We start from the raw sequence: 55,966 nt of genomic DNA, 5'->3' as shown, positions 1-55,966 counted from the left end.
CCGCCGGCTGAGCGACGAACATCAGGGTTCCGTTCCAGCGATCCTTCATCGCGAGCATAGCGCGAGCAGCGCCGATCCAGCTTGCCATGTGAATGTCGTGGCCACAGGCATGCGCAACAGCGGTCTCACCATTGTTCCAGGGAGCTTTGGCATGACTTGCGTACGGCAGGCCTGTCTTCTCCTCGAGCGGGAGCGCGTCGAGCTCGGTGCGGACGAGGGCAACGGGACCGTCGCCATTTTTGTACAGCGCGACTAAACCAGTACCGCCGACCCTTTCTGTGACTTCAAATCCTAGCGCCCGCATCTCCTTTGCTAGGATTGAGGCGGTCCGCTCCTCCTGATAGGCAATTTCAGGATGGGCATGGATGTCCTTGTACAGAGCCTCGAGCGAAGGGTACATCTGCGCCGCCGCGCTTGCGAGCTCAGCGTCGTTACGCTGGCCTGACTCGGCAGACGCCGCCGTGGTCGTCACTAACGCGGCTACCAAGCTTGCTCTCCAAATCAGTCTACCGCGCATGATTGTATCCTTATCAGTGAGTATCAAAAGATCGGGCCGCTTGCCCCGCACGCCTAGGGTTGCGCGAGCGGAATGCCGCGGCAAACTAGAAATTCTGGCTTGGACGAATAGTTGAGCTAAACAGCGTGAAGGGCTTGCGCCGGAGCTGCACATCGCCTCCGTTCCGCGAAGATCGCGCGGCTATAACGAGGTCTTCTTCGCGGCCTCGAGTAGCCAAGCGTGAAAAAGGGCGGCCGGTTGGCGCAGAGGCCGATCATCAGGAAATGCGACGTAATAGGCGAATTCCGCGGGTACAGCTTGTTCGAATGGTCGAATGAGCCGACCAGCTTCGAGGTCCGGCTTTGCCAGAACGCTCCTTGCCAACGCAACGCCATGGCCTGCGACAGCCGCTTGTAGAAGATGGCCTGCATCGCTGTAGGTTGGCCCAGCGCTTGGCAATTTCAGCACCTTGAGCCCCGCAGACCGCAGCCAGACGGACCAGGGAATCCGCTGGTCGTGCAGCAATTTCACCTTGGAGAGATCTTCCGGGCTCTTGAGCTTTTTCAGTTCGTTGAATGCGGGACTGCAGACGGGAAATAGCTGCTCATCAAATAACAAGTCCGTTTTGACGCGTGGCCAGCGGCCTGCTCCGTAGCGCAGTCCCATATCGATGCCATCTCGCGAGAAGTCAACGAGCAGGGGCGAGGCCGTCATCGCCACCTCGATATCAGGCTCCAGCTCCTGAAACTCGAGCAGCCGATCGATAAGCCACCTGGAAGCGAGCGCCGGCAGTACACTGATGGTCACTATCCGCGATTGCCGCTGTCGTATCCTTACCTCTTCGAACCCTCGTAACAAGTGAGCGAACCCCTCGCTCGCATGCACCGCGAGCCGTTGGCCGTGCTCGGTCAAAACCATTCGCTGTCCCTCGCGTCGGAACAGGCCAACCCCCAATGATTGCTCGAGCGCCTTCAGATGATGGCTGACTGCGCCATGGCTTAAGCCGAGTTCGTCGGCGGCGCGGCTATAGCTGCAATGCCGCGCCGCGGCTTCGAAAGCGCGCAAAGCGACCAACGGGAGATTTTTGAACGCCATTGGGTAAATGTGAGAAAAACTAACCTAGATTGCAAGGACTTTTGCTTGGACAGCGAGCTTGAGACGAGCCAGCAATTAGAAATACTCACAATGGGGAGGGAGCTCAATGGCGTCGCTGGAGAGTCCGATCGTCAGATCAACGGCTAGGCAGGAGGCAAAGGCATCCCGTTTCCGGTATGTCGTTGTAGGGCTGCTGTTTTTGATTGCGACAATCAATTATGTCGATCGTGGAGCCCTGTCGTACGCGTCAGAGGCCATTATTTCAGAGTACGGATTCAATAAAGCCGACTGGGGAGGCATCCTCGGATATTTCGGCTATGGCTACATGTTCGGCGCCATGCTCGGCGGCTACCTCGCCGATCGTCTGGGGCCGAGGAAGGTATGGTTGATTGCCGGCGTAACCTGGTCCTTGCTCGAGGGAGCCACGGCCTGGGCGGGTAACATAGGGTTGGCCGCTTTTGGTGGCTCTGCCCTCGCGGGCTTTGCAGTCTTTCGGATATTGTTCGGTCTTGCGGAGGGGCCGGCATTCTCGATTATCAACAAGACGGTCTCGCGTTGGGCCGCGCCCAAGGAGCGCGCGCTTCTATCGTCCATCGCCCTCGCAAGCACTCCAGTAGGATCGATGATCACCGCGCCGATCACGGTCGGGCTGCTACTGTGGTTCGGCGACTGGAGGATCACCTTTGTCCTGATCGCCGCCATCAGTTTGATCCTGGTTGGGCTGTTTGCACTGATCGTCCGGGACCGGCCAGAAGAATCGAGTCGCGTCAACGAGCTTGAATTGGCGGAAATCAGGGCCGGAGTGAGCGGCTCCGTAGAAAGGCCTGGCACTGAACAACCACAGCCTTCATGGTTTTCTTTCTTTGGCAGCCGCACGTTGCTTTTCAATTCGGTGGGATACTTTGCGTTCCTGTACGTGACCTTTCTCCTGGTGTTCTGGTCACCGAAGTACCTCCAAAATCAATTTCACTATCAGCTCTCATCGCTCTGGTACGTGGCGATGATTCCGTGGGTCGGCTCCTGTATAGCTGTCCTCGTTGGTGGCCGCCTTTCCGATACCATCCTGAGGCGGACCGGAAACTTAAGGGCGGCGCGGGGCTACTTTGCCGCAGGTTCGCTGTTCGTCGCCGCCTGTTGCTTCCTGGCGGTACCGCTTGCGAGCTCGGCCTGGCAGGCCATTGTGTTGATTACATTGGCCAACGCCCTCAACACATTACCGAACGCGACTTATTGGATGGTGGTCATCGATACGGCCCCGATGTCTCGCGTCGGAGCATTTAGCGGCATCACCCATTTCATCGCGAACCTGTCGTCAGTAGTGGCTCCAACGCTCTCAGGTTACCTGATCGAGCGTCATGGCTATGACTCGATGTTCGTGGCAGTCGGGATCGTGTCGCTCATCGGAATGACAGCGATGCTACTCGTGCAGCCTGGCGTCTTACGCTCAGGGCCAAATCGCAGACACGAACTCCCTGCGACAAACTGACAAAACTCCCGGAGATACTATGACGTTCAATCTGCATCCGCCAATCAAGAACAATGAAGCCTTACTGTCCATTGAGCAATTCGCGGTTGAGCGTCGCGAAGGTCGGCTGAGTTGCGAGCAGGTCGTCGATAAATGCCTTGAGCGGAGTCTCGATCCTGAAGGCGATGGAAGCCGCGTATTTGTTCAACTTTGGCCGGAGTCAGCGCGCGATGTTGGTGCGAGCATCGATAAGCTCTTTGACCGAAACTATCGGCTCTCGCCGATTGCGGGAGCGCCGATCTCGGTAAAGAACCTTCTGGATGTAGAGGGGCAGAAGACACAGGCCGCTTCCCGTGTGCTGGACGGCGTTGCTCCTGCAACGACAGATGCCGAAGTCGTGGCGAGGTTGAAACGGGCGGGCGGCGTCCTGGTCGGCAGCACCAATATGACCGAGTTCGCGTACTCCGTCGTCGGTCTAAACGGAAGCTTCGGCACCCCAGGCAACCCGTGGGATGCTAGTCGAATACCTGGGGGATCTTCTTCCGGCGCCGCGGTTTCGGTCGCCGCCGGAATGTCTCTCGGCGCGATAGGATCGGATACAGTCGGTTCAATACGGGTGCCCGCGGCACTTTGTGGCATCGTAGGCTTTAAGCCAACAGGTTCGCGCGTGCCTCTTACAGGAAGCATTCCGCTCTCGACCAGTCTCGACTCGATCGGCCCCATGGCGAACTCGGTCCAGGATTGCGCCGCGCTGTTCGCGGTCATCTCCGGGGAACCTCCACAGATCTCACAGCGCGGGTCCATCCGAGGGCTCCGCCTTGCCATTCCTGCGGGGTTTCTCCTCGAAAAGCTCGACCAGCATGTGAGCCGAGCCTTCGAACGTGCTTGCACGATCCTGAGCGCCCAAGGCGCGGTTATCTCGGAAGTTGATCTTCCTATTCTTGCGGACGTTCATGCCTGTGCCGGAAACCGGATCATCCAATCGTTTGAGGCATTCGAATGGCATAAGCAATTCCTGCAATCGGCCGGAGATCTCTACGATCCACCGATAAGGCGTCGGATCGAGACTGGCGGTGCGATCGAGCCCGCCGCATACGCCACTATGCTTGAGCGGAGGCTTGAGATGGTTGCCGCTTACAACAAGTCGGTGGCGTCCTACGACGGCCTTCTACTCCCGACGGTTGCAGTTATAGCTCCGACTTTCGAAGAAGCTGCCGAAAGAGAGGATGAGGTGAGATCGCTCCTGCTGCGCAATACAGCTCCGTTCAACTTCCTGGACTGTTGCGCGATCTCAATTCCGATTCAGGAAATCGGAAAGGTCCCAGTCGGGTTGATGGTAGTTGGACGTAATAATCAGGACTGGCGCTTGCTCTCCATGGCCGGGGCTATTGAAGAAGCGATGCAGCTCAAAGGAGACAAATAGCGATGCCATACCTCCAGCTCGACGTTTATCGCACATTTCCTGCCGACCAGAAAAAAGCGTTGGCCATGCAATTGGGGCAAATCTATAGCGAGCACATGCAGGCAAGCATCCGTCGCATATCCGTTGCAATCCGCGAATTAGACGGCGGCGTTTGGCGGTGTACGGAGGCGGAGCCGTACCAGGCGGCCCTGCTGATGTGCGACATACGGAGAGGGCGGCCAGCCGAGCAGCGCGCGAAGCTTGCCGAAGCGCTGGTTGCTGCTTGCATCGAGGTACTTGGTTTGAAGTTAGAACAGGTCAACGTCGAGTTCACTCAGCACGCGGGGGATGAAATGTATCATCCGCTTCTGGGCGGCCTTAGCGACGATTGGTGTGCCGAGGAGACCTCCTCAACCTGAGCTGCCATAACCGCATGAGTGACCCCATTGTGGGGATGGAAACTGATCGTCTTGTGGTCGCGGCAGAGAAGAAGAAACTGACGCTGTCGGGTCCAGGTCTAATATTGGTAGCGCCGCACGCAGCCTCGTTTAAGACGGTAAGTCAACAAGTAGACCCGTTGGTGTATTGAAGTCGATGTTCCACCATCTAATTTCAGGCGGTGTGCGCTGGTGGCCTGGGAGCGCTTGTCACTGTACTTGTACGGCTTGGCGAGCGCTCCCAGTTTTTAAAGTCGCTGGCTGAGAATGTCGCAGGCGCTAAGGCGCGCGGCTTGACTGCGGTTCAGGTTACATCTTCGGACGATGTCACCAGAGCGCTTGCCGCACTGAAAATTTGACTTATCCCGGAGGAAAACTATGTCCCTCACCATGCATCAGGCATCCGTAGGGGTCTTGATCAAATCACTTGAAAATCTGTCCGGCATCCTCGGAATATCCATTGCACACGCGAGCGCACACAATCTTGACCATGCCGTACTGCTAGAGGCCCGCTTGGCCCCGGATATGTTTCCGCTCGTCCGGCAAGTGCAGATCGCGGCGGATCACGCGAAAGCGGCAGTCGCCAAGTTATCCGGAGTGCAGGCGCCGAAATTCTTGGACGACGAGCGATCCTTCGAGCAGCTCCAAACTCGAATTGCCAACACCGTCAAGTATATCTCCAGCGTCGGGCCAGAGATGCCCGAGCAATTTGACACCCGGATGATTTCGATCAAGTTCGGCGGGGTCGAGCGGCAGCTCGATGGGCGTCGGTATTTGCTCAGCTGGGTGCTTCCCAACTTTTTCTTTCATGTGACAACCGCTTATGACATTTTGCGTCATGGCGGGGTACCGCTCGGCAAGCGCGATTTCCTCGGTGAGATTTAAAGCGCTCGAGCCAAATTGACTCCTGACGGGGCAATAGCGTTGCTTTACGGCAAGCATAATCCGGCTGACTTCCAAAGCTCAAACGACTGCTGAGCAAAGTTGACACTGAGCCCGTCGAAGCGGTTAAGCAACCGTGACCTGTCCCGTCTCGTCTCGTTACCGCTGCCATTTGGCGGATGATTGCGAGAGAAGGGCGAACACCAGTAGGGCGAGCAAAAGTGTGATCGCACCAACGAGCAGAAAAGCTGGCGGATACTGGTTGCGGTCGTCCAGATTCAGAACGGCTCCTATTAGACCGATGCCAAGCGCAAAGCCCACTTGGCGCATTGTTACGCACATGGCCGCCGCTGTTGCCGCCCGATCCCCTGGAACGGAAGAAACCGCGAAGGCCGTGATCTGAACGTTGATTAGCGCGCATCCGGTTCCGCCCAGGAGCAAGATCGCCCCGACGGAGGAAACGGCCGCTGGGTTCGAGAGGTCTGCTGAAATGACAGCCAGGCCCAATCCTGCGATCCCGACAACGGTTAATCCCCCGGCGAAATAAAGCCTTGCCGGTATAGCTTGCGACAGCCGTGCCCCCAGGCTTGGCAGAACGAACATCGGCACCGTGAGCGCGGTCAGCATAAGTCCGGAGCTGCCTGCATCAAAGCCCATTGGCCCGCGCAACATTTGCGGTAGGTGGACGAGCAACGACCAGTAGCCGATCGAGGCGGCAACAGCTGTGATACAAAGCGCCAGGAATCGAGCAGACAAGAACAGTTCGAAATCGAAAGCCGGGCGCGGGTGTCTATGTTCCGCAAACCAAAACGCACAGGTCGCTGCGAGGCCAATTGCCAATGCACTCAAACGAAACCCGCCCGATGACAGAAGCGCGTATGCGGACGAGCCGACAACGAGCGCCAGTAGGCCCGGTCCGAGCCAATCCATTGGGGGCCTAGAGCTCATGCGCTCCGATTCGGCCAGTGGCCAGGCTAGGACCACGAGCGCTATGCAAAGCGGCAGATTCATCCAAAAGATCCATGGCCAGCCGGTGGTAGCGGCGATAAAGGCTCCGAGCGGTGGTCCGATGACCATTGAGGCCCCACCTACGGTGCCCCAGATGCCAAAGGCCCATGCTCGCTGCTTATCCGAATAAGCGGCCGCGAGCAGTGCCGACGCCGACGACGTGATCGCAGCGCCGGCTGCGCCTTGCAGTACACGCCAAGTAAGCAAATCGATGAGCGTGGTTGCCTCCGCACAGAGCGCTGAGGCCAAGCCGAACAAGAGCCCGCCGCAAATGAACACACGTCGACGGCCGTATCGGTCTGCGACAGGACCGGCGATCGGAAGGGCAAAGACAAGCGCAAGGCTGTAGATGTCGATAATCCAGGCCTGGCCCCTGGCCGGTATGGCGACGCTGCGGGCGATGTCCGGCAATGCTGCGGCCAAGCCCGTTAGATCGACCTGGAATAGGAAGCTGCTGACACTTGCTGCGAAAAGCGCAAACCAGGCCAACCGTGGAGAAGGATTCTCGTCTTCTGCCGTTGGATCGTCGACGACTACAAGTTTGGGATGATCTGCCATGGCCATAAGATGGCGGAGCGGCAGCTTGGTAGCGAATGATCCATTCTCAAAATCCCATGAAACTGTATCATGGGCCTCTATCTGATTGTCCTTGGCTGTAATGGTTCGTCGCCTACCACCGTTTGCATCGCTAGTTGCGTTCGACGCGGTTGCCCGCCACCGCTCGTTCACCCGTGCGGCTGACGAACTTGGCGTGACCCAGAGTGCGGTCAGCCATCAAATCCGACGGCTGGAGAAGTTCTATGGGACGCTTCTTCTGCGCAGGCTTAATCCCGGACTTGATCTCAGCCCAGAGGGCTCCCTACTTAGACTCGAACTAACGAGCTTGCTCGATACCATAGCCGGACTTGAGCCTCGCCTGCGGCGCCACGCTAGCCGACGAACGGTCCGATTGGGCGCAGGCACGGCGCTGGCGGCTTGGTGGCTCGTCCGGCGACTTCCTTCGTTTCAGGCGGCGCATCCGGAAATCAACGTTGACTTCGAGCCAATCGAAACGGGGCGAGACTCAATAAGATCGGTCGATCTTCGCATTGTTTGGACGTCGGCCGCTGAGGCGCGGCCGAGCTCGACCGAATTGCCGCTCTTTCAGGAGCGCGTGGTACCGGTGTGTGCGCCTCGTCTGCTGCCCAAAGGCAAGCCCCTGACAGATCCGGCCGACCTGGCCGAGCTTCCGCTCATCCAAAAGGGGGGCGATCCGACCGGCGAGTGGAGTTGGGAATTCTGGTTCAAAACGCTTGGAGTGAAGCGAGCCTTGCCGCGTGGTCTCGTCCTACGCGACATTGGGCTTTGCCTCACGTCTGCCGTGGAAGGTGGTGGGATCGCACTCGGACGTTCGCTCTTGATTGCCGATGCAGTGGCCGATGGGCGTCTGGTACCAGCTTTAATGACGACACCTCACGTGTCGTCAAGCAAAGTGCATGTCGCACGCTGGCGTCCAGAGCTCACCGGCGATCGAGTCATCCGGATTTTGGTCAACTGGCTTTCTCGGGAGACATCCACTACGGTAACGAGGCCTTAGCTGGGATACCACGCATGGAATGTTGCCTGATGAACGGAGCGCAGATGCGGCGCGGCCCTTCCTGTTCGCCCTTAAGCGGTTAGTAATTCACATCTCTGCAGAGGATAACCCCCACCAGTGTCTGGCGGGGGCTAACTCATTTCAGCTGGGCTCTCTCAGCAGACGATATGGCTTCCGCAATCCGCGTGGGCGTCCGCGATCAGAAGCTGGGGGCTAAATGCCGTAAGAGCAGCCACGATAGCGACGCGAAGCAGCAGTTTCATATGTGCACCTCTTTCCATCTAATATCCGAACTTATCCGCAGTGGTTTCCGGTACTGCGGGTATCGAAGAGCTTAATTGTCTTGTAATCCCGCGGATTGAACGTGCTTCCGATGCTATGCGGTTCCGCGTTTGAAATACCAAAGATCGAAAATCGCACGCATTTCGATTGAAACATCGCGAGGTCTTTGGCGCTCGGATTCCATTCGCGCATGTCTGTGGTGGCGAATTTCATATGTTGGATTGCAGTGTCATAGGTCCTGTCCTCGAGAGACAATTGGCTATCTTCCCTCACTCCAAGCACGATATCGTAGCCGCTCGCATCGACTTTGCGTACGTACCGGCTCGTATCAGGCCGCGCAACGGTCATCTGGAATTTGACCGGGTTGGTCGTTGTGTCAAACCCATAGTGGCCCATTTCCAGCGTCTCGTAGTCCAAGAATGGATCCGGTGCCAGGTTTTGGGCATAGACGCCGGTAAGGAAAAACGTAAGTGAGACAATCGCGAAGAGGAAAATACTCGCGATAGCCTTAAGTCGAACCGGCCGCCGCCGGCCGGTTGGGCCCGGTTGAATCTCGTCCCGAATGAGACGAAAGACTGGTACGAGAAAGACAAATCCGGCAGAGACTGCGCCGGCCTGAAAAAACTGAAGCAACGAACTAGCAGTCACGAGCATTCCCTCCGGTAAAAGGTGGCTCACTAGCGCTGTCATTTTCGATGTGGTGACTCGATCATCAAACTTTCAAGACCTGCTAGTCGCAATCGATCCTCTTGAAATCGCAATGCAGGATACCCACCGCAGTCGGCCGCCCTCCGCGCTAGGCTTGTCGTTCTTACACAGTGTGCCCTCATCTCAAGTTGGGGCTTCTCAGCGAAGACCTCTCTAAGTGACTGGATCTAGCCTCTGCAAGAGAGCCTCGCGATCAGTCACCCAAACATTTGCGGGATGTCCGAAAAGCTCGATTTCGCGTCCCATTCGGGCGCCGAGACGCGTGGCGGTGGCCTGAGACGCTCTGTTCTCGCGGTCAATACAATGAATAATTTCGCTCATGGTGAAGTTCATGAAAGCCCAAGAAATAGACGCGCGAGCGGCCTCGACCGCGTAGCCATTGCCACGAAATTGCTTAGCAATGGCCCAGCCGACCTCGAACCCTGGCCAAACGGGTGGAAACCAGGGGCCAACCCGCCCCACGAAAAGCCCCGAAGTCTTCTCCTCGACTGCAAACATGCCGACGCCGTATACAGCCCAATGGCCAGCCATCATCATGGCATGGCGCCATCCCGTCATTGGATCGACGACTGGCTTTCCATCGGCCGTGATGTAGCGCGAAGTGGAGGGGTCTGACAGCATGGCGGTATAGGGCGCAGCGTCGTCCTCGCGCCATGGTCGCAGGATCAGTCGGTGGGTCTCGATGCGAGGGCCATCGATCCGTGCAAGCGACGCGTGAGGTGCGCGCAAAGCAAACATACTTCCTCCGATGCACGACAGTTCTGGACAGGCGCACGGCGGAAACCTGATCGGATACCGAAGAGCGCGCTATGTTTGTCCGACATCGTAATGCGTGGTGCATGCAAGCAGGTATACTTTGCGGTAACATCGAGAGGCAGCTGCGGAGGAGGGTCGAAGACAGCGTGCCAGCGTTGCTTGCTGAAAGGCCATCTGTCGTCTCGACCTCGCGCAGATTGGGCCATTCAGCCGGCTAGATATACCGGTAGTGAATTTACATTGGGTGAGATACAAAATCGAATGACGACCGGAATTGTTCCAGCCAGTTCTGTCAGCTTCCTCGAGCTGGAAGGCAATCGACATGCCCGATACACTGACACTGAGAGAGATCAGAGCGCGACCGGTTGTGCTCAAGCTGAAGCGGCCCGTCGTCGCGCGGATCGCCACACTGTCGGAATGGCCGATGGTCCTGATCGATCTCGTGACGGAGGAGGGCGTCGTCGGGAGAAGCTATCTCGAACCATATATCGTGAAGTCGATGCGATATCTGGTCCCTGCGCTTCACGATCTCAGCGAACTGCTTAAAGGTCGATGCGTGGCGCCCGTCGAGCTATTCGATGCGGCCCGCAAGTCCCTGCATTTCGTCGGCTACGAGGGATTGTCCATGATTGCAGCGTCGGGCCTGGACATGGCTGCGTGGGACGCGTTGGCGAAGGCCGCAAACAAGCCATTATGCGTGTTGTTGGGCGCCACGGTCGGCGCCGTAAAATCGTATAACAGCAACGGTCTTTGGCTGAAGGAGCCCGCGGCCGTCGCAGCCGAAGCCCTTGAGTTGCGCGACGAGGGAGGATTCTCGGCCTTGAAATTGCGCCTCGGAAGAAGCGATCCGCGCCAGGATTTAACGACCCTCGAGGCCGTTCGAAAAGCCGTGGGCGATCGCATGCATTTGATGGTTGATTACAACCAGGGACTAAATCTCGCCGAAGCTATCGAACGATGCCACATGATCGATGACTATGGCCTCGACTGGATCGAAGAGCCTGTTCTCTATGACAATCTTGATGGACACGCTCAGCTGACTGCCGAGCTGAAGACGCCGATCCAGATCGGAGAGAACTTCTACGGTCCACGCGAGATGCATAAGGCAATCGCTAAAAAGGCTTGCGACCTGGTGATGCCTGATTTCATGCGAATTGGCGGGGTGACAGGTTGGACACGGGCAGCTGCTATCGCCGGCGCCGCGGGAATACCGATCTCTACGCATCTTTATCCTGAAGTAGCGGCTCATGTCATGCGCGCGACAGAGACTGCACATTGGCTGGAATGGCAGGACTGGGCCGATCCGATTTTGCAGCGGCCATATGAGATCAAGGACGGACTTTTGCACATTCCGGACACGCCTGGTCTAGGTCTGGAATGGAATGAAGAGACAGTCGCAGCTCACCTCATGAGTCTCTAGAGCGCCTCACGGCGCAACCTGGGTCTCGTGGAGCTTGTCGCTCGGCGGGGGCTTCGATCTCGCGGGTGGTAGCGCCGTCGAAGCTGAAGGGATCCGGCTCGCAACGACACTCTGCGAGATCTACGCTCGGACGTGTTTTCGAACTGACTGCACGACGATGTCACGCAGATCCGTAGCCGCCGGAGAAAGGCCAGCTGCGGACAGTAGTCGTAGTTCCAATGCTGGCAGCCGAGGGAGACCAAGCGTTTCGCCAACGTTAGCAATCCCCGACGGAACGCGATGCCGGGTCCGGATAGAAAGACCGTGGCCAAATCGCAGGGCAGCCCATACGCCTGGCAAACTAGGTGTTGTGAGTGCGAGACGCCATTTGCGTCCTTTGGTCTCAAGCGTCCGGATGGCGGCCTGACGGAAAAGGCAAGGGTGGTCGAATAGTACGAGAGCAATCGGTCCGTCCGTGACCGTCTTTCCGCGCGCCGATCCAAACCAGAACATGGGAAGGGTCGAGAGCTTTAAGCCATGGCTATCCGATCCGGGGCGGAAAAAGGCCAATGCGATGTCCAGCCGGCCAGCGCGCACCTCGTCCTCGAGCGCATAATTACGACCCGCCCGGACTTCGACGTGGACGCCAGGTCTTATCCGCGAAAATTGCGTAATTGCATCCGGCATGATGTCCTCAAAGAAGTCCTGAGGAAGGCCCATACGGACCGACGCAGCAGAGGTAGAGGCGCCGATAGATGCCGCGGCCTCGTCGTGAAGGGTTAGAATTCGCCTCGCATAGGCAAGCAGGGAGTCTCCTGCTTCCGTTGCGACCAGTCCGCGACCCTTTCTACGAAATAGCGGGCAGCCCGCCTGCTCCTCGAGTTTCTTGAGTTGCATGCTCACTGCTGATTGAGACCGGCCCAACTCCGCCGCAGCTCGCGCGAAACTTTGGAGCTCGTCGGCCAATACGATGGTGCGCAGGCCGTCCAGATCGAAGGTCGCCATCTTTCGAATTCCTGAAGTGAGACTTCAAAACTATCTGATATTCGAAATAATCTTATCGGGCTAGCTTGCGCGACACAATCAAACGAACGCAGACGAGGAACCGCCGTGCACGACAAACTAGATGCGCAGCTCGCTGAGTTGACCACCCCTCACATTGCGGACGGATGCCTTCGGTCCGGCATCCCGATTAGATTTGCCCCCGCCGGCGTGCGCCCGCTCGCTGCCGGCATGGAATGTAGAGGGCCAGCAAGGCCGGTCCGACATGTTGGTAGCATCGACATATTCCTCGAGCTTTTCGAGAATGTTCAGCCCGGCGAAGTGATCGTGATCGACAACGCGGGTCGGCTAGACGAGGCTTGTATTGGTGACATCATTCTGTTGGAGGCAAAAGCCGTCGGCGCCACCGGCTTTGTTATTTGGGGATTGCACCGCGACAGCAAGGAACTGTCCGACATTGGCTTTCCAGTTTTCAGTTTGGGTGCCCTACCAACCGGCCCTCAGCGCTTGCACCCGCGTCCGGCAGACGTATTTGATCGCGCCGTATTTGGAACACACTCCATAACCACGGCTGACTATGTGGTCGCCGATGCCAACGGTGTTCTCTTCCTGCCCCGCGACCGGCTAGAGGAGATTGTCGCTGCGGCGGCCGGATACCGCGAAACGGAAGCCCGCCAGCTAAAGGCAATGCGTGAGGGCAAGAACTACCGCTCTCAGACTCGCTTCGCAGATTACCTTGCGAGGAGAGCTAAGGACCCGACGTACGGATTCCGCCAACATCTAAAAGATATTTCCGCCGCAGGCGAGGTCTAACCAAAGGGAGGCCACGTAAGCGTGGCCGCTCAGTAAGCTTTCTTCGTCGCGCTACACACCGCGGTACAATACGACTCCTACCAGGGACCCTACTATGACCAAGGCAATTCGTATCCAACGTACTGGTGGCACCGAAGTTCTGCAGTGGGAAGACGTGCAGACCCCCGCGCCAGCCGACGGCGAGGTTCGCATTCGGCAAACTGCGATCGGGCTCAACTACATCGACGTATACCAGCGCAGCGGCTTGTATCAGATCCCTCTTCCTGGAAGCATCGGCATAGAGGCGGCTGGCGTCGTCGAGGCGGTGGGCAAGGGCGTCAATCACGTCAAAGTTGGGGATCGAGTCGCTTATGCCGGTGGACCACCCGGTGCATACAGTCAAGAACGCACGATGCCGGCCGATCCGATCGTTCGAATTCCAGACGGCATTTCCGATGAGCAGGCTGCAGCCACTCTTCTTCAGGGGCTCACGGCGCAGTATCTGATCCGCCGAACCTATAAAGTGAAGTCTGGGGAGACAGTTCTGATCCACGCTGCTGCAGGCGGAGTGGGACTGATCGCCTGCCAATGGCTCAAAGCTCTCGGCGCCACCGTTATTGGAACGGTGGGAAGCGAGGAGAAGGCCGCTTTGGCAAGGGCGAATGGTTGTGATCACACAATTCTATACAAGAGCGAGAATTTCGCCTCGCGTGTACGCGAGCTCACGTCGGGCGAAGGTGTCCCGGTCGTCTACGATTCTGTCGGAAAGGATACTTGGGACGGGTCGCTCGCTTGTCTGCAGCCGTTCGGCTTAATGGTCAGCTTTGGCAATTCATCTGGAGCCGTTCCGCCTGTCAATATTGGCCAGCTAGCGGCGAAGGGCTCGCTTTATGTGACGCGTCCCGCCTTGGCCACTTACATCGCCAAACGAGTCGACCTCGATGCCGCAGTGCGGGAGCTATTTGACGTGATTGGAAGCGGTAAAGTGAAGGTCGAGGTGCGGCAGCGATACGCGCTGAAGGACGCAGCGCAAGCCCATCAAGATCTAGAGCAACGCAAAACAACTGGCTCTACAGTCCTTGTACCCTGATGGAAGTCAGCGTGCATCAATAGTTCTGCCGCGTACGGTACAGCAATTGGGCTCGGCAGCTTCGATCGCCATCTAGCTTGAGAGCTGCCGGGGGTCTAAATCACAACATCCAGCGATTGCTACGACCGGAGGCAAAAATGAGCGAGCGATCGCGAGTAGGGGGATGTAACTGCGGAGCAGTTCGCTACGAAGTCCGCGGGGATCCGCTAACCTGCTTCATCTGCCATTGCCACCTCTGTCAGAAGCGAACTGGCAGCGCTTTCAGTATGTCACTGGTGTACCTCGCGCAATGCACCAGAATTACACTCGGCGAGCCAGCATCAAGCACGAGAGTGACACCGTTAGGTAGTCGAAACACCTCGACTGAATGCCTTGTTTGCCGAAGTCGATTGTGGGTCCATCGAGATGGAGCAAAATCGCTCAACATCAGAGCTGGGACTTTAGATGACGTTGGCGAATTGCGACCAGTTGCCCAATTCTGGATATCGAGCGCTCAGAAGTGGGCGATTGTGCCAAACATACTATCGTTCGCGGAGCAGCCCTCTGACTATTCGTCCCTGCTGAAGGCATGGCAAGAGGCGTTTCCAACCGGAAGTTCGGAATTGACGTGAGCATGGCGCTACCTGTTGGGAAAAACTTGCGCGGACGCGAGCTTCAAATTGTGCGCCTTCGGGCTGATGAAACTTCATCATATGCTTTGTCTCTATAAGCGCTATGGAAAGCGTGCTCCGGTTTTGCACTTCTGCCGCGCAGAGATGCCTGCATTCCGCTTCACTGCTACGAAGGGGAAGTCGCAGGTTGGCTAGACAGTATCGAAGTCATGGTCGCTACACAATGAATGACCAAAGTGAGATTGAATAGTCCCACCAAATCTTCGGCCCCGACAGAGACTTCGGTGCGTCATGCTTAGTTCGATTACCCGCGAGATTGAGCTCACTGGGCTGTCGCTCAGTGAGCGCTTACGACGCCCCAGTAATGGCTAGAAGAAATACGTTTTTGCCTTAGTGTAGTTCCGAAGCGTTGCCTTTATCGTCGACACGATACACCACATAATCAATCGCTTTGATGTCGCCCTTCGCATCGAAAGCGATCTTTCCGAGCACGGTATCCCATTCGCCGTTACGAAGTGCCTGCGCGACCTTAGATGCGTCCGTTGTGCCAGCTTTTGCGACAGCTTGGGCCCAGACTTGGACCGCGGCATAGCTGTACAGAGTATATCCTTCGGGATCGATCCCATTGGCTTTGAAGTTTTCTACGATCTCCTTCGCCGTAACCTTCTTGCGAGGATCCGGCCCAAAGGTGAACAGCGATCCAGCTGCGCCAGCGCCGGCGATAGAGGCAAACTCCCGATCGTTCAGCGCATCACCACCCATCAGAGTGGCGCTCAATCCCTGATCTCGCATTTGTCTCACGAGCAAACCGCTCTCTTGATGGTAACCACCAACGTAAACTAGGTCGACGTTGTCTCGCTTCAGTCGTGAGACGAGAGCGTTGAAGTCCTTATCGCCCTTGTTATATGACTCTGATAAGACCTCCTTTACGCCCGCATTGTTGAGGGCCTTTTTTGTCTGATCCGCCAGGCCCGCGCCATATGTGGTTTTGTCGTTCAAGATCGCGATGTGCTTGTCTTTGAATGCTTTCGCGAGGTAGTTGCCGGCGACCAGCCCTTGCTGATCGTCGCGACCGCAAAGTCGAAAGACGTTCTTTAGCTTCCGCTCCGTGTAAGTCGGACTTGTGCTAGCTGGTGTGATCTCCAGGACATTCTCTTCCTCGTATACCTCAGAAGCTGGTATGGACGTGGAGGAGCAATAGTGCCCAACGACAAAAGGTATCTTCCTGCCGGCTATCTTCTCTGCAACGGATCTGGCCTGCTTTGGATCGCAAGCATCGTCCTGGACATCGATGTTCAACTTCCGTCCGAGTACTCCGCCCTTTGCGTTCAGGTGCTCAACCGCCAATTCAGTCCCGTTCCGGATCTGGCGTCCGAACGCTGCTTCCCCGCCTGTCATGGAAGCGGCTACCGCTATCGTAATCTCTTGTGCATATGCTGTCACCGGTAGCATTACCAAGGTAAAAAGCACCGAGAGCCGCATTGAAATCTTCATGATCGTAACCTCCGCTCATGTCTCCTACAGCTAAGCGGAAGGAATAACTGCGGCAAACGGACTACACGGTATACAGTGGCCAATCGCTCACAGTTTGCTAATTTTCCAAGCGTCGAGACGGCGCTCGAACTGCTCAATGTCCTTTATCCATCGAGGCGCAAGCATCGGCTTGCCTTCTGATTTAGTTAGCCGTGTTTTTCGCGCTGCGATCAACGCCTGAATGTAGAGTCTGAACCAGTCATACTGCGCGACTCCGAACAATTCGAACGCTAAGTCAGGATCGACCAGCCTGTAGTTGATGAACGTGTTGAGGTCGGCGAAGAAGAAAAGAAGTCGGCCGTGAGCACGGCGTTCTTGATCTCTTGGCTTCCAATAATTGCCGGTCGTATAGTGCTGAATAGCTGGACTTTCGGCCTTATTCTCGGAGAGCTCCCAGAGTTCCAGCTGCTCCCAGACAATCGCGCGATCGTTCTCGAAGTCATGACCCCACCAATCACTATGAAGGTCCGCAATGTACTGTCGCTGAGACTTACGATAGCCAAGAAACGAAAAGTAAGCTGACACGAGCGCGATCATAGTAGCGATCGCAGCGATGATCGCAGGCAGAGTCAAAACGGGATCAAGCTGCACAATGGTCTCTTTCTGTACTAGAGGGCGATGAAGATATCGGTTGGTGCCCTTGGCGCGAGTATGGTTAGCTGCGATTCCCGCAGGAGCCGGCGATGAATTGATGCATTGCAAAGTGGATCGCCTCGCTCCTGTCGAACCGAGTGTCATGCCTCCAACGTTGCGGCAGGAGGGCAGTTGGCTAATCCCACTCGACTCGATCAGTGATATCTGCCTGCCGCGCTCGTGGTCGGACTGAGGGAAGGCACGAGAACGGTCTTGAAATCAGTGATCCGTTTGATGGATCTTCGTATTGTCTTCTTGTCCTAATTCTATCGAGCTGAACCGATAGCGTAGAAGTGCGGATCACAACATGCCTTTTGAGAATACCCGAATTCCTTGTCACGCGGGCCCCGAATTTGAGAGTTTGAAGTCGCGCGGCGTGAGGCGATGCCTCGTCGCGTACTACTCGTGCGGGTCGCGGTCGGTACCAGCCAAAGTCTTGTCAATGCTCGTCGCGAAGCATTTGCCGACATACAGCTTCGTTGATCTCAAGGATTTCCTCGAACAAAGTGTACCGCGTGTGAGCGTCCAACGTCATTTTGGGAATGCCGGAGAGACATTGAGGGCCGTCGATGGCGCCGGATTCATGGTCGGAAGTTATCTGCGCGTCGTTGTCCCAGTCAATGAGAGCGAGGGTCGAGAAGAGGAAAAATTGGCCCGGGCCGAGATGCAGCTTAAGACATTTGTTGCAGTTCTCACGCTCGTGTACGGCACGAGTATCGCCGCCCAGAGGCATGCGCTATTCCTGGTAAACCTCGTTGAACCCAGTTGCATAGTTGACAGCGACGACGTCTGGGGAAGCGGATATGTTGAACGTGAGCGACTCGTCCATGCCGCAATTGTGTCGGCAATCGAGCACGTCAGCGGAACAGGGCTTGATACCTCGGAGAAGGTACTGTCGTTGCTTTCGCGGGCGCATCATGAAAGCGATCCGACCCATCGCTTCCTAGCCTACTGGCTAGCCGTTGAAGTAGCGATCGGCGATGGGCGTGCGCGAAGAAAGTTTGCAACGGTCGATTTGAAGTCGCCAAGTCTTGACGACAAACTTAATAGGCTCCGTGACCTTCGGGGAAGGTACGTGCACGAAGGAAAAATCATCAGCCCAACGTTTCTGGACGACATGTTCTTAAAGCTCGCCGTCCTGCTCAAGATCTGCGTCGATCCGATTGGGAGAGCCAACCTCTTGCGTGTCTTCGACGACATCACTTCACGAGAAGCTGAGTTTGCTGATGTCGATGTCGGTCCATATAGCGTCTCCGTTACGATCGGGCAGGTCCACTCGAGCCAATAGGGACGAAGACAAGCCCGCCGGCCAGCCAATCAGCTCTCCGTCATAGCGATCTCCCTCTGTTCGACCGCTGAACTTCTCGAGCAATGAGGTCCAAGCATCGGCACCAAACTACTTCTCCCCATTCAGGTCGAGGTGTCCCGCCGTAATCAGGCCTGCACTCTTAGTCAGGCCGATTAATTTCCTGCCTAGTCTCCGCCCCAGTGCCGGCCCATCGCCCTGCTTGTGGTTGCAGGGGAGGGGGCGGCTGCAGCGAGTTGCTACACCACCCAGTTTACCCCAGAACGATTGACGTCAGTGATCGTATAACACAGATCTGTGTACCTCATGGATTATCCTGGGAAGCGGCTATGCGTGCACAGCTTCGGACTGCACTTCCAATCGTCGTAGGCGCGGCATTTATGCTCTCGTTCAGTATGGGCATACGGCAAACGTGGGGCCTGTTTCTTCAGCCGATGTCTAAGGACATGGGAATCTCGGTCGCGCATTTCACGTTCGCACTAGCGCTCCAAAATCTTGCCTGGGGTTTGTTCCAGCCATTTACCGGCGCGCTGGTTGTGCGTTGTGGTTTCAGATTGATCCTCATGAGCGGCGCAATTTTGTACGTGCTCGGACTTGGAATTGTCGCGGTGGCCGGCGGTCCCATTGCCATTGGCATCGGCTCTGGTCTTTTCGTCGGGGCGGCTCTCGCCTGTACTGCCTCGGCGATGGCACAGGCCGCCGTCTCCCGTGCGGTGCCGCCGACGGTTCGCAGCACGGTATTGGGTATTATCACCGGGCTGGGAACGCTGGGAGCCTTAGTGGCAGCGCCAATTGCCCAGGCATTTACGATCGCCTCTGGCTGGCGTGCAGGTATTTTGGCAATTATGGGACTGGCCCTCGTAATTCTGCCGGCCGCTTGGTTTGCCGGCCGAGTTGATGCCATCCCGATACCGCAGAACGAGGGCATTAAGAACACAACGCTGAAAGGAGCGGTTGCGAACGCGTTCTCGAATGACGCTTTCCTTGTTATGACTCTCGCCTACTTCGTCTGCGGGATGCAACTGCTATTCATCTCGACCCACTTGCCGTCATATCTGGCTATCTGCGGTATGGATCCAATGCTGTCAGCGGAAGCGTTGAGCGTAATAGCGGCCACGAACTTCTTCGGTAGCGTGTTCTTCGGATGGGCGGGTGGTCGCCGGTCTAAGCTTGTACTTCTGGGCGGAATCTACACGTCGCGTTCCTTGGTCATGGCTGCCTACTTTGCCTTTCCACCGACGCCTACGAGTACGTTGGTTTTTGCGGCCTTCGCTGGATTTCTGTGGCTCGGTGTAGGTCCGTTGATCTCAGGAGCTGTTGTCGAGATGTTCGGATTGAAATGGCAGGCGATGATTCAGGGACTTGCATTCACCAGTCATCAGCTCGGAAGTTTTGCGGGCGCCTTCGGCGGAGGCATCTTGTTCGATTTCGGTGGTTCTTACGACCTGGCCTGGCGTCTTGCGGTGTCTCTCGGGCTAACCGCTGGAATCATTCAAATGGCCTACGCGTCCTTCAGACCCGTACAGTCGGCATTGGGCTAGCTTGCAATCTCGCCGAAAGACTCTGTGGGGGCGCTCGAGACGGTGCTGGGTTTGGCCATCGGCCGCTACCTGAGAGCCGAATTAGCTTACGCCTCTCAAGTCAGGTGACGGTTCGCGTCGCGAGCCGACAGCGCGGCGTCAGCCGGTCCAGCGCTGTCACTGGACAGTATACATTTTGCCTGTTTCGGCATTGTAGCATGGACACGCAAGCTGGCTGGTCGATGATGGACTGCCAGTTTAGTGGCGCGATCTGCAGACGGAGAACCGAATGGCCTGGGAGATCGAGTGCAGCGACGGTGTGGCCGTCGTTTGGATGGACTCGAATAAAGTCAACCGCCAAAATCCCGACTTCTTCGCAGACCTTGAAGCCGCGCTCGATCGTCTATCAAACGAATACGCCGAGCTGCCGGTCGTGCTTACCTCATCCCGTCAGATTTTCTCGGCGGGATTCGACTTTGACTATTGGTTTCCTCTCATCAGAAATGGCGACATCGCCACGGTTCAAGCTTCGTATGACAGGTTTAAGCAGATAAACCTGAGGCTTTTTTCCTATCCTCGACCGACGATCGCTGCGATCAACGGGCATGCTTACGCCGGTGGGCTGATTACAGCATTTTGCTGCGATTTCCGCGTTGCAGTTGAGGAGGACGCGAACGTCACCCTGAATGAAGTGCCGATCGGACTAGCGATGCCTAGTCTCTTCACGGAGATTATTAGATACGCCGTGGGCACTCCGGTTGCGGCCAAGGCGACCTTGACTGGCCGCATTTATTCTGGCGTCGAAGCCTTAGAGGCGGGCATCGTTGATGTGCTCTCTTCGAAACGGCACCTCCTCGAAACTGCCAAGCGTATGGCCAAGAACTTGGCACCAGATTGTTTGGCTGCATATTCCTTCTCGAAGGAAGCGCTGCAAGCACCGACGATCAAGCGCATCCACGAGGAGACCGATGTGCTGGACCGGCATTTCGGCGCAACATGGTGTTCGGACGGCGCAAAATCGGCGACCGCTCGGACCTATACAAATCTTAAATCACGCAGGGGGACGAGCTCATAGTAGGAGCCGTCATGGCGGCTTCTTGGAGCTTGCTCAACTCGCGCACTTGCAGTCGCGCTATTGGACCGGGATCAGGACCATCGGATTGGTGCGCCTAGACTTCCTGCCTTCAAGCGTGGGTGTGGATGGTCTTCAGGTCGTGCACCGCCGATAAGGGCCTCGAAAAACCTCGGTACGTTTGCCGGTAAGTTTTTAGGAGAGCTCGGGCCGCTTGGCAGATCACGAATGCAGGGCGCTGGACGCTACGCTAAGGACTATCTGTCACGGAAATGCGGAGTGCGTCGTTCGAGAAAAGCTTCCATGCCTTCGCGGTGATCCTCAAGTGCAAAGGTAAGGTTGAATAGACGTTTCTCCAATTGCAGCCCATCGTCGAGGTGTGGTTGCGAAGCTCTCAAAACAGCCTGCTTTATAAGCCTGAGAACCGGTAGGGAATACGACGCCAGTCGTTCGGCCGTCGAGCGAACCTCCGCCTGGAAAGTCTCTGGTGCGACAACGCGAGACACCAAGCCAATCGACTTGGCCTCTCGGGCGCCGATAAGCCGGCCGGTAAGAAGAAGGTCCATTGCTGCTGCCTTACCGGCCAACTGCGAAAGACGCTGAATTCCTCCGGCGGCCGACATGGTCGCAAGCGAAACCTCCGGATGACCGAACGTTGCGGTCTCGGCGGCGATCACGATGTCGCTCATCTCAACGAGCTCGCATCCACCACCCAGCGCATATCCTTCCACCGCAGCGATCACCGGCTTAGTCACGTTGCCGAGGACTTTGGAACAACCCACAAACTCCGTGCGAAGTACATCCGCGGGTGTCATGGCCAGCATTTCCCGGATGTCAGCGCCAGCAACGAACGTCCCTCCAGAGCCCCTCAGTACGATGACTTTTACTTTTGGATCGGTATCGAGTGATCCGAGGCGTTCGTCGAGCGCGGTCACCAGTTCGATCGAAAGTGCATTCCGAACGCCGGGCCGATTGAGGGTCACTTCGGCGATAGCATCGCGAAGTTGGGTCAGCACTAGATCTTCCAAATCACTCTCCGTGTCGCTTCGCCCGCGTCGCTTCTAGGAGCAGTACTTAAGCCGAGGCACGATTTCCGCGAGCTGCAAGGTAAGGCCAACCGGTATGCGAGTTTGCTGCAAAGAATTGGGGGCCGTTCCACCGGACACACAAATGGCGCACGCTTGAAACTCGGCAGGTGGAAATCGACGACTTCTTAACGGCAGCTCAGGATCCATCAACGACTGTGAAAGCACCTCCTGCTTTCGACCTTGCAGCCGCGAGCCGGGTTGCTGCGTGGGTCTTTCCTAACTCGCGGTCGCCGAATACAAAGCTTGAGATTTCAGCAAGCCCAAACACCTTCCCGCCACTGCCCCAGGTCCCTTCCGGAATCGTGTTGCAGAAGATCCAAATCCGAAACGGATTTCGGCTACGCCCGGCGGGCTCAGCATCGAGGATCTGATTTGTAATCTCCTCAATGAGCCCGGCTCGCGAGGCGCCGTCTAACTGCCCTTCTGGAAGAGAAACGACTATCTTGTAGCGCGGCTCCTGAGAAACCATTTCGTCGCCGCCGACGTAGACCTTCGGACGGTGGACAAACGTCCAGACGATCGACCGGACCTGCTTCTGGATCCGTTCGTCATTTGGGTCCGCGCCTTCCCATCGAAGAAGCGTAGCTGTAAGCGTTCTAATGAGGTTGCGCTCACGCTCGGGGTCGAGGGCTCCTTCCGGAATGTAAGCATCGAGCATCGGCATCGGTATGGCCTCCAAATCGAACTGATTTTGGCGCGATCGCGGTTGCGAAGGGTTGCGTCCGGCAAACCGCGAGCGGACGGCTATTCAAGCAAACGGCGCGGAAGAGATCGATGTACTCCCCAGTGTAGGTACACTCGTTGAAGAATCACAGGCGAGGAGCGTCTCGGAGTCCAGCTGGGCCACACAGCCCGCGGAGATGGTGTTCGGCGTGCTTCTCGTGGAATCGATCGATTTGGGGACATCCGGTTTGCGCCATCGCACTACTAGAAGCCCTGTAGTCTCACCCGTCCTTGTTGCCTCTGCTCCCCATCGAGGCTCAATCTAACCGTTGCTGACCCGCATAGCACTTTGTGAAGCGCAAATCCGGTAGATTGAAAAATGGAGACTGCGGATCGCTGGAGGAGGGGCGAAGGGCAGAAAGTGGACGATTGGTGCAGGACCGCAGGAAGGAAGATACCTAGAACTTAGCAAACGACTGGTCGGATCGAAGCATTTGTGCGCCGATGTTGTCTTACTCGTTCCGGCCGCTAAGTTAAAAGTGTCTCGCATAGTCCTGCAATACTTTCGCAAATTCCGTCGAACGGTCTCTGACGAACCAAGGGTCAACGCCGATATCGCGCAACTGATGGTCGTCCAACTCCCTCAACGCGCGGCGCAACTTCGCACACCGTCGTCTTTCGACAAGACGCGTAAGCAATTTCGAGAAATGTAACTTTATCCGCATGATCATTCTACCCTTCTCTCGGAGAAGAGTAATCGCGTCTGCCTTTTCAATGGATGCACTGCAAGGTGTAGACCGCCATTCAGATGCCGGACCGCGCCAGAACATAGTGTTCGTTGTGTGCAGAACACTCGATAAGCTACTTATCGAGCAAAGCGGTGGTCGAGCTCTGCCGTATACTGCGAGGTGTAGCTAAATGTAGATAGCGAGGATTAGCTTGAAGGTGGCGCTCGACCGAGATGGTTGACGACATTCCGTCCATCGAAGAGAGCTTGGCGTAATAGAGGTGCAGTAGATGCAGAGGTCGAAAAGTACAATGACTGCGCCGGAAATCATCGGGTCGATCTCATCGACATACACACGCGCTCTCTGCATGCTTTGCCACGAGAAGACCATTGAGTTCTCGCTGACCGAGGTCGCCCTGGGAGCGCCCGAGTTGCTGTCGTTTCATCCGTTGGGCAGGATGCCAGTGATGAGACATGGCGATTTCACGCTTTTCGAATCGAAAGCGATTGCCAGCTATCTCGATCGCAGTTTCGAGGGGCCTAGGATGTTTCCATTGAGCGTCAGAGAGGCGGCGCTCACCGAGCAGTGGGTTTCATTCGTCAACACCTGTGTGGATCGGACTCTGATTCGGACATTTCTTTCCGCGCACATCACAGCAATGAAGCAGGACAGACGGCCAGAGTCTGCTGTGATCCAAGCCGTGATGCCAGATATACTTAGCCAGATCAGTGTTCTCGACCGTGCCGTTGGTCAAACAGGGTATCTGGTGGGTCGGGACTTAACGTTTGCCGACTTAAACTTGATGCCTATCCTCCATAGGTTTCAGCAGACATCGATCGGTGAGGATGTGCTATCGAATGCGCAGAGCCTTCTTGCCTACTATCATGAACATTCACGCCGCATAAGCTTCGTTAACACGATGCCGCCGGCTGGCCCTCCAGCTCGATTTAGCGCAGGCGTGTCTTCTGCTTAGCATTCAGCTCAAAGACAGCGTTTGGCCTAGTATGAGGTTCGGCGAGGTGCGCACCGGACCCCTAGACCGGGTAGCCGGGCGATTTTCGCGCCATGCCGGCAAAAGCATCGAGTAGGCTTTCTCGCCATGCGTAAACAGGATCTGTATCGGTCAGCAGCTTAAATGGGCTGACCGCGCGGGCCCATTGAAATGCACCGAAAAAGATATAATCGGCATAGTTCGGGTGCCTTCCGCCAAGGTAGGGCTGGGTCTTTAGGGTCAATCGCATCGGTTCGAGGCTTTGGCGAAAAGTCTCAACGTCCCTGTCGCGGTTGGCGCTGACTTCTTCCAACGACTTTCCAAGACGCGCTTCCCGACTATTGCGGAAGTAAGTTGCGTCGGCCGGCATTAGATGAGCGGGAATATCGACGACAATATTGGGGAGCATGCCGCTGACCACCACAACGTCACTCCAGTAATTGAGCATCCTGGCCACTGCGCGACCACCCTCGCCACCGAATAAGGAAGGGCGAGTGGGGTACTTATCTTCCAGATAGGTTGCGATTGCCCAAGAATCTACGATTGCGGTCTCGCCGTCGACAATAACCGGAACTTTGTCGGAGTTGTAAGGAGCGATCGTACCCTTTTCCGTGAAACGCCAGGGGATTGTCTCCACCGATAATTCCTTGTGCGCCAGGGCCATGCGCGTGCGCCAACAGAACGGACTGAACGGGCGAGCTGGATCAGCGCCCACGAGCTCGTACAGTTTAATGGTCATCGGGAATCCCTACAGGATCACTGATCGGAGAATGTCGGCAGCGATAAGAGATGAGCCGGCGATTGGCAACATGCGTGAGGGCGATTAATCTCGTCCATTTGCTACCTATTTGGTGAACGTCGCCGCGACGCGTTGATGCAACGACACGCGTCCGTTTCACGCTGGTGAGAAAATGGGGGGCACTGCTAGGATCGGTCGTAGATCAAGCGCAAGCCGAAGCCGACAAGAAGCGCGCCAACGAGACGGTTAGACCAGGCATTGAAACGGATATAGATCCCGCGGGCTCCTGGTAACGACAGTAGCACTGCGACAAATCCATACCAGATCACCTCATTGGCAAATCCACCCACGACTATTGCGATTTTAGCCCAAGAGGCTGTTTCGGAAGGGATGGCCGCGGCGTAAAAGTCCCACAAAGAAGGCAATACTTTTGGGGTTTGACAAACCGACGAAGAAGCCGGAGCGGAACCCGTACAAGCTCTTTTGCGGGTTGACCAACGTCTGTTGAGGTTGCGTCTTGCTTGCATCAAGCCAGGCCCTGAGTCCGAGATAGACGAGGTAACAGCCCCAAGAATTTGGACGCTGTTTGCAAGCCAGCCAATCTTGCTCAGCAAGTACAGTTAAGCCGGTCATGCTCAATAGCGCCTAGATGAGTGAAGCAGATGCGACGCCAAATGAGGCGGCGAGAGCAGCGCGGCGCGAGCCGCAGATCGCTAGTCGGGTGACGACCGCAAAGTTCGGGCCGGGGCACGCGGTCGATGCAAAATAAAGCGCGAGCGTCGTCAATATCGCAGTCAGCTCGGTGCGCATCGTTCTCTGCTTTTCACCGTCGCATGATGGCGGGCCGCTCTGTGTAACAGCCCGCCAGAATACGTTTAGGCCCTTACGGCTTTAGTCTCGCTTGTGAGCGCAGAAACGTCTGATTTCGTCCTCTTCAGCTGGACTAACTGCCGAATTGAAAGGAAGTGGAGGATGAAGGAGAGCGGCACGGTATAAGCTGCGACCATTACGAGGGGATAGGCACCGAGCGGCGGAGCGAGCGCGTTCGCCGCTGGCGGAAGGAATCCTGCTCCGTTGAGCGTTCCCAATGTCACAGCCGAAACCAAGTCGAGTATTCCCAGCGCGTTCCAGAGAAGTCCGACTGTCTTGCCGGTGCCCGAGCGGGCGGCCATGATTGCGGCAAGCGGAGCCAGAATACCCGTGAGCACATCGCCCAGGCCCGCAGGAAATGCAAACGCCGGCGAGATGTTTCCGAGCATCCACTGTGCGAGAAAGGCGATACCGAGAATTCGGTACGTTTGAATGCCAATCAACCAGGAGGGCGGGATTGAGGCAAGAACTTCATCGATAACCGAAGAACGCCTGAGAAACGCTATCCAGAGGCCAACTGAACCGAAGATCGCGATCGGCAGTAACGGATTTCCCTTGCCGGGCGCAGGCAAGAAACCGCCATGGAGCGCAAACACCCAGATTGCGACCAACCAGGCGATAGCCGGGATCGCGATGACCAAGAAGTATCTTGTTCTCTCCCCGCCGACCCAGCCGGCCCGAGAGAGCCCGAGCCAAAGGCCGAGGAGCATCAGCCCGACATACATCGGACGGAAGACGATACCTGCATACGTAAACATCTCGAGAAAATGATTCATTGCCAGCTCTCAATTGATGGTACCGATCGGTACCATCGCTCCATTGAGCGCACAAGCGAACATTTTGATTCTCATGAGAGGCTTACGACACCGACAGGTTCGAAACTCGCCTCGTTCTTAACCTCGCGCCGTTGTCGCCCCAGCCAGCTGACGTACTGGTTGAACGGCTGACGCTCCAGCCAAGATTCAAGCTTATCTCGATTGGCACATGAGGGTGGTATCCTGGACAGTATATTTGGCCGTCCGAGGTGAGCGCGTAAGAGTCTCAAACGAAGATAGTTACCGGATGACCTGAAGGGCGATCGCGTGTCCGCTAAAAAGCCGCCAACGACGCGTCTCTTTTATCCTCGCGTTAGGACCTCCCACTCAAAGAGCGACGGCTGTCGCGATCGCTCGAGTGGGCACGTAGACGCCGCGGATTCCTCATGGTCCAGTGGGATGGGACCCTGGCAACACGACTATGAGCGCGCAATTCATGAGGTGAACGTTATACCGCTTCTGCCGCGCGTTGTAATCGCGCTGAGTTGCCTTCTGCTAGCAGCGCTTTTGAGAATCTCGGTTTGAACGTAGGGCAGGCGCAGTCAGGCGCGACACGACCGAAATTGGAAATGGCGTACTCGCCTATGCAGTAGAACGATAAGGTCCATTGTGCCCGAAGTGTCGACCTCGGGTTATCAGCGTTTGCAAGTGTACCGCCGCACCCGATTTCAGCCATACAACGAAAGTGTTCTCATTCGGTGCGCTCGATCGGTCTGGACATGCGTTCCTCTTGCATGCCCAGTTGGTCGTTTCTCCTGGGACTAAATGCCATCAGGGGCTGATGTGCCTTTAAGAACGCTGCTTCACAAGCATTGCTCCGGCGGCCACTAGAACAGTAGAGACCAGCCGTATGAGGCCGATGCCTTCCTTGAGAATGAAGCAAGAAATGAGTGCCCCAAATAGAACGCTGGTCTCTCGCAGAGAGGAGACCATGGCCATTGGAGCGTTTGCCAACGCGTAAACGGCGATCCAGTACGCCAGCGCCTGCATTGTACCTCCGGCAAACACGGCCAGATTGTTTCTCGAAACGGCTTCGAGCAAAGCTCGCGGGCGCGCGATAGCAACGATTGCCGCCGTAAGGATTCCATCCCCTAAAGTCAGCAGCACGGCAAAGCCCAAAGTCGATCCGGAAACCCTGGCGCCGAGCGCGTCCACAATCGTGTACGCGGATATTGAAAGGCCTGTGGCAATGCTCCAGCTGATCGCCTTTCGACTTGGGCGGACGGTAGATTGTTGACCAACAGAGAGGAGCACGACACCAGAGCTCAGACAGAGGACCCCTACGAGCGGGAGCCCCGTCAATTGTTCGTTCGCTACGAGAGCGCCGCCGATCCCAACCAGCAAAGGCGCTGTTCCGCGCATAAGAGGGTAGATCTGTCCTAACGGACCGTAGCTGTACGCTTGAGGAAGCAAAAAGTGATAAGCGGTGTGTAATAAGATCGTCAGCGCAAGAAAAGGCCACGAAACGGTATCTGGCAGCTCGACAAACGGCAAAGCTGCCAGAGAAATCAAGCTTCCAACAAATGTTACGGCCGCCATGACCGAGAGCCGGTCGCCGCTCACCTTTATGATCGCATTCCATGACGCGTTCAGCACCGCCGCGAGGAGTACGAGCGCAAAGACGAGGGTAGACATGCTGGCCCCAAAAATCGAACTGGCGAGAACACTAGCTTGCCCAGGCTCCCGTTCGGTACACTATCGAGTGGAGCAGGCAGCATGCTTGTTCGAGAAACCGAGCTATCTAGCGCTCTTCACGTCGGCTGTTTCTCAGCGATCCGCTGTAAGTTGTCGTTGATAAGGCCGCTACTCGTCAGTACCAGTCTCTCTGCTTACAGTTCGCTTGGCGGATTTTTCGCGGCGCGGCCGAACTTGATATTGGCGCTCTCCATGCATATGGTACCAATCGGTACCGTTGGGGAGCATTCGAATGAAGCGATCTCGAGAGCTAATCAGATGGGTTGGAGCGTCCGCAGCCTTCGCTGCAGTCGCGCTTAGAGTGTCTGCCGCTCTCGCTCAGGCGGTCCCCTCACAGAGCGCGCAATTGCCTCCAATACCTGTCAGGTCCGCCGAGGCGGTGAAGGGCGATTTCCCCATCTACGTGAGGAGCATCGGTACGGTACAGGCATACAACACCGTGTCCATTGTTTCGCGGGTGGACGGAGAAGTTCAAAAGGTCGCGTATCGGGAAGGGCAGCACGTCAAGGCGGGCGAGTTGCTAGTTCAAATTGATCCGCGACTATTCGAAGCGCAACTTCGGCAAGCCGAAGCGGCGCGCGATCGCGACAAAGCACTTCTTGCAACGGCTGAATTGGATTTTGGGCGATCGAGCCAATTGGTTGGCCAGGGCTACGCAACACGTCAGACCTATGACACGCAGAAGAACCAGATCGCGCAGCTCGAGGCCGCACTCAGGTCCGACGAAGCGACAATCGAGTTCGCCAAGCTTCAGCTGACGTATTCGCGTGTCTGTGCGCCTTTCGACGGGCGTACAGGTATGCGGCAGCTAGATCAGGGCAACATGGTCCGGGCAAATGCAGGAACGACGTTAGTGTTGTTGACCCAGACGACTCCAATCTCGGTTGTATTCGCAATACCTCAAGAGAGCCTCCCCGAGCTGCTGGAAGCATCAAATAGGGGCGCCAATCTCGAGGTGGTGGCCTACGCGCAGCAAGGAGGTGATCAAGCCCTGGCAACGGGAACGCTCGAAACCATCGACAACGCGGTGGATTCATCAACCGGATCAATCCGCCTGAAGGCGACCTTCGCGAACGAACACGACGAGTTATGGCCGGGCCAATTCGTCAATGTTCGGCTGCGCTTTGGAGCGCGGACCGATGGGGTGATCATCCCGGCGCAAGCGGTACTTCGGAACCAAGACGGTAATTATGCTTGGGTCGTCCGCCCGGACCGAACCGTCGAGCCGAGGCCCATTAAGGTCGCGCGAATTGAGCGAGATCAGGCTCTTATAGTAGGAGGGCTGGCACCGAAGACCACAGTCGTAGCCGACGGCCACTCACGACTGAGGCCCGGAAGCAAAATCCAGGATAATGCTGTCGCAACAGATGCTGGTGCTGGACAGCACACGGAGATGACCAGGTGAGCATCTCCCAAGGTTTTATTGCTCGTCCAATCGGAACCGTACTTCTGACGCTGGCTGTGACCTGTCTCGGAATCTTAGCCTACGTGTTTCTCCCGGTTGCCGCTTTGCCGCAAGTAGAGTTTCCGACCATTCAGATTACTGTTTCGTACCCCGGCGCGGATCCCGAGACGATGGGCTCTTCCGTAGCGACGCCGCTCGAACGTCAATTGGCACAGATTTCAGGTGTGAACCAAATGACCTCCGTCAGTGGCGTTGGCGTTACGGTCATTACGCTCCAATTTGATCTCGAAAAGAATATCGATAGTGCGGCGCAAGACGTGCAAGCCGCTATCACAGCCGCAGGTGGCGATCTGCCAAAAAACCTCCCAACGCCACCAACCTACCGGAAGACCAATCCAACCGATATTCCGATCTTGATCCTGGCAGTCAGTTCTGACCTGCTTCCAATAACGGCCGTAAGCGATGCGACAGAGAACATCTTAGCTCAGCAAATATCGCAAATCGATGGTGTCGGCTTGGTCTCGATCGCTGGTGTTCAGAAGCCTGCGATCCGGGTTCAGATCGATCCCGCCGCGATCGCATCGCGAGGTATCAGCTTCGAGCAAATTCGGACGCTTCTTTCGTCGTCTACAGTCAACGCGCCCAAGGGAAGCGTAAACGGCGATCGGCAGGCGTTGGCGATATCGGCTAACGACCAGCTTTTCACTCCCGATCGATTTTCCTCCTTGGTGATCAATTACCGCAACGGAGCCCCTGTCAGAATCGCGGATGTCGGGCGGGTCGTCAGTGACTCGGAAAGCAATCGAGGAGAGGGCACATACAATGGCAAACGCGCAATTATTCTGCTGGTACAAAAGCAGCCTGGCGCGAATACCATCGAAACGGTAGATCGTGTAAAGGCGGCGTTGCCAAAGCTGCAGGGCTCGATGCCGGCGGGAGCCGACTTAGCCATCGTCACCGACCGTACGCAGACGATCCGCGCATCAGTCGAGGATGTTCAGTTCACGATGATATTGACCATCGTGCTCGTAATTTTCGTGGTTTATCTATTTCTGCATAGCGCGAGAGTGACATTCATTCCGGCAGTAACCGTCCCATTATCTCTCATATGCACGTTTGGGGTAATGCTTCTTCTCGGATACAGCCTGGACAATCTGTCGCTTATGGGCCTGACAGTCGCCGTTGGCTTTGTGATCGATGATGCCATCGTAATGGTAGAGAACATCGCAAGGCACGTGGAGGCTGGCGTGTCGCCGATCCAAGCTGCTGTTCGGGGCTCGCGCGAAATCGCTTTCACGATCGTCTCAATGTCCGTATCGCTCGTCGCTGTGTTCATTCCGCTCTTGTTCATGAGCGGATTCATAGGTCGCTTGTTTAGAGAATTCGCCGCGACGGTCGCAATTTCGATCGGAACGTCTGCGATAATCTCTCTTACTCTCACGCCGATGATGTGTGCATTTCTCATAAAGCAGCACAAATCGAAACGAACAAAGATCTCGTCATTTTTAGAGCGAGTTCACCAAAGCCTTTTGAGAGGCTATGAAGCGTCACTGCGATGGAGTTTATCGCATGCTTGGCTCCTCCTCGGAGCTACAATCGGAACTGCCGCGCTCACCGGTTGGCTATATGTGGCGGTGCCAAAGGGCTTCTTTCCGTCACAAGATACGGGCTTGATTGTTGCTGTTTCTGAAGCGTCGCAAGACATTTCTTACTTGGCTATGATGGACAAGCATCGGGAGCTTGTGCAAGCCATCATGGCCGATCCAGCCGTAGACGGCGTCATATCCGCAGTCGGTGCCGGCGCGGTAAATTCCACTGTCAATAACGGCCGTATGTTCATCAATCTTAAGCCGAGAAGCGCGCGAGACGCCGATGCCTCGCAAGTCATCCAGCGCCTGCGGAAGACGCTTTCGTCGCAGCAGGGTATCGTTCTCTATATGCAAGCGGCGCAGGACATAAACATCGGTGGTCGAGCCACCAGGACGCAATACCAATACACATTGCAAGACGCGAACCTCGGCGAGCTCGAGACGTGGTCAGGCCGGATGCTCACTGCTTTGCGGCGCATTGCTATCCTCCAAGACGTGGCTTCCGATCAACAGCTATTTGGTCCCACATTGGCACTCGATATTGATCGAGATGCTGCGGCGCGATTCGGCATCACTCCGCAAGACATCGACGATACGCTCTATGACGCGCTTGGTCAGCGGCAGGTAGCGACGATGTTCACGCAGTTGAACCAATACAAGGTGATCCTCGAAGCCACGCCGGAGTGGCAGAAGTCACCTGACAATCTGCGGGAACTATACTTGCGTTCGCCTATAACTGGGCAGCAGGTTTCTATGAAGGAGTTCGCTAGACTATCGTCTGCTGTTCAGCCGCTTACGGTCAATCATCAAGGCCGGTTTCCCGCAGTTACGTTGTCGTTCAATCTTGCGCCGGGGCATGCTCTCGGTGATGCGGTTGCGGCCATTCAGAGCGTCGAACGTGCGATGGGCAAGCCGGATTCACTCGTTACATCGTTCCAGGGCAACGCTCAGGCGTTCCAGGCTGCGCTCGCTACCCAGCCTTACCTCATTGCCGCGGCAGTGTTGGCTATCTACGTCATCCTGGGGATACTTTATGAGAGCGCCGTTCATCCGATTACCATTCTTTCGACATTGCCTTCGGCGGGGGTTGGAGCCATCTTGGCTTTGATGCTCGGGGGGTATGACCTCGGCGTCATCGGTTTGATCGGCATCATTCTTTTGATCGGCATCGTGAAGAAGAATGCCATCATGATGGTTGATTTTGCTCTCGAGGAGCGACGAAATCACGGTAGCACGCCCGCTGAGGCCATCTACCGCGCCGCTCTTCTCAGATTCCGTCCCATAATGATGACAACCATGGCCGCGTTACTAGGAGCGATCCCACTCGCGATCGGAGCGGGAGTTGGCTCCGAAATTCGGCGACCGCTTGGTTTTGCGATTGTCGGCGGTCTTTTGATCAGCCAGTTGCTGACGTTGTACACGACGCCCGTGATCTACCTATATTTGGATCGACTTAGCGGCCTATTCTCGAAGCGAGGCAGAGTGTCGGGGCGAGAAGGATCAGACGAGCTGGTGACAACGACGTCGCCCGCCGAGTAAGCGGAGATCTTGTTCTGGTGTCGCGCGCTTCGGAAGTGGCATGCGGGCGGGCCGGTGAATCTGAAGGGACCGTCTCTTTGGCGATCCCTTTCAATTGTGTTCCACTAACGTGTCGATCGGAGACCGGGGGGACGCAACCATTCGGTCATTCTCGCGCCAACCTCGGCCTGTCTGGCTAGCTTCATCAGAGCATCTCTCTCGATACCGGGGGTAAGCCCTGCAGCTTTTTCGCGTAGCGCTTTAGCTCGATTTAGCAGTCGATCTTCAAGTGAGTTGGTCTGGATGACGCGGCGGCGTGGCGGTCCCATTGATCTCCCCTCGTTAAGGTCCTGCTCGGAACGGGTCCTATAAGCCGCGATGAAAAGCAAAGTTCCTAACTAAAGCGACGCTCGTTCAAGGTTCGGCTGACCGATGCGCTGGGGCCGATCCTGACCCGACTTCGTGTCCAGCGAATGGCTTGCGCGCCAGTGCCAAAGTGTCTCGATCAACGCTGAACTGTTACCGCGCAGTATACTTAACAGCCGGCGCGCCCGTTAGAATGGTCCGACCGTAGCAACACGCTCATCGCACCTGACAGGGTGATTTCGAACCGAGGAAGCGTATCTGGAGAGCCCTTATGCCAAGCGCCGCAGTACCGGTTGTCCCGACCATCCCGACGTCAGTCGCGACCCCAGCTATCCTGGAAGCGTTACGTAGAATAGTTGGCACTAAAGACCTCATTGTCGACGAGCAGAGCTTAGAGCCATTCGTGATGGATTGGCGCGGCACGCTCGTAGGACAAGCTGCCGCGGTTGTACGGCCAGCCAATACTGATGAAGTGTCCAGCGTGGTGAAGGTCTGTTATAAGCACGGCATTGGCATCGTGCCGCAGGGGGGCAATACTGGTCTTGTGGGGGGCGCTACACCCTGGCCCACGCATCGGGGCATTGTACTATCGCTCAGCCGCATGAACCGCGTACTGGATGTCGATCCGCTAGGATACAGCATGACCGTGGAAGCTGGATGCGTCCTACGGACATTGCAAGAAACTGCAGCAAGACACGACCGCCTGTTTCCACTTAGTCTCGGCGCACAAGGATCGTGCATGATAGGCGGTAATTTGTCGACTAATGCTGGCGGCGTGCAGGTGTTACGTTATGGAAACACGCGCAATCTGGCTTTAGGCCTCGAAGTAGTGATGCCTAACGGTGATGTTTGGGATGGGTTACGTTCGCTCAAGAAAGACAATACGGGTTACGATCTCAAGGATTTGTTCATAGGTGCCGAGGGCACACTTGGCATCATCACAAAGGCAGTGCTGAAGCTGTTTCCTGCGCCAAAAGACATTTGCACTGCGTGGCTTGCTATCCGAGATCCACAGGCCGCCGTAGAGATCCTCTCCGAAGCGCACGCTACATCAGACGACAACGTTGTGTCTTGTGAACTCTTAAGCCATGGCTGCCTCGACAATGTACTGCGCCATATTCCAGGGACGCAGAATCCTCTCGATGCGGATGCACAATGGTATCTACTTCTTGAATGGTCCTCCGCGCGGCCGCGACCGGATGGCGTTCCAGGAATTTCAGCGAACCTGGAGCAGTTTTTGCAAACTCAATTGGAGGCCGGTCGCGTGCTGAATGCGGTCATTGCCAAATCGGATGCTCAGTCTCGCAACATATGGCGCATCCGTGAAAGCGTTGCAGAAGCCTCACGGGTTGCAGGACCCTATTTGACCTATGACATGTCGGTAGCGGTCTCCAAGGTCCCCGAGTTCATTGAAAAAGGTACCAAGGCAGTGCTCGAGATCTTGCCGACGCTTTGCCCCACTACCGTTGGTCACATCGGCGATGGCAACTTACATTTCACCTTCAAGGCACCAGTGGGCATGGATTGGCCGACCCTGGACCAATACTCGGGCGCGGTGACGCGCGCCGTCAACGATCTCACAACCGCAATGGGGGGATCGATCTCAGCCGAGCACGGTATAGGCATCGATAAACTCGATGAGCTTGCCCAGTACCGATCTGAGACGGAACTCAACATTATGCGGTCGATCAAGCGAGTGTTCGATCCGAAGAACATCATGAATCCAGGGAAAGTGCTGCGCCTCTCGTAGCTTGAATTAGCGTCCGTTTGCTTGATTACAGATGCTATTCCATCACTGCCGGCTTCTGTCGGCCAAACATAGAGGAAGCAGTTCGTCGCGGGTGAGGGGCGCGAGTTTCACCGCCGGTGAGGAAAGAGGAGCGAGCCAGATAATTCTTCGATCTCCGCACGAGGGATGACAGTCTGTGAAATTTCAACACGGAAGACCTCCGCATCGACGAGCTTTCCAGGTTCGTTTGCTGCCGCGGCCGTGTACCTGCCGACATAGCTGAGTTGTTTATGGTCGAGCGCTATTCCGAGCTCTTCGAGCAACTCACGTTGCAACGCGGTCAGGGGGTTCTTTCGTTAAGCTCTATCTTGCCCCCGGGTTGCATGAAACTATCAGTGCCTCGTTTTCTAACAAGCAACATGCGTCCGTCATTCCGGCAAGTCACGGCAGCAGCGATACGAATGATATTATTGCTCACCGATTCTGTCCTTTGCGGTTATACCGGGAGACTGGCCTTGGACCGATGCTCCGGTCGGGTGCGCGGAAGACACGAATACGGAGCGACGTTAGCGTTCAATGCTTGCCGATCGTCTGACTGTTAGCCTGTTGATGAGTGGCCCAATTCAATGGGTGCGCTTGGCGTTGCCGGTAAGGACCGTTTCAGCCAACCGAAGCGCTGCTTCTGCGTAGAGCGGATCCCGGTGCATCAACAGCTGAGCCACCGTTCCGTCGATGAGGACAAGGATGCCACGCGCCAACGAGTCCGCATCAGACCAACCCTCAGCCTCCAAATCAGCGCGAAGCCATTCCTGTACGGCCAGCTTATGGGCGCGAGCAACTGCTAGCGCAGGATGACCGGGCATATTGGCCAATTCGGCTGTCACTCTCATAAAGCCGCATCCGAGCCATTCCCGCGATGTTGCCAAATCGCCGAGCCTACGAAAAAGGTGCGTGACCCGCTCGGCAACAGTCCCAGTGGTGCCCGCCCACTCCTTGAAGCGATCAAGCGTCGGTTCGCTCCTGGCCTGTAGGTAGGCAGCTATCAGCTCGTCCTTGGAGCGAAAGTGATAGTAGAAGGTCTTTTTCGTAACGCCTGCGATGGCAGCGATCTCATCCACGCTGACGCTCCGCAGCGCCTCGGAATAGAAAAGTCCGTCGGCGGATTGGATAATCTTCAGTCGTGTTTTAGCGGAGTCTCTGGCCATCGTGCCATGGACTGTGCTTGCTTTTATCCCAAAGCGTAAACTCACTTGGCGGTATACGTTGCAGCGAGCTTACATCTTCGTTGAACTCGACCGATGCCATTGGCGTCGCGCTACGGCGAGACGCCTTTCGCAAGCAGTACGATGGCGTCTGCCCCGGCTTTGCGGTCTTTCGCGATCTCAACATATTCCGGCGAATTGGACCAAGCCTGGTAGGCGGATTCGTCCGGGAACGACAGCAATACGACCTTATCTTGGTCCCATTTCCCTTCCCGGACGGCGGGCTGCTCGTCAGCGGCCAACAATCGGCCGCTAAACTGTTTGAACACGTCAGAGAAACGCGACTGGTAGCGATTATAGCGGGCGCGGTCCTTCATCTTTAGCTGTACGATAACATAGACGGTCATCTCAAAGTTCTCCTCATTGCGGTTGGTGGGGCGAGACTTTTGGCCAGCGGGCAAGAAAGGATGGCGCTGCCGTCAGGATCTCCGGCCCAACGATAGGCCCTCGTTCTTCTGATGATGCGGTGTTGAGTGGCTTGCGCTCTAGCCGCGAGACCGGGCATTTGGGTCATTCACCCCATGCCGTCCCGGTCGACCGGCTGCCCAGCAATCCAATGGATGGCAGGGCTGCTGGCCCAGCGTCACGCAATTCCGGCTGCGACCTGACTTCGCAACTGTTCCAAGCTGTGTAGTGTGTCGGCGCACGCCTCGGCCACCTCAATTCCTTTGAGCACGAAATGCTTGCTGAAGAATTCGCGATGAACATCCGACTCGTGGAATTGCTGCGGGGTAAGCACCGCTGAGAAGACAGGAATTTCAGTCCGGAGCTGGACGTCCATAAGTCCTTTTATGACAGCGTCCGCTACAAATTCGTGCCGATAGATACCACCGTCAACCACAAACCCCGCGGCGACGATTGCCGTGTAGCGTCGAGTCTTTGCCAATAGCTGCGCATGTAAAGGAATCTCGAGCGAGCCTGGTACTTCGAAGACATCGACATTGTCGATATGGCGGGCTTTGATCTCCCGTAGAAAGGCAACACGAGCATGGTCGACGACGTCCCGATGCCAACAAGCTTGCACGAATGCCACCCGCTGCGGCTTCGAAAAGCGCGGATGCGTTGGTGATTGATCGGACGAGCTCGGCAGCTCGGGATGCGGAATTTTATCTGCTTGGGGTTCCGGCTCTTTCAGCAACTGATTCATGGACTTTCTCCATTAGAGACATGAATCAGGGCACACGGCACGGCAGGCTTCCGCTCACAATGCGGCCGCCAGAGTACCGTTCTCTTTCATCCGGACTGTGACCGTCGGCTTCGGAGTTTCACCGAATCTGCTGTCCCTTCCTAATTGGGAAGGCGCTCGCGGGCTTGGGCTTTCACCCTTACCGCCGGTGGGGACTTTCACCCCGCCCTGAGAACGTGTCTTCTTGACCGATGATGACGGCGGCGGCAATAGGTGCTGATACACTGTCGGGTGTACAGGTGCCATTTCGTCTACGCAGCGACTCAATTCAATTAGCACACCGTCGCAGGCGACGAGAGCGCTCGATGGCGGCGACCGGGAAAGACTCGCGATTGGTAGGCTGCCACCCAAGCGCCGTTCATTGAAGCGCGCGCCGCAAGCCCGGATGCATCCAATAATGCTCGCCGAGCTTCGGAACATCGTCGTAATTGATCCTGTCCCAATGAATATGATTGGCGTCAGCTCTCATGAACGAGATCCGAAGCATTTCCTCCGTCGATTCATTGCCGCGAATGTCGCGAAACGGTCCGCTCTCCCGGAAGACGATCGAATCGACTTGTGGGAATTTGGCAAATACAGCAGGGACGAGTCGGGCAGTCTGGAGGTTGAAACCGTCGACGGCTGTGCCCGCAGATAGAACGGAATCAACGGTCCGGCTGATCGCAAGCACGCCTTTGTCAAAAGTCACCTGCGACTTGTCGATGATGGCCATTGCGAGTTGCTCGGGCGTCGTGGCTTTTTCGATCTTTGCGCGATGTTCGCTCTCACCCATAAAAATGAAAACTGTAACGAATCCAACGAACGCTACGATTAGAATTAGCAGTACCTTTTTCATTCCGATTCTCAGCCATGCCACCGGCACAGAGTTTAGTTACGTTCAAGAACCCGCGCAACCTGACCGCGCGGCAAGGGCGAGCGTCTCCCGCACACGTGTAGTCACATCGAGCAGCGCCAGCCGTTACCGTGCAGAATCCGAAGGGCCGCCTGAGGGTCCATCGCGCGATTCGCCAAGCAATGAACGGCTTACTGGAGGCTTTCGTGAACGTCTTTTCGGCGCGGGCTTTCTCCGCAGTCAGCTGCGCCCGGGGGCCATCCGGCTGCAAGCGCCGAAAGCCGCTCTCCTGGACGATCAAATCTCGGGCTAACCGATTGGCGCTGTCAAAGATGGCCGCCCGCAAGACGCTTTTTAGCGGCGGGCTCCTATGGGTTAATGGCCTAGCTGACTTTGTGCAGTGCGTTCGGTGTTGCCGCCAAATCTGCACAACCGGTAAGACACATGGCATTTATGAGCTCGAGGCGGAGGCGCTCGAGGATATAATGAACGCCCTCTTCACCTTGGACTGCAAGTGCCCAGAGCGCGGCTCGACCGATCGCAACGGCTGTCGCGCCAAGTCCGACGAGTTTGAAGACATCAGTTCCTCGGCGAACTCCACCATCCGCGACTATCGGAACCCGCTTTGCAACTTTTTGAGCGATTTCGGGCAATATGTCCGCCACCCCGCAAGCACTATCTAGTTGTCTGCCACCGTGGTTGGAAACCCAGATGGCTGCTGCGCCAGCTTGAACGCCTTGCTCAGCATCATCTGCAGTACCAATACCTTTGAGAACGATCGGTAACCTCGTGATGGATTTTAGCCAAGCCAGATCATCCCATGTTAGGCCGAATTCGAGGCGTGATGCAATGAACGACGCAAGGTCCGACCTGGATCGACCGTCATAAAAGTCAGATCTACCGGGGAGGATAAGGCTTTCTACCTTCAGCTCGCTCGGAAGTGAAAAGCCGTTGCGCAGGTCGCGTTCTCGGATTCCCCATGCGGGTACGTCAACCGTCAGAGCTATCGCCTTGGCTCCGCCAGCTTCAGCCGCTCTGACGAGATCTTTGGTGATCTCGCGATCCTTCATCATATAGAGTTGAAACCATAGGGCTCCTTGCGCTGCCTTTGCGACTTCTCGGACGGAAAAGTTGGAGGTAGTGCTCACCACCATCAGCGAGCCGGACCGAGCTGCGGCTCTTGCCGTAGCCCGTTCCCCTTCAGGATGAGCCATTCCCTGAAAAGCAACCGGAGCCACAATGATGGGGAGCTGAAGTTCCCTGTCGATCAAGCTAACCCGAAGATCGGGCTGAGTAACACCAGAAAGTGCCTTCCAACGTAATTTGATCCTAGCAAGGGCTTGTCTGTTTTCCGCTAACGTCTGCTCATCCAGGGCTCCTCCGGCATAATAGCCGAGAGCGCCCTGAGGGATCACTTGAGCTGCGTCCCGCTCGAAATCCACAAAGCTTCTGAACATTGCTTTCTCTCCTATCAGCCTAGAGTGAAGCTTAGATAGAAGAGTACAATGGACTAGCGGTTTACAATGCGCAGTGCTGTCTATTTCAAAGACGAGGGGAGGCTACAGCTGTGGCCTGGCGGATTGAGTAACGGGTAGCAAAAAGCCAAAAGTCTGATCGACGGCCGATAGCTGCCTTAGACGAAAGGCAGCGCTCTTCTCGATGTATACGCCCGGGTAAACCGGAATGGGTTAGCGCTCCATCGGACACAATTGGTGCTGGCCACCGCGGCGAAGGTTGAAGACCTTGCTGCCATTCTGGCCGCCCCGACGAAATGAATTGCCGAAATCCACCATCAAAGCCCCCGCTATACCAGGCAGTGTGCATTGGCTAGGGACATCGTGGAGCGTTGAATCGAGTTCGTCGGATATACTTGCGACTGTCCTCGTAGGCGCAATAAGCGGGAGCAAGAAAGAATGGCGTTTCGGCTGCACTACTTTCCGGAGTCGGGAAACTCCTACAAGCTTGCACTAATGCTGACGCTTTGCGGTGAATCGTTTGATCCGGTCTGGGTCGACTTCGCAGCCGGCGTAACGCGAACTGCAGGATGGCGAGCTAGCGTAAACGAAATGGGAGAGTTACCGGTCCTGGAGTGGGATGGCGCTCGCCTCACTCAAACTGCACCAATACTGCTTAAGCTCGCAGGACATTACGGAAAATACGGTGCCCTCGTCGAGGCTGAGATGCTCGAGATGCTGCGTTGGTTATTCTGGGATAACCACAAGCTCACGGGGTATATGGCCACTTTTAGATACATGCGTGCCTTCACTCCATCGCCCGATCCTTCGGTTCTGGCCTTCATGCAACGCCGGCTAGAAGATTACCTTGGAATTCTCAATTCGCACCTCGAAAAAGCGGCTTTTGTCGCCTGTGGCAGGCCGACGGTAGTCGACGTATCTCTGTGTGGATATTTGTGTTTCCCCAAGCATGAAAGTGGATTTGATCTCCATAGGGATTACCCTGCGGTAGGAGCGTGGCTCGAGCGTATCGCTGAGCTGCCTGGATGGCGCGCTCCGTATGAACTACTTCCTGGACGGCGCTTGCCGCTGGTTTGCAATGATTGATTAGAGCAGCGTCGTTCTCCGTGCCTTAGCGCCTATGGTGGTCGAGCGCCGCATAAAACGCAAACAATTCGCGCAAAATCGACTCGATAGCGCGCACCAAACCTCGGCGGTGATGCGCAAGAGGTTGCTGGCAAGTGGCATCTCCGCTTGCTTCTCCTGGAAACGATATCGACTCGCCGTGAATGCTCGCCACGAGCCTTCGCGCGGTACCAGGCGATTGCACGGTGGTAACGCGCTATTGCGGCTATCGCGCCTTTTCGGTGCGGTCGCGCGAATTCTAGAATTGTCCTTATACGAGCAGGTGAATTCAAGGAGGCGCGAGCGGGAAATAACGTCGGGAAAGGCGGCAGTACGCGCGGAGAGCCTCATGACCTACGTCGACAGAATCGTATCAGCACTTCCATTTCTTGCGAGGCTTTTGAGTTGGTACCGTTATCACTCGGTGATGTACAAGCTGCTTGAGCTTGACGAGCTCGCACAAAGAGATCTGGGCATCAGTCGGTTGGATTTCGATTCAATTGCGCGGGGGACATACCGGCGATCTCGGCCGGAGCTAGAGACGATCGAGAGTAGCGCTCGTGGTCGGTCGAGCTCGGTTTGCGTCGAGACGCAAAAGCAGCCGTCGTCGCGGAGCGCACACGGTCGTCTCTGCGAGAGAAAGCGGTAGAAACCGGGCTGCTCGTCGATCATCGTCGGGGTTGGACAATGCTCACTCAGAAGACCCTTCAGCGGACCGCAAATGGCCCGCGCAGGGGGCGTAAAGGGTTCGGGCCCAGGGGCACCAGAGTTTGTTCAGGTTGTCCGAAGTCACGCAAAGAGTACGCATCCGACGGGCGCCGTCTTGCGTGACGCGAGGTAATTCGCGAAGCGTGTAGCCTTAAGTCTAGCTTTAAGGTCATCAGGCGATGCGGGTCGAGGTTTTGGGCGGGCTGGAGCGGCGGCGGCGCTGGTCGCAGGACGACAAGGCACGGATTGTCGAGGAGACGTTGGTGCCGGGCGCGAAGGTGACTGAGGTTGCGCGCCGCAACGGAGTCGCGGCGAGCCTGGTGTTTACCTGGCGTCGACAAGCACGGACATCAGAGCAGGTCGTACCATCTTTTGCGCCGGTGCAGGTCGTCGCTACGGAGGTGGAGGAAACTGCGAAGCTTTTGCCTGCGGGTGACGGTCGGGTGCGCTCCGTAGCGTCCGCGCGTACTGGATTGATCGAGATTGATCTTGGCAACCGGCGACGCATCCGGGTGGATGCGCACGTCGACCCGGAGGCACTGGCGCGGGTCCTCGAGGTGCTTGAGCGCCGATGATCGCCATACCGGGTAATGTACGGGTGTGGCTTGCGACCGGCCATACCGATATGCGCCGAGGCTTCCCGAGCCTTGCGCGTCTGGTTCAGGAGAGCTTGAAGCGGGATCCACACGCTGGCGATCTTTACGTTTTTAGGGGCCGCCGCGGCGACCTGATCAAGATCATTTGGCATGATGGCCAGGGCGCATGTCTGTTCACGAAGCGGCTGGAGCGCGGCCGCTTTTTGTGGCCGTCAATGGCGGACGGCGTTGTGACGATCAGCGTTGCGCAGCTCTCTTATCTCCTGTCCGGCATCGACTGGCGAATGCCGCAGGCAACTTGGCGTCCGCAGGCTTCTGGTTAAGCTGTGGCTCTTTGACTCACGGCAGGAATCCAGCGGGATTTTTTGCGCCGAATATGGTTGGTTGGTCATCGTGACGATGCCCTCCGATCCGCTTCCCGCCGATCTTGCCGCTGCGCACGCGATGATCCTTGCGCAACGCGAGCAGCTGACGCTGGCGAAGAGCGAGGTGACGGTCGGCCGGCTGGAAATCGAGCGGCTGAAGCTGATGCTGGCCAAGGCACGGCGCGAACAGTACGGGCAATCTTCTGAGCGCGGCAAGCTGCTGGTCGAGCAGCTCGAACTCGCCATCGAGGATCTTGAAGAGACCCAGGCCGAGCAGGAAACCAAGGCGGAGATCGCCGCGCCAGGGGCCGCTAAGGAGAAGCGCGCGCAAGATCCGCGGCCGCCGCGACGTCCGCTGCCGGACAATCTGCCCATCGAACGTGTCGTCGAACCCGCGCCTTGCGTATGCGGTAAGTGCGGCAGCGAGCGACTGCACAAGCTCGGCGAGGTGGTCTCGAAGACCCTGGAATGCGAGCCGCGGCGCTGGAAGATTATCGAGCATGTCCGCGAAAAGTTCTCCTGCCGAGATTGCGAAGCGATCACAGAGGCTCCGGCGCCCTCCCATCCGATCCCGCGAGGCTTTGCCGGGCCGAGCCTGCTGGCGATGGTTCTGGTCAACAAGTTCCTGCTGCATCAGCCGTTGAACCGACAGAGCAAGACCTATGCTCGCGAAGGGATCGAGATCGACGTCTCGACCCTGGCGGATCGGGTCGGCGCCTGCGTGGTAGCACTCGATCCCATTATTGAGGCCATCCGGATCCACGTCATGAGCGCGGAACGCATCCACGCCGACGATACGACGGTGCCGGTACTGGCCAAGCTTAAGACGGTGACCGGTCGGATCTGGACCTATGTTCGCGATGACCGGCCGTTTGGCGGCTCGGATCCGCCTGCGGCCCTGTTCTACTACTCACGCAACCGGGCTGGAGAGCATCCGCAAAACCATCTTGCCGGCTACGTGGGCCTGATGCAGGCCGATGCCTTTGATGGATATAACCAGCTCTACAAGGCCCAAAGGAAGCCGGCTCCGATCCTTGAAGCGGCCTGTTGGAGCCACGGCCGCAGAAAGTTCTTCGAGCTGGCGAAATCTGGAGAGGCGCCGATTGCCAGCGAGGCCGTGCGACGCATCGATATCCTGTTCGAGATCGAGCGGACCATCAACGGCAAAACGCCGGAACAGCGACTTGCGGTACGTCGTGATAAGTCGAGGTCGATCGTCGCCGATCTCGAAATCTGGATGCGCCAGCAGAGAACGTTGCTCTCATCAGGCAACGATACTGCAAAGGCGATCAACTACCTGCTCAACCGCTGGGCCGCGTTCACCCGCTTCCTGGACGACGGCCGCATCTGCCTCTCGAACAACGCTGCCGAACGAGCGTTACGCGGTGTGGCTGTCGGAAGACGAAATTGGACCTTCGCCGGTTCAGATGCTGGCGGCAATCGTGCCGCCGCTGTCTATACCCTGATCGAAACCTGCAAGATGAACGACGTTGATCCGCAAGCCTGGCTCGCTGACGTGTTGGCCAGGCTTCCAGATCACCCTGTCAACAGAGTCGCCGACCTGCTCCCGTGGAATTGGAAGGCGACCCAACAGTCCAAAGCGGCTGCTGCCTGAGGCGCCGCGGCAGACCGGCGCGACTGCCCGGGGTGCTGGCCGGATGCGTACCGCAAAGAAAGCCCGTGAAGCGCTCAAATTCGTATCGCGCATTCCGAAACGTGATCCAACGTTGCTAGAACCGCGGCAGCACGCTTGGGCCAGGTGTCCTACGTGACGCTAAGAGACCGGTTTGAATCTCCGTCCAATACGAATATGCGAAAACACGCGGTCGCCTGCGCTACTAGCTCTCCGTCCGCTAGGATTGACGCATCGGTGAATGCAATGGTTTGACGCGCGTTGATTACGCGAGGGATGACTTCAAACCATTGCCCGACTCTACCGGAAGCAATGTAGTTGACGGCAAGAGACAAAGTGACACCGGCGCGAGAGCGATCCGAGCCTTTTGCGGCCAAAGCTTCGATGACCGAAAGACCCATAGCGTTGTCAGCAAGTGAGCTTATTACGCCGCCATGCAGGAAACCTCTCCCGTTGCAATGAACAGGACGGATTCTCATTCCGAGTTGCACAACCCCTTCGGACTTCTTCGCGTAAAGGGGTTCCCAAGGGTCAGTGACTGGGCTCTTCCTAAAGTGAGGAGAGTACCCCTCTGGCTGGTCTAACGGCTGCTCTTGCACTGAAGTCTCCTTTTTGGCTGGACGGAAAGAGGGGTGACCCATGCGCTTCAGTCGCAACTCTGACACGACCAAAGATGGGAGCGGGTACACCGTTGGGGGAGGGCGATAGATCCAGGCGTACCGAGAGTAGGGCCCGTCCCGTATCGTGTAATCAAGACGGACTTGATCTCAGCTGTGTTGGCAGTTGTTCAGGGATGTGTGCCGCGACCTGAATATTCGCGTCGTGATCAAGAGGATCCACGCAGGCATGTATGGGCGCCGTTGTTGAGTGTCGAATGCTCGCGAGGTCGCTAATTCCTCGGATAATGCAAAGTATAGGATGGCCACTTTGACGAAAAAGGCCCGGATGACGCGTGTCATCCGGGCAATGGCAGCTGGTGGGAAGCGCGCACCGGAGCATAGCTGCAACTACTCCGGGGGAGAGAGACATACCAATGCGCTTTCAGCTGAGAAAAAACATTCACCGCGCGGTGTAGATCCGGAGATCGTTACTGGGTTTGGTGATCGACGGTACAATTGCTGAGACGTTGAGAGATGCTACGGTGCCGGAGTGAGATACTCTCGTATTTGAGCAGCGTAAGAGAAATAGTGTGTTCAGATCGACGCCCGGCGAACAACATGGTGGTGGCTTTTGCAGTCACCTCAGCCTGGCGGTCCGATCCGCGGCTCAATTCGAAGAACGCGGCTGGTTCTTGATCTTGCCCGAACCCAGTCAGGATCTAGGCCGATGTCACGAATGATGTGATCGGACAGATCCGACACATCGTCGAGGCGCTCTGACCCCAGGTTCGTTTTTGAATGTCGCGTCAGCCGCGCCCAAAAGGACGCCAAGAAGAATCTATTCCAGAGCATCTTGTCTTGTTGGGGTGCAGACCAATCAAAGTACATTCACCGAAGGGGATAACGCTGGGTATCAACGACTGCGAGTAGCAGTAGACTGAGCAGTGTACGGGTGCCGTCTCTGGTTCGCCCTAAAGTACATGAGCAATTCGCTGGAGATCATGTACATGAAGTTTTACTACAGTCGCGGGTCCTGCTCGCTCGCATCCCACATCGCGCTTATCGAGTCAGGCTTAGACTTCGAGGCGATAGAAATCGACTTTGGAAGCTCTGAGCAGAGAAGCGAGCACTATATTGCTATCAATCCAAAGGGACGCGTTCCCGCGCTCGTGACAGATCGAGGGGTGCTGACCGAAACACCGTCAATCCTCTCCTACATTGCAGAGGTGTCGAACCGATCCGATCTGAGTATGTCAGATGATCCATTTCAAGCCGCGATCGTGCGCAGTTTTGGCTCTTATCTCTGCTCGACAGTTCACATTGCGCATGCGCACCGAATGCGAGGATACCGGTGGGTTGACCAAGAGAGTTCGGTCGACGATATGAAGCAGAAAGTGCCCCAAACAATGCGCGACTGCTTTGACTTGATCGAGCAGAGCATGTTCAAAGGTCCCTGGGTGCACGGAGCACAGTATACCATCTCAGATCCCTATCTTTTTACGGTCAGTCGTTGGCTGGAGGGGGATGGTGTAGACTGCGCAAAATTCCCAAAGGTTTTTGCGCATCGGGAGTGGATGCTAACGCGGCCGGGCGTTGTCAAAGCTTTGCAACAGGCGGGTGAGGCTGCTCCGCCTACGCGGAAGGGCTAACTTACGCCGTAGGGCGGTGGGTGTTCGATGGAAGGTGGGGGCGCCCTTTGTTGACGAAACCTTCCGGCAGGGTAACGGCGCAGGAAGTACCCATTGGAAGTGGAGATAGGGTGCCCTTTGCACTCGATTGTTACGGAGTCGTATATTTGCTTGCTGACTTACAAGCAGTAAATCTGCCGCCATCCAAGTTGGCGTTTCCTTTCCTCCCCTTGGACCACTGGAGGCCGGTCGAAGTACCGGCCTCCTTTTTTATGCTTACTCCGCGGCTTCTGTTACTCGTGTTGACGACAGCAACAAGTCCAGGAAAGCCTGTAGGGCGCTGCTTGCCGCTACGTCGCGCCGCCGGATAAAGACGGTTTCGGTATATGCGTCGGGGCCAGGCAGCGCGTGAAGAACAACGTCGCCCTTAGCGGCTCGCTCAAGGACGCTTCTGGGAAGAAGTGTTTCGCCGATGCCCGCTGAAACGCAGCCGATAATTGCATCGAGCGTACCGAACTCTAGTCGGCTGAACGGTATACCCTTTGCTGACAGCAGTTGTTCATACCGCTCGCGATAGGCACAACCACAGCCTTTCACAAGGATCTTGACCTCACCAGAGGCGGCGTGCCGTTCGAACGGCTGTCGACCTGGAGCGGTAGCGATGACGAGCTCCTCGGTGAAAATCTGCCAAGAATCCAAATCTGGATGATCAATAGGCCCACAGACGAAGGCGCCATCGAGTTCGTATCCAATAACTTGATCGAACAAAGTAGCGTTTGTGCCCGTCTTCAAAGATAAGTTCACGGATGGATGGCGGCCGCAGAAAAGCGAGATGATTTCCGGCAACCGGCGGGCTGCCGTCGTCTCCAACGAACCTATTGAAAGCGGCCCCTTTGGTGTACCGTCGTCCTCAACAGCGCGCTTTGCTTCATCCAGGAGCCTTGCAATCTTAATAGAATAGGGCAGAAGGCGTTGACCGGCAGGAGTGAGCGCCACGCCGCGCACATGTCGACGAAAGAGAGGCATTCCCAACCTCTCCTCCATCAATCGAATGCGGGTAGTAACGTTGGATTGGACCGTATTCAGTTCGTTTGCGGCCCTGTTCATTCCGCCCAATCTGGCCACCGCCTCGAAAAATCTGAGATCGCCAGCGTCCATTGTCATCTCCCGGTCCTCGAGCAGCTTTAGAATGCCGGAGCTGGTGTTCGCTTGCATATACCGGGCGGTGCAGAAATCGACCGTCTCGATTGCATATCAGCGATCGGCGAACCGATGGTTGCCTCCGGATACATGCGGTCGCGCTGTTTTCAGAAACTGGATTAATTTGACGAATTCGAGGACTGTCGAGAGTTCCTTGCGGAAGCTCTGCAAGTTGGCTAGACTTTCGCTCGCGGTGAGTTCTTGACTCATTCGTCCTACCGCGCGACTGGCGAGCTAACGTGGAACTGACCACGAGGAAGCGCGGAAGGATCTAGCGCCGATCGCCTGGGCACCAATCAGCTGAAACAACAGCGAGATGAGGAGCTCAGGCATGCCGTCGTTCCGCAGTCAATTGTCCAGCAATGATCACGAGATCGCCGCAGCCTTGACGGGCGAAGAACGCCGTCAACGAGACGGCGTTGAACTGATTCCGTCTGAAAATTACACCTACCCGGAAGTGCTCGAACTGCTCGGGTCGGTCTTCACTAACAAGTATTCGGAGGGCTATCCAGGGCGCCGATACTACGGCGGCCAGGAGTTCACCGACGAAATAGAGAGTCTCGCGCGCGAACGGGCTTGCTCGCTTTTTCGTGCCGAGCACGCCAACGTTCAGCCTCTATCCGGATCGCCAATGAATCAGGCCGTCTATCTCGGCCTATTGAAGCCAGGCGATACGATTCTCGCCATGGACCTGTCCCATGGTGGCCATCTGACTCATGGCGCGCCCGTGTCCCACATGGGGCGTCTATTCAACTTCATTCGCTACAAGATGGCTCCGTCTAAGAGCGGAGCAATTGACTTCGACGAATTGCGCACCACGGCCCGCCAGGCGCGCCCAAAAATGGTTCTGTGCGGCTACAGCTCCTACCCACGTGACCTAGATTACACGGCATTTAAGAGCATTGCCGATGAAGTTGGCGCGCTCACTATGGCTGACGTAAGCCATTTTGGCGGGTTGATTGCAGCGAATGTCATGCGCAATCCGCTTGATGCTGGCTTCGATGTCATGACAACGACGTCCCACAAAACCCTGCGCGGACCTCGTGGTGGGATCATCCTATGTCGGAAAGAGAATGCCGGTCGAATCGACGCCTCTGTCTTTCCTGGCTTGCAGGGCGGACCTCACATGAACGTCGTGGCCGGGATTGCCGTGACGCTCAAGAAGGCCGCGACCTCGGATTTCCAGATTTACGCCCATCAGGTTTTGAACAATGCGAAGGTTCTCGCCGAGGCGCTGATGGAGCGCGGGATGATGCTGGTGACGGGCGGTACCGACAATCACATGATGGTCATCGACACAGTAGCATCCCTTGCATTAGATGGCCGTGCGGCCGAAGAGGTGCTGGATTCCATAGCCATAACGACCAACAAGCAGGTTATTCCAGACGACTCGAGACCGCCGCTGAAACCGAGCGGTATTCGCCTCGGCACACCCGCGGCGACTACGCGTGGGATGGGAGAGGTGGAAATGCGTCGCATCGGCCAATTTATCGCGACGGCCCTACGGGCGACCGGAGACGAGGCGGTCTTGTCGCGCCTCAAATCGGAGTGCGTCGAGATGTGCCAATCCTTTCCTGTTCCAGGCTTGATGCCTGAGGCAGAATTGGTTTGAACGTTGCGGAACATGAAGGGGCGCTTGGGGCAGCCGCGACCGACTTGGGATCCTCTGCGTTACCCCATATTTTAGCGGAAACGATAATCAGTCGCTAACTCAATCCGCCGCGAAGGCTTCCATCCCGAACGCCGGGTGACGTGTGTTGACAGTGACCGTCCGCTTCCTTCGGTCGAAACGAAGCGGCAGGAACCCGTGGCTTTCGACATCGTGAAAGCGGGTGAGAAACTGTTGCAGGTTGCAGCAACCGTTCTCACCCGTCTCAAAGCTCAATGCCTCTCATGTAGGCATATAACCAGGCGCTGGCCGCCGTAGCCAGGAATTAGAAGACCTCTCCATTGATGGCGTAGTCTTCCTTTTCGACCTCCATCACCACCACGTTGATGATACTAGGATCCGATCCAACCGCTCTATGTGTGGCATCGATGATTTCGCGAAGCATGATCTTCTTCTTTTCGCGAGTAAGAAGTCCCTTAGGAACCTTGCAAAGCAGCTGAGGCATGTGTCGCTCCACCTATTTCAAGTTAGATTTTACTTCTTGCTGAGACCCTTGACGTGGGCGATCAACTCGTCGTCTCCGCCGGGCTTGTAGTCCGGGTAGTGCTGCCCAGCCTCGCAGAAGTTGACGCCGACGCCCTCGCGAACGACGAAAACCATATTCGAAAGCGGTTCGTCAGTTGCTTTTCGCACTGCCGCAATAACTTCGGCGGCGAGCTGGCGCTTCTGCTCGTCCGTTCGTCCAAATCGCATGTCACACGTGATCCATGACATTGCCGTCCTCCGTATTTCAACAGTTTCCAACCAGAACCTGAGCGTCTTTGACACCCGGTCTTTGCCTTGGTTAAGCCTCGAACGAGGCTTCGGCTAATGATTTAAGATGATGGCGGCAATCCCGTTTCGAGATGAGCGGAATTGCCGAGCTCGAGTTCAGGCGCCGGACTGAGCTGCTGACTTGCCATATTGCGCCGCGAACTGAGCTCGCTCTTTGGTAGCATTTCGGGAGCGATCCAAGATTGAGGCAGCCCAACATGCCAGGAAGGTGATCGGCATTGTCACTAGTGTTGGAGGATCAAGGGTCACGATTGCTGAGCTGAAGCCGAAAACCTTTACCCACACTGCGGGCCCAAGGATCGTCATCAGGACCGAAAGCGTCAGTCCCACGCAACCGCCGACAATGATGCCAATGGTCGTGAGCCCTGACCAATATATCGCAAGCAGCAAGATCGGAAAGTTTGCAGAAGCCGCAAGAGCGAACGCTAGGCCGAGCATATAAGCAACGTTCTGGTCTCGGAATGCGACTGCCAAACCTGTTGCTACAATTCCGAGGATCAACGTTACGATGCGCATGACGAGCAAGCCTCGTTTGTTAGCGCCGTCATGGTCGATGTCGGTTGTCTTAAGGAGGTCGTGTGCGATTGTAGATGCGCCCGCGAGCGTCAAACCAGCCACAACTGCGACGATGGTTGCGAACGCGACAGCGCACACAAACGCCATCAAGAAGTCACCTCCGACTGCGTGCGAGAGGTGGATACTGACTGTGTTAGCGCCTCCGATGAGAGCTCCGTTTGCTTGATGATAAGTAGGATCGTTGGTTACGAGTGCGATCGCACCGAAGCCGATTGGAAACAGCAAAAGGAAGAAGAAGCCGATGAAGCTCGTCGCCCAAACGGCCGATAGCCGGGCATCTCGACCGTCCTTGACGGTAAAGAAGCGCATTAAGATGTGGGGCAGGCCGGCTGTTCCGAAGATAAGCGCCATTCCCAGAGAAATGCCCGATACCGGATCTTTCGGCAGCATTTGCGAGCTGAGAATCGCCGAACTCTTGGGATGAGAGGAGACGGCCTTTTGAATCAAAGCCGAGAAGTCATAGCCGAACGCCCGCCAAACTAGAAAAGCAACCAACACGCCGGTAAACAGAAGCAATACTGCTTTGATCATCTGGACCCACGTGGTGGCGATCATACCCCCGATCATCACGCAGAAGATCATCAGTGCACCAACGATGCTGACCGCCACCGTATAGTTTAGGCCGAACATGAGCTGGATGACCTGACCGGCACCAACCATTTGAGCGATCAGATAGAAAATGACAAGTACGAGAGAAATGACGGCAATGAGCGGGCGTACCTTTCGCTCATCAAAGCGGTGGCTGAGTGCGTCTGCCATCGTATAACGACCGAGGTTGCGCAACGGATCGGCAATCAGGAACATGACAATGGGCCAGCTTGCGATGTAGCCAATTGCATAAATGAGCCCGTCGAAACCCGAGTTGAAAATGAGAGCGGAAAGGCCAAGAAATGCGCCGGCCGACATGAAATCGCCGGCCAACGCGAGGCCATTCTGGAAGGGAGTTATCTTGCCACTTGCTGCAAGAAAATCGCTCGTTGATTTAGTCGATCGGGCTGCCAGCAGGGTTACTCCAATAGAACCTGCGACGATCAGCAGAAAGAGAGTGATCGCGGTTGAGTTGTTGCTCAATCCACCGTCAGCTGCGGCTGCTGGCGAGGCAACGGCCAGCGTAAGCATGCTGCCCAGCGTGAGGGCAGCTAACACACGATAAAGTCGGCGCGTCATCTGTTGCTCCACCATTAGGCTCTGTCGGCCGAGATCGTGTATAGGCCGGTCATCGCAACTGAGCCCGCGATGATCATTGCTCCCAACCACATTGCCAGCGTCGCCGGACTGCCGGTTGAGACCCGACTAGCCATTGCGTCGGGGAAATAAGAACACATCAGAAAAAAGCCGAAGTAAGCGGCAAGCAACATTCCGCTATAGAGAACGCGCAAGCGCCAGCGTCGATCGTTCATGGAAGGCCCCGTCATGATGACCGTCAGAGAGTTGTCTTACGGTCTTGAGTTTAGGGCTCGAAGCCTGCCATCTGGTCGATGTCCCTTCATAACGGATTATTGTGATAGGCGGCATCTGCGCCGGTGATCGCTTGAAAGACAGTGATCGAAACGGCCCCTGGCAACTTCAGAGCTGCCGCGCGCAGCGCAGACAGAGTTAGGCGTCGCAACCATCCTAACGGGGTGCGGTACGCGCGAAGTCCTTAATTCGCCGAACGCGCCCAGCGTAGCTTAGGAGAGCGCTCGTTTGAGTGGAGCATTCCTTCCTCACTGCGCTACAAGTTGCAATGATCGGCGTGGCTCAAGATGTGTCCACTGGTCGGTGTATTTCGCCAGCGTCGCGTGCCGAGTAATCCAGCTCATGTAGGTTTCGTAGCGCAACTCGACAAGTTTGGCCCGGTTAGACGTGCGGTCACCTTCGGCAGGATCGGGATAAATCCAGGGCAAAGGTCTAAAACGTGCGCACGCCATCCTGTCTGAGATGAATCGATCTAGGCATATCTAATCTCAAGAGATTGGGTCGTGACACAAGCAGCGAGGTATTCCGTAAGACTGAGTCAACTGAGTTACCTCGATCTGATTCGAGGATTTGTTGCGGTCGGACGTCGGATGAGCGTTACGCTCGCAGCTGAGGATCTCCATCTCACGCAATCAGCAGTCAGCCGTCAGGTGCGTTCTTTAGAAGAAGCTCTGGGCATCAAGTTGCTTGTACGCGGTCATCGCTCAATTTCCCTGACTGACGAAGGAGATCGACTGTTCCGCTGCGCGGATGAAGTCATCAAGCAATTGCAGGATGTCGTGGGCACCATTCAGGTAAGCTCGGCCGTAAGGCCGGTGACGATCTCATCCAGCATTGGGGTTGCAGGCTTGTGGTTGCTGCCCCGCTTAAGTCATTTCTTGAGAGACCACCCGGATATCGATGTGCGCATCTCCGCTGGCAACGAACTAAGCGACTTGCGGAGCGAGCAGTTCGATCTCGCGGTCCGCTACTGCCCCCCGGAGGCGATTTCGCAGGGCGCAATCCGATTGTTCGGCGAGACTGTGGTGCCAGTAGCCCATCCATCGAGAGAGCTCACGGTACTGCGGACGCCGGCAGACTTAGAGGAGCACGTCCTCCTAGAATTTGATGGTGAGTACCGCTCCTGGCTACGCTGGAACGAATGGCTCGCCAAGCAGGGTTGGGGCGATGCCCGCCCCAAAGGCATTCTTCGGTTCAATCAATATGATCAAACAATTCAAGCAGCCATTGCGGGGCAAGGAATTGCTCTGGGTCGCCTCGAACTAGTCGGACTAGCGATCGCCAATGGGCAACTCGCGACCGTGAGTGTACCGCAGCCAGGGCCCATTACCTCACACGCGTATTGGTTGGTTCGAGCCTCCTCTGCTTTGCGTCCTGAAGTAGAGGCCGTGGTTCATTGGATTGAGGCGGAGGCGGCCGATATATGAACGGGATCAAGAGTTCTCGATGTCACGTGCGAACCTTTATTGCAATTGGAGACCAGTCAAGGCGGCAGCAGCCTCGATGTCTACAGCACGGGCCGAAAATCGCTGTCGTTCACATTCCCAGCGCGAATGCGAACCAGAAGAATTGCTCGTTTGTGCTGCAATTGAGAATGGCTTCTGATGACCATGACAAAATCGGTCCTTGGGCGACCGGATTTGCACCAAACTCCAGGAGGTTTCTGGATGCTAAAGCTCTATTATTCACCGGGAACCAGCTCGATGGCGGCGCACATCACACTGGAGGAGAGTGGCGCCGCTTATGAAACGCAGCCAATTTCATTCGCCAAGAACGAGCAGCGGAGCGAGGCCTATCTTAGGATCAATCCTCGCGGCAAGGTAGCGGCCCTGCAGCTTGAGGACGGCGAGGTATTGACCGAGAACACCGCGATCTTGAGTTACCTTGCCAAGAAGTTTCCTAACGCAAAATTGTGGCCACAAGACCTTTTAGCAGAGACGCAAGCGCTTTCGACGATGGCGTGGTTCGCGACAACAGTGCACCCAGCCTTCGCACATTTCGTCCGTCCGGAACGATACACTACTGACGCGTCGGACGTGGGTAAGGTGAAAGAGCAGGGCATACGAACCTTCTGGGCATGCCTGCAAGAGATCGACCAGATGCTCTTCTCCAAGGATTGGATTCTCGGCCAACAGTTCACCGTGTGCGATCCCTTTGCCCTGGTGTTCTACGGCTTTGGTCTGCGCGCTGGGCTCCCAATAGAAGGCCTCAAGAACTATTCTGCCCTAAAAGGTCGGCTCCTCGAGCGACCGGCCGTACGCAAGATCCTCGAGAGGGAAAACAGCCCACTCCTGAAGATCGCATGACTGGCAGTTCCCGATCGAAGGTGCGTGCGTGCGCTGCAGGTGACAAACCTGGAGGAAGAGAATGACGAACATTCCCTATCGATGCGCGCTCATCGTCGGTGCGGGCTCAGGCATTAGCGCATCGCTCGCGCGAGCACTCGCTAAGGCCGGCCTCCGCGTAGGCATCGCGGCGCGCAATCCTGATAAGCTAGCGGAGCTGGCGGCCGAAACTGGAGCCCAGACCTTTGCGGTCGATGCATCCGTTCCCACCGACGTCTCTCGTCTTTTCGCGGAGGCGGATGCACGGCTCGGTGAGCCTGACGTCGTGCTCTACAACGCTGCGGCGCGCGCACCTGGACCGATCGCCGAGCTCGACCCTGAATCGGTACGCAAAGCGATCGAGATCGGTGCATTCGGCGGCTTCCTCACAGTACGCGAAGCGGCACAGCGGATGGTCCGGCACAGCCACGGCGCGATCTTGTTGACGGGTGCAAGTGCTAGCTTGAAGGGCTTTGCGCAGTCAGCGGCGTTCGCAATGGCCAAATTCGCTCTCCGCGGTCTGGCGCAGAGCGTTGCGCGCGAGCTTGGGCCAAAGGGCATCCACGTCGCCCACTTCGTGATCGACGGCGGCGTCCGTAGCGTCAAGCGTCCAGATCCGGTGGAGCGGCCGGACAGCACACTTGATCCGAACGCAATTGCCCAGACCTACGTCGATATCCTCCGGCAGCCGCGCAGCGCCTGGTCAATGGAAGTTGAGCTCAGACCGTGGGTAGAAGCCGAGGGAACTCTCGTCGCTCCGGCGAGCCAAGTGCTCTGATGAATTACTGAAGGTTTCGACACAATGCGGACCAATCATAAGGTCCCTTTTGACTGCGAGAACAGAAGCAGAGGTAGAACGTATGCCTGGTCCACTCAAAGGTGTCACCGTATTGGATTTGAGCGCTGTCATCTCTGGTCCGTTCGCAACCATGTTTCTTGCGGATCAGGGTGCTGATGTCCTGAAAATAGAACCTATCAGCGGCGATATCAGCCGCCATAGCCGGATGACGTTTGACAAGGATGGGGAGTTCTCAGCTTTGTTTATCTCGTCCAACCGCGGCAAACGATCACTTTCGATCGATGTCAAGACCGATACTGGACGTGAAGTTCTAGCAAAGCTAGTGGCGAAGGCAGATGTGCTGGTGCAGAATTTTCGCCCTGGCGCAATGGATCGGCTTGGCCTCGGAGTCGAGGAGTTGCGTCGCCGCCATCCACGGCTGATCTATGTTTCGATCTCGGGCGTTGGCGACACAGGCCCATACGTCAAAAAACGCTTCTATGATCCAATTATCCAGGGCCTATCTGGTCTTGCCGAC

Annotated in this window: 55 protein-coding genes, 1 pseudogene and 2 riboswitches (2 of these 58 running past the window's edge); of the genes and pseudogenes, 27 read left to right on the top strand and 29 right to left on the bottom strand. The window is 56.4% G+C overall.

The features are described 5' to 3' along the window. Both ACVINW_RS07010 and gcvA read right to left on the bottom strand, forming a co-directional pair. A protein-coding gene (locus tag ACVINW_RS07010; RefSeq protein WP_456750619.1) for an amidohydrolase crosses the window boundary here: on the bottom strand, positions 1-487 show its 5' end (the start). It extends 809 nt beyond the left edge of the window; only the first 487 of its 1,296 coding nucleotides appear in the window; it begins with the start codon at positions 485-487; the stop codon falls past the left edge of the window. 210 nt (positions 488-697) lie between these two features. After that, complete coding sequence (gene gcvA / locus ACVINW_RS07005) at positions 698-1,591, bottom strand: transcriptional regulator GcvA (RefSeq protein ID WP_456750618.1); 894 nt, start codon at positions 1,589-1,591, stop codon at positions 698-700. Between the two features lie 106 nt (positions 1,592-1,697). Here gcvA and ACVINW_RS07000 point away from each other — a divergent pair, with 106 nt between their 5' ends. The 5 genes and pseudogenes from ACVINW_RS07000 to ACVINW_RS06980 all read left to right on the top strand — a co-directional run bounded on the left by ACVINW_RS07000 (position 1,698) and on the right by ACVINW_RS06980 (position 5,780). After that, positions 1,698-3,077, top strand: coding sequence for an MFS transporter (locus ACVINW_RS07000; protein ID WP_456750617.1), 1,380 nt, complete (start codon positions 1,698-1,700; stop codon positions 3,075-3,077). Between the two features lie 19 nt (positions 3,078-3,096). Continuing rightward, complete coding sequence (locus ACVINW_RS06995) at positions 3,097-4,479, top strand: amidase (RefSeq protein WP_456750616.1); 1,383 nt, start codon at positions 3,097-3,099, stop codon at positions 4,477-4,479. A gap of 2 nt (positions 4,480-4,481) precedes the next feature. Continuing rightward, complete coding sequence (locus ACVINW_RS06990) at positions 4,482-4,877, top strand: tautomerase family protein (RefSeq protein WP_456750615.1); 396 nt, start codon at positions 4,482-4,484, stop codon at positions 4,875-4,877. A gap of 269 nt (positions 4,878-5,146) precedes the next feature. Then, a pseudogene (locus ACVINW_RS06985) lies at positions 5,147-5,254 on the top strand (HAD family phosphatase); the annotation flags it as partial. Between the two features lie 19 nt (positions 5,255-5,273). After that, positions 5,274-5,780, top strand: coding sequence for a DUF1993 domain-containing protein (locus ACVINW_RS06980; protein WP_456750614.1), 507 nt, complete (start codon positions 5,274-5,276; stop codon positions 5,778-5,780). 156 nt (positions 5,781-5,936) lie between these two features. Here the strand turns inward: ACVINW_RS06980 and ACVINW_RS06975 are convergent, their stop codons facing one another. Next, entirely contained in the window at positions 5,937-7,343 is a 1,407-nt protein-coding gene (locus ACVINW_RS06975; protein ID WP_456750613.1) for an MFS transporter, read from the bottom strand. A gap of 100 nt (positions 7,344-7,443) precedes the next feature. Here ACVINW_RS06975 and ACVINW_RS06970 point away from each other — a divergent pair, with 100 nt between their 5' ends. Continuing rightward, positions 7,444-8,361, top strand: coding sequence for a LysR substrate-binding domain-containing protein (locus ACVINW_RS06970; RefSeq protein ID WP_456756324.1), 918 nt, complete (start codon positions 7,444-7,446; stop codon positions 8,359-8,361). 294 nt (positions 8,362-8,655) lie between these two features. Here the strand turns inward: ACVINW_RS06970 and ACVINW_RS06965 are convergent, their stop codons facing one another. Then, positions 8,656-9,291 carry a hypothetical protein gene (locus ACVINW_RS06965; RefSeq protein ID WP_456750612.1) on the bottom strand — a complete coding sequence of 212 codons (636 nt, stop codon included), beginning with the start codon at positions 9,289-9,291 and terminating at the stop codon, positions 8,656-8,658. 213 nt (positions 9,292-9,504) lie between these two features. Then, positions 9,505-10,089 carry a GNAT family N-acetyltransferase gene (locus ACVINW_RS06960; RefSeq protein ID WP_456750611.1) on the bottom strand — a complete coding sequence of 195 codons (585 nt, stop codon included), beginning with the start codon at positions 10,087-10,089 and terminating at the stop codon, positions 9,505-9,507. A gap of 340 nt (positions 10,090-10,429) precedes the next feature. Here ACVINW_RS06960 and ACVINW_RS06955 point away from each other — a divergent pair, with 340 nt between their 5' ends. Continuing rightward, positions 10,430-11,527, top strand: coding sequence for an enolase C-terminal domain-like protein (locus ACVINW_RS06955; RefSeq protein WP_456750610.1), 1,098 nt, complete (start codon positions 10,430-10,432; stop codon positions 11,525-11,527). 120 nt (positions 11,528-11,647) lie between these two features. On the opposite strand, the gene ACVINW_RS06950 is transcribed toward ACVINW_RS06955, so the two are convergent. Beyond that, entirely contained in the window at positions 11,648-12,511 is an 864-nt protein-coding gene (locus ACVINW_RS06950; RefSeq protein WP_456750609.1) for a LysR family transcriptional regulator, read from the bottom strand. A 105-nt stretch (positions 12,512-12,616) separates the two neighbouring features. On the opposite strand from ACVINW_RS06950, the gene ACVINW_RS06945 reads away from it, so the two are divergent. The 3 genes from ACVINW_RS06945 (at position 12,617) to ACVINW_RS06935 (ending at position 15,001) form a co-directional block, all read left to right on the top strand. Beyond that, a complete protein-coding gene (locus tag ACVINW_RS06945; RefSeq protein ID WP_456750608.1) occupies positions 12,617-13,321 on the top strand; it encodes an RraA family protein in 705 nt (234 codons plus the stop codon). Between the two features lie 94 nt (positions 13,322-13,415). Then, positions 13,416-14,390 carry a quinone oxidoreductase family protein gene (locus ACVINW_RS06940; RefSeq protein ID WP_456750607.1) on the top strand — a complete coding sequence of 325 codons (975 nt, stop codon included), beginning with the start codon at positions 13,416-13,418 and terminating at the stop codon, positions 14,388-14,390. A 137-nt stretch (positions 14,391-14,527) separates the two neighbouring features. Next, positions 14,528-15,001, top strand: a complete 474-nt coding sequence (locus ACVINW_RS06935; RefSeq protein ID WP_456750606.1) for a GFA family protein — start codon at positions 14,528-14,530, stop codon at positions 14,999-15,001. A gap of 390 nt (positions 15,002-15,391) precedes the next feature. Here the strand turns inward: ACVINW_RS06935 and ACVINW_RS06930 are convergent, their stop codons facing one another. Together ACVINW_RS06930 and ACVINW_RS06925 are read right to left on the bottom strand one after the other, a co-directional pair. After that, positions 15,392-16,495: a branched-chain amino acid ABC transporter substrate-binding protein gene (locus ACVINW_RS06930; RefSeq protein ID WP_456750605.1), complete on the bottom strand. Its 1,104-nt coding sequence runs from the start codon at positions 16,493-16,495 to the stop codon at positions 15,392-15,394. Positions 16,496-16,582: 87 nt separating this feature from the next. Beyond that, entirely contained in the window at positions 16,583-17,125 is a 543-nt protein-coding gene (locus tag ACVINW_RS06925; protein ID WP_456750604.1) for a hypothetical protein, read from the bottom strand. A 484-nt stretch (positions 17,126-17,609) separates the two neighbouring features. Between ACVINW_RS06925 and ACVINW_RS06920 the strand changes: the two genes are divergently transcribed. From ACVINW_RS06920 to ACVINW_RS06910, 3 genes are all read left to right on the top strand, one after another. After that, positions 17,610-18,455 carry a hypothetical protein gene (locus ACVINW_RS06920; protein ID WP_456750603.1) on the top strand — a complete coding sequence of 282 codons (846 nt, stop codon included), beginning with the start codon at positions 17,610-17,612 and terminating at the stop codon, positions 18,453-18,455. Positions 18,456-18,802: 347 nt separating this feature from the next. Further along, on the top strand, positions 18,803-20,014 hold the full coding sequence (locus ACVINW_RS06915; protein WP_456750602.1) for an MFS transporter: 1,212 nt from the start codon (positions 18,803-18,805) through the stop codon (positions 20,012-20,014). A 268-nt stretch (positions 20,015-20,282) separates the two neighbouring features. Then, positions 20,283-21,068 (top strand): enoyl-CoA hydratase/isomerase family protein, encoded by a 786-nt coding sequence (locus tag ACVINW_RS06910; RefSeq protein ID WP_456750601.1) that lies wholly within the window; start codon positions 20,283-20,285, stop codon positions 21,066-21,068. 254 nt (positions 21,069-21,322) lie between these two features. Here the strand turns inward: ACVINW_RS06910 and ACVINW_RS06905 are convergent, their stop codons facing one another. The 3 genes from ACVINW_RS06905 to ACVINW_RS06895 all read right to left on the bottom strand — a co-directional run bounded on the left by ACVINW_RS06905 (position 21,323) and on the right by ACVINW_RS06895 (position 23,541). Further along, complete coding sequence (locus ACVINW_RS06905) at positions 21,323-22,081, bottom strand: enoyl-CoA hydratase-related protein (RefSeq protein WP_456750600.1); 759 nt, start codon at positions 22,079-22,081, stop codon at positions 21,323-21,325. Between the two features lie 208 nt (positions 22,082-22,289). Next, the gene (locus tag ACVINW_RS06900; RefSeq protein WP_456750599.1) at positions 22,290-22,817 is read right to left on the bottom strand and encodes a hypothetical protein; all 528 of its coding nucleotides are present in this window, start codon (positions 22,815-22,817) and stop codon (positions 22,290-22,292) included. 532 nt (positions 22,818-23,349) lie between these two features. Further along, on the bottom strand, positions 23,350-23,541 hold the full coding sequence (locus ACVINW_RS06895; protein ID WP_456756323.1) for a DUF1127 domain-containing protein: 192 nt from the start codon (positions 23,539-23,541) through the stop codon (positions 23,350-23,352). A gap of 313 nt (positions 23,542-23,854) precedes the next feature. Here ACVINW_RS06895 and ACVINW_RS06890 point away from each other — a divergent pair, with 313 nt between their 5' ends. Further along, positions 23,855-24,517, top strand: coding sequence for a glutathione S-transferase family protein (locus tag ACVINW_RS06890; protein ID WP_456750598.1), 663 nt, complete (start codon positions 23,855-23,857; stop codon positions 24,515-24,517). A gap of 61 nt (positions 24,518-24,578) precedes the next feature. Here ACVINW_RS06890 and ACVINW_RS06885 read toward each other — a convergent pair whose 3' ends face one another. From ACVINW_RS06885 to ACVINW_RS06860, 6 genes are all read right to left on the bottom strand, one after another. Beyond that, positions 24,579-25,274, bottom strand: a complete 696-nt coding sequence (locus tag ACVINW_RS06885; RefSeq protein ID WP_456750597.1) for a glutathione S-transferase family protein — start codon at positions 25,272-25,274, stop codon at positions 24,579-24,581. Between the two features lie 185 nt (positions 25,275-25,459). Further along, a complete protein-coding gene (locus tag ACVINW_RS06880) occupies positions 25,460-25,690 on the bottom strand; it encodes a LysE family transporter (RefSeq protein ID WP_456750596.1) in 231 nt (76 codons plus the stop codon). Beyond that, positions 25,638-25,907 carry a LysE family transporter gene (locus tag ACVINW_RS06875; protein WP_456750595.1) on the bottom strand — a complete coding sequence of 90 codons (270 nt, stop codon included), beginning with the start codon at positions 25,905-25,907 and terminating at the stop codon, positions 25,638-25,640. The genes ACVINW_RS06880 and ACVINW_RS06875 overlap by 53 nt, the downstream gene beginning before the upstream one ends. A 12-nt stretch (positions 25,908-25,919) precedes the next feature. Then, positions 25,920-26,084 carry a hypothetical protein gene (locus ACVINW_RS06870; protein ID WP_456750594.1) on the bottom strand — a complete coding sequence of 55 codons (165 nt, stop codon included), beginning with the start codon at positions 26,082-26,084 and terminating at the stop codon, positions 25,920-25,922. A 65-nt stretch (positions 26,085-26,149) separates the two neighbouring features. After that, on the bottom strand, positions 26,150-26,920 hold the full coding sequence (locus tag ACVINW_RS06865) for a hypothetical protein (protein ID WP_456750593.1): 771 nt from the start codon (positions 26,918-26,920) through the stop codon (positions 26,150-26,152). A gap of 828 nt (positions 26,921-27,748) precedes the next feature. Beyond that, positions 27,749-28,594, bottom strand: coding sequence for an EamA family transporter (locus tag ACVINW_RS06860; protein WP_456750592.1), 846 nt, complete (start codon positions 28,592-28,594; stop codon positions 27,749-27,751). A 439-nt stretch (positions 28,595-29,033) separates the two neighbouring features. Between ACVINW_RS06860 and ACVINW_RS06855 the strand changes: the two genes are divergently transcribed. The 3 genes from ACVINW_RS06855 to ACVINW_RS06845 all read left to right on the top strand — a co-directional run bounded on the left by ACVINW_RS06855 (position 29,034) and on the right by ACVINW_RS06845 (position 35,282). Next, positions 29,034-30,059, top strand: a complete 1,026-nt coding sequence (locus tag ACVINW_RS06855) for an efflux RND transporter periplasmic adaptor subunit (RefSeq protein ID WP_456750591.1) — start codon at positions 29,034-29,036, stop codon at positions 30,057-30,059. Further along, the gene (locus tag ACVINW_RS06850; protein ID WP_456750590.1) at positions 30,056-33,187 is read left to right on the top strand and encodes an efflux RND transporter permease subunit; all 3,132 of its coding nucleotides are present in this window, start codon (positions 30,056-30,058) and stop codon (positions 33,185-33,187) included. The genes ACVINW_RS06855 and ACVINW_RS06850 overlap by 4 nt, the downstream gene beginning before the upstream one ends. A 616-nt stretch (positions 33,188-33,803) precedes the next feature. Next, on the top strand, positions 33,804-35,282 hold the full coding sequence (locus ACVINW_RS06845; RefSeq protein WP_456750589.1) for an FAD-binding oxidoreductase: 1,479 nt from the start codon (positions 33,804-33,806) through the stop codon (positions 35,280-35,282). A 602-nt stretch (positions 35,283-35,884) separates the two neighbouring features. Here ACVINW_RS06845 and ACVINW_RS06840 read toward each other — a convergent pair. From ACVINW_RS06840 to ACVINW_RS06820, 5 genes are all read right to left on the bottom strand, one after another. Further along, positions 35,885-36,466: a TetR/AcrR family transcriptional regulator gene (locus ACVINW_RS06840; protein WP_456750588.1), complete on the bottom strand. Its 582-nt coding sequence runs from the start codon at positions 36,464-36,466 to the stop codon at positions 35,885-35,887. Between the two features lie 110 nt (positions 36,467-36,576). Next, positions 36,577-36,870 carry a DUF1330 domain-containing protein gene (locus tag ACVINW_RS06835; RefSeq protein WP_456750587.1) on the bottom strand — a complete coding sequence of 98 codons (294 nt, stop codon included), beginning with the start codon at positions 36,868-36,870 and terminating at the stop codon, positions 36,577-36,579. A gap of 236 nt (positions 36,871-37,106) precedes the next feature. Continuing rightward, positions 37,107-37,670, bottom strand: a complete 564-nt coding sequence (locus ACVINW_RS06830; RefSeq protein WP_456750586.1) for a 6,7-dimethyl-8-ribityllumazine synthase — start codon at positions 37,668-37,670, stop codon at positions 37,107-37,109. Between the two features lie 74 nt (positions 37,671-37,744). Beyond that, positions 37,745-37,889, bottom strand: a riboswitch (FMN riboswitch). 178 nt (positions 37,890-38,067) lie between these two features. Next, positions 38,068-38,544 (bottom strand): hypothetical protein, encoded by a 477-nt coding sequence (locus ACVINW_RS06825; protein WP_456750585.1) that lies wholly within the window; start codon positions 38,542-38,544, stop codon positions 38,068-38,070. Between the two features lie 380 nt (positions 38,545-38,924). Then, entirely contained in the window at positions 38,925-39,998 is a 1,074-nt protein-coding gene (locus ACVINW_RS06820) for an alpha-hydroxy acid oxidase (RefSeq protein WP_456750584.1), read from the bottom strand. Positions 39,999-40,454: 456 nt separating this feature from the next. On the opposite strand from ACVINW_RS06820, the gene ACVINW_RS06815 reads away from it, so the two are divergent. From ACVINW_RS06815 to tnpC, 4 genes are all read left to right on the top strand, one after another. After that, positions 40,455-41,102, top strand: a complete 648-nt coding sequence (locus tag ACVINW_RS06815) for a glutathione S-transferase family protein (protein WP_456750583.1) — start codon at positions 40,455-40,457, stop codon at positions 41,100-41,102. A 905-nt stretch (positions 41,103-42,007) separates the two neighbouring features. After that, complete coding sequence (tnpA, locus tag ACVINW_RS06810; protein WP_253589780.1) at positions 42,008-42,403, top strand: IS66-like element accessory protein TnpA; 396 nt, start codon at positions 42,008-42,010, stop codon at positions 42,401-42,403. Continuing rightward, a complete protein-coding gene (tnpB, locus tag ACVINW_RS06805) occupies positions 42,400-42,747 on the top strand; it encodes an IS66 family insertion sequence element accessory protein TnpB (RefSeq protein WP_050382259.1) in 348 nt (115 codons plus the stop codon). Before tnpA ends, tnpB begins: the two co-directional genes overlap by 4 nt. Before the next feature lie 76 nt (positions 42,748-42,823). Then, entirely contained in the window at positions 42,824-44,404 is a 1,581-nt protein-coding gene (gene tnpC, locus ACVINW_RS06800; protein WP_456756322.1) for an IS66 family transposase, read from the top strand. A 149-nt stretch (positions 44,405-44,553) separates the two neighbouring features. Here the strand turns inward: tnpC and ACVINW_RS06795 are convergent, their stop codons facing one another. Further along, complete coding sequence (locus tag ACVINW_RS06795; protein WP_456750582.1) at positions 44,554-44,901, bottom strand: PaaI family thioesterase; 348 nt, start codon at positions 44,899-44,901, stop codon at positions 44,554-44,556. A 1,121-nt stretch (positions 44,902-46,022) separates the two neighbouring features. Here ACVINW_RS06795 and ACVINW_RS06790 point away from each other — a divergent pair. Further along, positions 46,023-46,670, top strand: coding sequence for a glutathione S-transferase family protein (locus tag ACVINW_RS06790; RefSeq protein WP_456756321.1), 648 nt, complete (start codon positions 46,023-46,025; stop codon positions 46,668-46,670). Positions 46,671-46,925: 255 nt separating this feature from the next. Here ACVINW_RS06790 and ACVINW_RS06785 read toward each other — a convergent pair whose 3' ends face one another. Beyond that, positions 46,926-47,807, bottom strand: a complete 882-nt coding sequence (locus tag ACVINW_RS06785) for a LysR family transcriptional regulator (RefSeq protein ID WP_456750581.1) — start codon at positions 47,805-47,807, stop codon at positions 46,926-46,928. Positions 47,808-48,061: 254 nt separating this feature from the next. Next, positions 48,062-48,147, top strand: a riboswitch (ZMP/ZTP riboswitch). 33 nt (positions 48,148-48,180) lie between these two features. Between ACVINW_RS06785 and ACVINW_RS06780 the strand changes: the two genes are divergently transcribed. Continuing rightward, complete coding sequence (locus tag ACVINW_RS06780) at positions 48,181-49,461, top strand: serine hydroxymethyltransferase (protein ID WP_456750580.1); 1,281 nt, start codon at positions 48,181-48,183, stop codon at positions 49,459-49,461. Positions 49,462-49,560: 99 nt separating this feature from the next. On the opposite strand, the gene ACVINW_RS06775 is transcribed toward ACVINW_RS06780, so the two are convergent. From ACVINW_RS06775 to ACVINW_RS06755, 5 genes are all read right to left on the bottom strand, one after another. Further along, complete coding sequence (locus tag ACVINW_RS06775; protein WP_456750579.1) at positions 49,561-49,734, bottom strand: hypothetical protein; 174 nt, start codon at positions 49,732-49,734, stop codon at positions 49,561-49,563. 49 nt (positions 49,735-49,783) lie between these two features. Next, positions 49,784-49,963, bottom strand: a complete 180-nt coding sequence (locus ACVINW_RS06770; RefSeq protein WP_456750578.1) for a tautomerase family protein — start codon at positions 49,961-49,963, stop codon at positions 49,784-49,786. 29 nt (positions 49,964-49,992) lie between these two features. Continuing rightward, on the bottom strand, positions 49,993-50,232 hold the full coding sequence (locus ACVINW_RS06765) for a tautomerase family protein (RefSeq protein ID WP_456750577.1): 240 nt from the start codon (positions 50,230-50,232) through the stop codon (positions 49,993-49,995). 156 nt (positions 50,233-50,388) lie between these two features. Continuing rightward, positions 50,389-52,035, bottom strand: a complete 1,647-nt coding sequence (locus ACVINW_RS06760; RefSeq protein WP_456750576.1) for a sodium:solute symporter family transporter — start codon at positions 52,033-52,035, stop codon at positions 50,389-50,391. 14 nt (positions 52,036-52,049) lie between these two features. After that, positions 52,050-52,268 carry a DUF485 domain-containing protein gene (locus ACVINW_RS06755; protein ID WP_456750575.1) on the bottom strand — a complete coding sequence of 73 codons (219 nt, stop codon included), beginning with the start codon at positions 52,266-52,268 and terminating at the stop codon, positions 52,050-52,052. Between the two features lie 561 nt (positions 52,269-52,829). Here ACVINW_RS06755 and ACVINW_RS06750 point away from each other — a divergent pair. From ACVINW_RS06750 to ACVINW_RS06735, 4 genes are all read left to right on the top strand, one after another. Then, a complete protein-coding gene (locus ACVINW_RS06750) occupies positions 52,830-53,753 on the top strand; it encodes a LysR substrate-binding domain-containing protein (RefSeq protein WP_456750574.1) in 924 nt (307 codons plus the stop codon). 240 nt (positions 53,754-53,993) lie between these two features. Further along, positions 53,994-54,632, top strand: coding sequence for a glutathione S-transferase family protein (locus ACVINW_RS06745; protein WP_456750573.1), 639 nt, complete (start codon positions 53,994-53,996; stop codon positions 54,630-54,632). A gap of 61 nt (positions 54,633-54,693) precedes the next feature. Beyond that, positions 54,694-55,428, top strand: a complete 735-nt coding sequence (locus tag ACVINW_RS06740; protein ID WP_456750572.1) for an SDR family NAD(P)-dependent oxidoreductase — start codon at positions 54,694-54,696, stop codon at positions 55,426-55,428. An 82-nt stretch (positions 55,429-55,510) separates the two neighbouring features. Then, on the top strand, positions 55,511-55,966 hold the 5' portion of the coding sequence (locus ACVINW_RS06735) for a CaiB/BaiF CoA transferase family protein (protein WP_456750571.1). The gene runs 744 nt beyond the window's last position; the window shows 456 of its 1,200 coding nt (coding positions 1-456); it begins with the start codon at positions 55,511-55,513; the stop codon falls past the right edge of the window.

The organism is Bradyrhizobium sp. USDA 4461 (genome assembly GCF_054055655.1).
This window is presented reverse-complemented; position numbering and strand designations above follow the sequence as displayed.

What these genes read in the sequence shown, in the direction of transcription:
- gcvA (WP_456750618.1), bottom strand. Translation starts at nt 1,591, where the DNA reads ATGGCGTTCAAAAATCTCCCGTTGGTCGCTTTGCGCGCTTTCGAAGCC.
- ACVINW_RS07000 (WP_456750617.1), top strand. Translation starts at nt 1,698, where the DNA reads ATGGCGTCGCTGGAGAGTCCGATCGTCAGATCAACGGCTAGGCAGGAG.
- ACVINW_RS06995 (WP_456750616.1), top strand. Translation starts at nt 3,097, where the DNA reads ATGACGTTCAATCTGCATCCGCCAATCAAGAACAATGAAGCCTTACTG.
- ACVINW_RS06990 (WP_456750615.1), top strand. Translation starts at nt 4,482, where the DNA reads ATGCCATACCTCCAGCTCGACGTTTATCGCACATTTCCTGCCGACCAG.
- ACVINW_RS06980 (WP_456750614.1), top strand. Translation starts at nt 5,274, where the DNA reads ATGTCCCTCACCATGCATCAGGCATCCGTAGGGGTCTTGATCAAATCA.
- ACVINW_RS06975 (WP_456750613.1), bottom strand. Translation starts at nt 7,343, where the DNA reads ATGGCAGATCATCCCAAACTTGTAGTCGTCGACGATCCAACGGCAGAA.
- ACVINW_RS06970 (WP_456756324.1), top strand. Translation starts at nt 7,444, where the DNA reads ATGGTTCGTCGCCTACCACCGTTTGCATCGCTAGTTGCGTTCGACGCG.
- ACVINW_RS06960 (WP_456750611.1), bottom strand. Translation starts at nt 10,089, where the DNA reads ATGTTTGCTTTGCGCGCACCTCACGCGTCGCTTGCACGGATCGATGGC.
- ACVINW_RS06955 (WP_456750610.1), top strand. Translation starts at nt 10,430, where the DNA reads ATGCCCGATACACTGACACTGAGAGAGATCAGAGCGCGACCGGTTGTG.
- ACVINW_RS06950 (WP_456750609.1), bottom strand. Translation starts at nt 12,511, where the DNA reads ATGGCGACCTTCGATCTGGACGGCCTGCGCACCATCGTATTGGCCGAC.
- ACVINW_RS06940 (WP_456750607.1), top strand. Translation starts at nt 13,416, where the DNA reads ATGACCAAGGCAATTCGTATCCAACGTACTGGTGGCACCGAAGTTCTG.
- ACVINW_RS06935 (WP_456750606.1), top strand. Translation starts at nt 14,528, where the DNA reads ATGAGCGAGCGATCGCGAGTAGGGGGATGTAACTGCGGAGCAGTTCGC.
- ACVINW_RS06930 (WP_456750605.1), bottom strand. Translation starts at nt 16,495, where the DNA reads ATGAAGATTTCAATGCGGCTCTCGGTGCTTTTTACCTTGGTAATGCTA.
- ACVINW_RS06920 (WP_456750603.1), top strand. Translation starts at nt 17,610, where the DNA reads ATGCTCGTCGCGAAGCATTTGCCGACATACAGCTTCGTTGATCTCAAG.
- ACVINW_RS06915 (WP_456750602.1), top strand. Translation starts at nt 18,803, where the DNA reads ATGCGTGCACAGCTTCGGACTGCACTTCCAATCGTCGTAGGCGCGGCA.
- ACVINW_RS06910 (WP_456750601.1), top strand. Translation starts at nt 20,283, where the DNA reads ATGGCCTGGGAGATCGAGTGCAGCGACGGTGTGGCCGTCGTTTGGATG.
- ACVINW_RS06900 (WP_456750599.1), bottom strand. Translation starts at nt 22,817, where the DNA reads ATGCCGATGCTCGATGCTTACATTCCGGAAGGAGCCCTCGACCCCGAG.
- ACVINW_RS06895 (WP_456756323.1), bottom strand. Translation starts at nt 23,541, where the DNA reads ATGCGGATAAAGTTACATTTCTCGAAATTGCTTACGCGTCTTGTCGAA.
- ACVINW_RS06890 (WP_456750598.1), top strand. Translation starts at nt 23,855, where the DNA reads ATGACTGCGCCGGAAATCATCGGGTCGATCTCATCGACATACACACGC.
- ACVINW_RS06885 (WP_456750597.1), bottom strand. Translation starts at nt 25,274, where the DNA reads ATGACCATTAAACTGTACGAGCTCGTGGGCGCTGATCCAGCTCGCCCG.
- ACVINW_RS06875 (WP_456750595.1), bottom strand. Translation starts at nt 25,907, where the DNA reads ATGACCGGCTTAACTGTACTTGCTGAGCAAGATTGGCTGGCTTGCAAA.
- ACVINW_RS06870 (WP_456750594.1), bottom strand. Translation starts at nt 26,084, where the DNA reads ATGCGCACCGAGCTGACTGCGATATTGACGACGCTCGCGCTTTATTTT.
- ACVINW_RS06865 (WP_456750593.1), bottom strand. Translation starts at nt 26,920, where the DNA reads ATGAATCATTTTCTCGAGATGTTTACGTATGCAGGTATCGTCTTCCGT.
- ACVINW_RS06860 (WP_456750592.1), bottom strand. Translation starts at nt 28,594, where the DNA reads ATGTCTACCCTCGTCTTTGCGCTCGTACTCCTCGCGGCGGTGCTGAAC.
- ACVINW_RS06845 (WP_456750589.1), top strand. Translation starts at nt 33,804, where the DNA reads ATGCCAAGCGCCGCAGTACCGGTTGTCCCGACCATCCCGACGTCAGTC.
- ACVINW_RS06840 (WP_456750588.1), bottom strand. Translation starts at nt 36,466, where the DNA reads ATGGCCAGAGACTCCGCTAAAACACGACTGAAGATTATCCAATCCGCC.
- ACVINW_RS06835 (WP_456750587.1), bottom strand. Translation starts at nt 36,870, where the DNA reads ATGACCGTCTATGTTATCGTACAGCTAAAGATGAAGGACCGCGCCCGC.
- ACVINW_RS06830 (WP_456750586.1), bottom strand. Translation starts at nt 37,670, where the DNA reads ATGAATCAGTTGCTGAAAGAGCCGGAACCCCAAGCAGATAAAATTCCG.
- ACVINW_RS06825 (WP_456750585.1), bottom strand. Translation starts at nt 38,544, where the DNA reads ATGAAAAAGGTACTGCTAATTCTAATCGTAGCGTTCGTTGGATTCGTT.
- ACVINW_RS06820 (WP_456750584.1), bottom strand. Translation starts at nt 39,998, where the DNA reads ATGTTCAGAAGCTTTGTGGATTTCGAGCGGGACGCAGCTCAAGTGATC.
- ACVINW_RS06815 (WP_456750583.1), top strand. Translation starts at nt 40,455, where the DNA reads ATGGCGTTTCGGCTGCACTACTTTCCGGAGTCGGGAAACTCCTACAAG.
- tnpA (WP_253589780.1), top strand. Translation starts at nt 42,008, where the DNA reads ATGCGGGTCGAGGTTTTGGGCGGGCTGGAGCGGCGGCGGCGCTGGTCG.
- tnpB (WP_050382259.1), top strand. Translation starts at nt 42,400, where the DNA reads ATGATCGCCATACCGGGTAATGTACGGGTGTGGCTTGCGACCGGCCAT.
- tnpC (WP_456756322.1), top strand. Translation starts at nt 42,824, where the DNA reads ATGCCCTCCGATCCGCTTCCCGCCGATCTTGCCGCTGCGCACGCGATG.
- ACVINW_RS06795 (WP_456750582.1), bottom strand. Translation starts at nt 44,901, where the DNA reads ATGAGAATCCGTCCTGTTCATTGCAACGGGAGAGGTTTCCTGCATGGC.
- ACVINW_RS06790 (WP_456756321.1), top strand. Translation starts at nt 46,023, where the DNA reads ATGTACATGAAGTTTTACTACAGTCGCGGGTCCTGCTCGCTCGCATCC.
- ACVINW_RS06785 (WP_456750581.1), bottom strand. Translation starts at nt 47,807, where the DNA reads ATGGACGCTGGCGATCTCAGATTTTTCGAGGCGGTGGCCAGATTGGGC.
- ACVINW_RS06780 (WP_456750580.1), top strand. Translation starts at nt 48,181, where the DNA reads ATGCCGTCGTTCCGCAGTCAATTGTCCAGCAATGATCACGAGATCGCC.
- ACVINW_RS06770 (WP_456750578.1), bottom strand. Translation starts at nt 49,963, where the DNA reads ATGCCTCAGCTGCTTTGCAAGGTTCCTAAGGGACTTCTTACTCGCGAA.
- ACVINW_RS06765 (WP_456750577.1), bottom strand. Translation starts at nt 50,232, where the DNA reads ATGTCATGGATCACGTGTGACATGCGATTTGGACGAACGGACGAGCAG.
- ACVINW_RS06760 (WP_456750576.1), bottom strand. Translation starts at nt 52,035, where the DNA reads ATGACGCGCCGACTTTATCGTGTGTTAGCTGCCCTCACGCTGGGCAGC.
- ACVINW_RS06755 (WP_456750575.1), bottom strand. Translation starts at nt 52,268, where the DNA reads ATGAACGATCGACGCTGGCGCTTGCGCGTTCTCTATAGCGGAATGTTG.
- ACVINW_RS06745 (WP_456750573.1), top strand. Translation starts at nt 53,994, where the DNA reads ATGCTAAAGCTCTATTATTCACCGGGAACCAGCTCGATGGCGGCGCAC.
- ACVINW_RS06740 (WP_456750572.1), top strand. Translation starts at nt 54,694, where the DNA reads ATGACGAACATTCCCTATCGATGCGCGCTCATCGTCGGTGCGGGCTCA.